Raw genomic sequence first — 55582 nt, forward strand, 5'->3', positions numbered from 1 at the left:
GCTTTGCGCTTTGTTGTGGTGGGCCAGCCTGCTGATCTGAAGTAATTCCGAATCTCTTTAGGCCCTTTCGGGGTTATGCTATCCCTAGTGGAATGAACGCAGAACCCCGCAAGATAGGCGCGAGCGAGCGCCCCGTGATCCGGCAGCTTGATGAAGCTGCCGCCAACCGTATTGCGGCGGGCGAGGTGGTAGAACGCCCCGCCTCTGCCGTGAAAGAACTTGTTGAAAACGCGCTTGATGCCGGGGCAAGCCGGATTGATGTCGCCTATGCCGATGGTGGCAAAACGCTCATCCGCATCACCGATGACGGCTGCGGGATGACGGCGGAGGATTTGCCGCTTGCGCTTTCGCGCCATGCGACCTCCAAGATTGACGGGACCGATCTGCTCAACATCCGCAGTTTTGGCTTTCGCGGCGAAGCTTTGCCCAGCCTTGGGGCGGTGGGGCGGCTCACCATAACCTCGCGCGTCGCGGGGGAAGAGGCGGTGCAAATCACCGTGTCAGGTGGCGCGATGGGCCCGGTGAAACCGGCGGCGTTGAGCAGCGGCACCGTGGTTGAACTGCGCGACTTGTTCTACGCCACCCCGGCGCGGCTCAAATTCCTGCGCACCGACCGCGCCGAGGCGCAGGCAATCTCGGACGTGATCAAGCGGCTTGCGATGGCGGAGCCTTACGTCAGCTTTACCCTGCGCGAAGTGAAGGGCGAGACGAGCCGCGAGATTTTCCGGGCCGATGCCGAACAGGGCGAATTGTTCGATGCGCTTTCGGGGCGGTTAGGCCGGGTTCTGGGCCGCGCCTTTGCCGAAAACGCCGTAGCGCTGGATGCGGAGCGCGAGGGGATCAGGCTCACCGGCTACGCGGCGTTGCCGACCTATTCGCGCGGCGCAGCGGTGGAGCAGTTTCTCTTCGTCAATGGCCGCCCGGTGCGGGACCGGATGCTTTTGGGCGCTTTGCGTGCCGCTTATATGGATTTTCTGTCGCGTGACCGGCATCCGGCGGCGGCGCTGTTTCTCACCTGCGATCCCGAGCGGGTCGATGTGAACGTGCACCCCGCAAAGGCCGAGGTGCGCTTTCGCGAGGCCGGCGTGCCGCGCGGGTTGATCGTGACGGGCATTCGCCACGCATTGGCGCAGGCGGGACATCGCGCGTCTTCGACCGTGGCCACGGCAACCCTTGGCGCGATGCAGCCCGAACCTACGGGCCCACCGCGCATCTATCAGATGGATCGGCCAAGCTATGGCGCGCGGCAAAACGCCTATGCCGCGCAGATGCCGCTTCATAGCTTTGACGAGGCGCCACAGCCTTTCACCGGGCCTACGCCAGACCCGTTCACCCCAAGCGCACGGGTGGAGCCAGTGCCAGAGGCGACGGCCGAACTCACCCGCCAGCCCTTGGGGGCCGCGCGCGCGCAGGTGCATGAAAACTACATTGTCGCGCAGACCGAGCGGGGCATGGTGATCGTGGATCAGCACGCCGCGCATGAACGGCTGGTCTATGAGCGGCTGAAAAAGCAAATGGCGCAAAATGGTGTGGCGGCGCAGGCGCTGCTCATTCCAGAAATCGTCGAATTTTCGCCCGCGGATGCGGCGCGCTTGCTGGAGGCGGCAGACGATCTGCAACGCCTTGGTCTGACGATTGAACCCTTTGGTGGTGGCGCGGTGGCTGTACGCGAAACCCCCGCGATCTTGGGCGAAATTGATGCAGGCGCGCTTTTGCGCGATGTGCTGGATGAACTCGCTGACCAAGGCGAAAGCTTGAAGCTGCAAGCCCGGATTGAAGCGGTTTTGTCCCGCATGGCCTGTCACGGCTCGATCCGCTCGGGGCGGCAAATGCGGGTTGAGGAAATGAACGCGCTTTTGCGAGAAATGGAAGCCACGCCGCATTCGGGCCAATGCAACCACGGGCGGCCCACCTATGTGGAACTGAAGCTTTCCGATATTGAGCGGCTCTTTGGGCGCACATGATCGAGCTTGGCACGCATCTGATTGACCTGCACGATCCGCTCGTGCAGGGGGCGCTTGGCGCGGCGGCTTTGGTGTTGTTGCTCCTTCTCCTTGTCTTGCGCGCGGCGGTGCGGGCGTCGCGCGCCGCTGAACCGCTGACCGGGAACCTGATGCAACTTGCGCAAAGGGTGCAGGCGCTTTCCGATGGCCAGCATCAATTGGCAGGGGGCTTGCATCATGTGTCTGAGGCGCAAGCAGCAAGCCAAGCGAAGATGCTGGCGCTGATGGAATCGCGGCTGGCCGAGGTGAACCGAGCGATGAGTGAAAGCCTTCATGGCTCCGCCACCCGCACTGCGCGGTCTCTGGGCGATTTGCAGCAACGGCTAAACGCGATCGACAAGGCACAAGCCAATATCGAGAAACTTTCGGGCAATGTGCTGGGGCTGCAAGATATTCTCTCAAACAAGCAAACCCGCGGCGCCTTTGGCGAAATTCAGCTGCATGACATCGTGAGAAAGGCGCTGCCCTCGGATGCGTTCACGATGCAGGCGACGCTCTCAAACGGGCGGCGGGCGGATTGTTTGATCCATCTGCCCAATCCGCCGGGGCCGATTGTGGTGGATAGCAAATTCCCGCTGGAGGCTTATGAGGCGTTGCGTCGGGCCGAGAACCAAAGCCAGATCATCGAAGCGCAGCGGATGATGCGTATTTCCGTGCGCAGCCATATCCGGGCAATTGCGGATCGCTACATCATTGAAGGCGAGACCGCCGATGGCGCGCTGATGTTTTTGCCCTCCGAAGCGGTCTATGCCGAGTTGCATGGCAATTTTCCCGAACTGGTGCGCGAAGGCTTTGCCGCGAAGGTCTGGATCGTTTCGCCCACCACCTGCATGGCGACGCTGCACACCATGCGCGCTGTGCTGAAAGACGCGCGGATGCGCGAGCAGGCGGGCGCGATCCGGCGCGAATTGGCGGCGCTTTACGGCGATGTCGAGCGGTTGGGCGGGCGTGTGTCCAACCTTGATCGGCATTTTGCGATGGCGGCCAAAGATATTGAGGAAATTCGTATCTCTGCGGAAAAGGCGGGAAAGCGCGCGCATCGGTTAGATAACTTCGATTTTGAAGACTTGGCGAAAGAGCCGGGATCGGCCCCTAAAGTGATCCCGATTGAGCGCTGAATAAGCTTGCACACGAACCCGTGAACGGCGAAACTGAGCGCAAGGAGAGCACCCATGTTGCCGATTAGCCCGTCAAAAATCGCCCATATCATCATCCGCGCGCGCAAGTTCGATTCGGACGTGCCTGGCGCGGGCCAAGCGCGCGAATTGCGCGCCTTCATCGAGAATCTGAACGATGATGAAAAGGCCGCGCTGACCGCCGTGGCGTGGATTGGGCGCGAGACCTTTGAGGCCGAAGAATTTGACGAGGCCTATGCCACTGCCCGGGCCGAAGCGACCGCGCCGACAGAAGATTATCTGCTCGGTATGCCGATGTTGGCCGATTATCTGGAAGATGGTCTCAACGCGATGGGTATCAGCCTTGAAGAGGCGGAAGAAGACATCAACCCCTCGGTATAAAACCGGGTTGGACCTGATGTGAAAAAGGGGGCCGACGCCCCCTTTTTGTGTTTTAGGCAACCAGACGATAGCCGCCCGATTCCGTGATCAGCAGCCGCGCGTTCGAGGGATCGGGCTCGATCTTCTGGCGCAGCCGGTAAATGTGGGTTTCCAGCGTGTGGGTGGTGACCCCGGCGTTATAGCCCCAAACCTCATGCAGCAGCACATCGCGCGCCACCACGCCATCTTGCGCGCGGTAGAGGAACTTGAGGATATTGGTCTCTTTCTCGGTCAGACGGATCTTGCGATCTTTCGTGTCGATCAGCATCTTCATCGCCGGTTTGAACGTATACGGCCCCAACTGGAACACGGCATCTTCGGATTGTTCATGCGTGCGCAGTTGCGCGCGGATGCGGGCGAGCAGCACAGGGAATTTGAACGGCTTGGTGATGTAATCATTCGCGCCGCTATCAAGGCCCAAGATCGTATCGGCATCGGTGTCGTGACCCGTCAGCATCATGATCGGGCATTTCACACCTTGCTTGCGCAGCTTTTTGCACAGCTCGCGCCCATCGGTATCGGGCAGGCCCACATCCAAGATCACCAGATCATAAAGCGCGGCCTTCGCCTGTTCGACGCCCGTGGCGCCAGAGCTTGCCTCAAACACCTCAAACTCTTCGGTCGCCACCAACTGCTCGGCCAGCGCTTCGCGCAGGTCGTCGTCATCATCCACCAGAAGGATTTTCTTCAAGCCTGCCATCGTTGTCTCCCGTCAGCTTTGCGGTTTCGGAACAACTGATCACAGATCACGGTTCCGACAAGGGTGCTGAAATCTTTCTCACGCAAGGGTGACGGAACGGCGCAGAGTGTTTCAATTTGTTACGGGCCTCGCTATCTGTGAGCGATGCAAACGCCCTTCGCCCTTGGCCCGAGCCTGCCCGAACGTATCAACCGCGCCCGCGCCGATTTGCGCATGGGGCTGCCGGTGATTTTGTCTGACACCGTGCTGGCGGTGGCGGTAGAGACGCTGTCGGTCGAACGGCTGGCGGCGCTGCGGGCCTTGGGGCCGCTCACCTTGGTGTTGACCTCTTGGCGGGCGGAAACGCTCAAAGCCCGCGTCTATGACGATGATCTGGCGCGGATTGCAGTGCCGGAGGACGCCGATCTGGCTTGGCTGCGCGCGCTTGCTGACCCAGCCGATGATCTGATGGTGCCAATGAAAGGGCCGCTTTCCAGCCTGCGTGATGGCGATGCCATCCCGGCACGCGCGGCGATTCAACTGGCGAAAACCGCGCAACTTTTGCCCGCGGCATTGCTTGCGCCCCTGCCGCGCCCGCGCCCAGAGGGGCTGACGGCTTTAGACGCGGCGCAAACGCTGCAAGTGATTTCCGATGAAACCACCTTCGCCCCGGTCTCTGCCGCGCGGGTGCCGATGCGGGCAGCGGAAAAAGGGCGGCTGCATATTTTCCGCCCCGATGATGGCAGCGAGGAACATTACGCGATTGAGATCGGCTCGCCCGACCGCGAAGCCCCGGTGCTTGCCCGGTTGCATTCGGCCTGTTTCACGGGTGATGTTCTGGGCAGCCTCAAATGCGATTGCGGCCCGCAATTGGATGCCGCGCTTCAGCAAATGGGGGCCGAGGGGGCAGGGGTGCTGCTTTACCTCAACCAAGAGGGGCGCGGCATTGGCTTGGCCAATAAGATGCGCGCCTATGCGTTGCAAGATCAGGGCTTTGACACGGTCGAGGCGAACCATCGCCTTGGCTTTGAAGATGATGAGCGTGATTTCCGGATTGGCGCGGCGATCCTGCGCAAGCTGGGCTTTTCCAAGGTCCGGCTGCTGACGAATAACCCCGCCAAAGTGAATATGCTGCAATCACATGGCATCGCGGTCACCGAACGGGTGCCGCTTAAGGTGGGCCTGAGCCAGCATAATGCGGCCTATCTGGCGACCAAGGCCGCGAAATCGGGGCATCTGCTGTGATCCGGCTGACGCCCGGCGGCCTTGTTGCCTTTGGGCGGCGGTATCCGGTGCAAATTGGGCGCGGTGGTTTAAGTCGCACGAAGCAAGAAGGCGATGGCGCGACCCCGGTGGGCAGGTTGCGGGTGGTAGAGATGCTTTATCGCGCCGGCCGTTTGCCACGCCCCACCGCTTGGGCGCGCCCCATTGGCCCGCAAGATCTGTGGTGCGACGCGCCCGATCATCCGGCCTATAACCAGCTTGTGCGCGCGCCCTTTGCGGCGAGCCATGAACGCATGGCGCGACCGGATCCGCTTTATGACATTGTTTTGGTGAGCGACTGGAATTACCCGCAGGCGGCGCCCGGCAAAGGCTCTGCCATCTTCCTGCATCAACGCCGAAGGCTTTGTTACCCCACTGCGGGCTGCATCGCGCTGCGCCGTGCGGATTTGATCGACTTCGCACAAAGGCTCACACCGGGCGCAGAGATCGAAATCCCGCCGCTTGCCTGTTTTCTTCTTGGCAGAAATACCTCGGGGTCCGGGGCAGCGCCCCGGCCGTTCGATAAGGCTTAGCCGCGCGTGGAATAATCGCGCGCGCCAAAAATGGCGGAGCCGACGCGCACATGGGTGGCCCCTGCGGTGATCGCCGCCTCGAAATCCGAACTCATTCCCATCGAAAGCCCGCTCAGCCCGTTGCGCGCGGCCATCTCGGCCAGCGTGGCAAAATGCGGGGCGGGGTCTTCGTCTTCGGGCGGAATGCACATCAGGCCTTGCACGGGCAGGTCCATCCCCCGCGCCTCGGCGACAAATGCATCCAAGGCGGCGGGTAGCACGCCTGCCTTCTGCGGCTCTTCCCCGGTGTTCACCTGCACAAAGAGATCGGGGCAGGCTCCCCGCGCTTGCGCGAGATTGGCGAGTTTGGTGGCAAGCGAAGGGCGGTCGAGCGTATGGATTGCTTCAAACAGTTCCACCGCTTGTTTGGCTTTGTTGGTTTGCAGCGGGCCGATCATATGCACCGCCACGCCCGCGAATTCTTCGCGCCAAGCGGGCCATTTGCTGGCGGCTTCTTGCACGTAATTCTCGCCAAAAAGCTTTTGCCCCTCGGCCAGCACAGCCTCCACCCGGTCAAGCGGTTGCACTTTGGAGACCGCAATCAACTGGACCGAACCGGGGGCACGGCCTGCGGCCTGTTCGGCTTTGGTAACGCGGCTCAGAATGTCTTGCAAACCCATGGCAGTCTCCGTTTTGGGCAAAAAATCATACGAGGGCACAAAAGAAAAGAGCGGGCGCAAGGCCCGCTCTTTCCGTAACTCTTGTTCTAAAGATTAGAACGAGAAGCGCACGCCGAAGTTGGCGGTCGGGTCCGAACCGGTGACGTCGTCGTCTTGGATCGCGCCCGAGAGGACAGCGCCGCCGCCCAGATCGTAGTCAACGCCGATCCCGTACCAAGTCACGTCGCCGCCGCCGATGGCGTCGATTTGTTGCACGTAGCCAGCAACGGTCGTCGCGCCGAAGGTGGTGGCAGCGCTGATGCCGAAGGCGGCGTCAATGATGCCGTCTTGTTGGTCAGCATAGTAGGCTTTGACGTCGGTGTTGCCGAAGGTGGCAACCGCAGCCAGCTCGAGCTGGGTGGTGTTATCCACGCCTGCGGCATCCCAGTCGATGACTTCGTAGCCGAGGCCAACGGTGTAGTTGCCGAAGGTGTAGGCACCAGCAACGGCGTAAACTTGGTCGTCGCCGCCCGAGCCGAGGTCTTCACCGATGCCGTCCGACATCGAGGCCGCAACCGAGAACGCACCGGCGCTGTAGGTGTACAGCAGAGCCGATTGGGTGCCGTCATCGAGGGTCAGGTACGGGATGTTGTTGGTGCCGCCGTTGGCAGTGCCTTGGCTGTCGCCCATGTAGCCGACCGAAGCGAGGTCGCCGAACAGAGCTTCCGGAGCCGAAGCAACGTCGCCCATGGCGATTTTGCCGAACGCGCCCGAGATGTACACGGAGCCAGCGTTACCGGTGTCAGCACCCCAATCGCCGGTGGCGCCGTCGCCAGCTTGGTCAGCGCGGAACGAACCGCCGAATTCGAGGCCACCGTCGGTGGTGCCCGAAAGGGTGAACACAACGCGAGCGCGGCTCGAGAATTCCCAGTCGGCGCCGTCATACACGACACCCATACGGCCGTTGCCCGAGAGCGAAACTTCAGCGGCAGCAACGCCAGCGGTCATGACGAGCGCGGTCGTCGCGATAAGAACCTTTTTCATCTTTTCCCTCATTTGCCAAGGTAGCCCCAACTCAGGGGAATCCGAGTTGGGTATGAGGCTTTTTCCCTCTGCTCCGCCTCTATTGCAATGAAAACGGGGAAGGTTTGGGCCATTGGGTGGGGCGTGGTGCAGGTTTGCCACAGTTGCTTGGGTCGCGATTGCCCGCAGGTGTATATTAAAGGAGTCAAAAACCTTGTCGCTTCTGGGGGCATCGGCTAGAGACAGGAAAAGGCAAAAGGTTCAGCCGCGGGGGCAGGTCATCCGATGAAGAAATCCAGCATTTTGCGTGGCGCGATTCTTGTGGGCGCAGCGGTTTCGCTTTCGGCCTGTGGCGGCATGTCGAGCGGCAAGCTGTTTTCTTGGGGCGGCAAGCGCGAAGCGACGCCGAAGCAAGAAACCGCTTTAGAGCGTATGAACCCCGAACCGAAGCAATCGACCTTGTGGGATCTGTTTTCCAACAACGATGATCCCAATGTGACGCTTGAGGTGAATAAATACCTCTGGAATGCCTCGCTTGAGGTGCTCGACTTCCTGCCGATTCAAACGGTTGATCCTTTCTCGGGCCTGATCGTGACGGGCTATGGCACCCCGCCGGGCGGTGGCCGCGCTTATAAGGCGACGATTCATATCTCTGACCCGGCGCTGGATGCGCGCTCGCTGAAAGTGTCGCTTGAAAGCCGTGGCGGAACCGTTTCGGCGGAAACCGTGCGCGCCGTGGAAGATGCGATCTTGACCCGTGCGCGGCAGTTGCGGATTCGCGACTCCGGGATGTGAGCGCAGCTCTTGTGCTATTCGGCCCCGCCAAGCGCTGCTTTGGCGGGGTTTTTTGTCGCCTGCGCGGCTGATCTCTGGACCTTTGGGGCGGCTGCGGTATAGCAGGGCGCAAGATTTCCGCACGATCCACCAGACGAGGGGCCGCAATGTCGCGCTACGAGCCGAGCCAAACCGAGACCAAATGGCAAGCCGCATGGGATGATGCGGGGGTGTTCACCGCGCGCCGCGACCCGGCCCGCCCGAAATATTACGTGCTTGAGATGTTCCCCTATCCGTCGGGGCGCATCCATATGGGCCATGTGCGCAACTACACGATGGGCGACGTGGTCGCGCGCTATAAGATGTCTTGCGGCTTTAGCGTGCTGCATCCGATGGGCTGGGATGCCTTTGGGATGCCCGCCGAAAACGCGGCGATGGAACGGGGCGGTCACCCGAAAGACTGGACCTATGGCAATATCGCCGACATGCGCGACCAGATGAAACCGCTTGGGTTGAGCATCGACTGGAGTCGCGAATTTGCCACCTGTGACCCGGAATATTACGGCCAGCAGCAGGCGATGTTCCTCGACATGCTTGATGCCGGGCTGGTGTATCGCAAAAACGCGGTGGTGAACTGGGACCCGGTCGATATGACCGTGCTCGCCAACGAGCAGGTGGAAAACGGGCGCGGCTGGCGTTCGGGCGCGCTCGTTGAGCGTAAAGAACTGACCCAATGGTTCTTCAAAATCTCGGATTTCGCGGGCGAGCTGCTTTCTGCGCTGGATGGGTTGAAAGACTGGCCCGAAAAAGTGCGCCTGATGCAGGCGAACTGGATCGGCCAATCGCGCGGGCTGCAGTTTCGCTTTGACACGGTCGATGCGCCCGAGGGCTTCGAGAAGATCGAGGTTTACACCACCCGCCCCGATACGCTGATGGGCGCAAGCTTCGTCGGTATTTCGCCCGACCATCCGTTGGCGAAGCTGCTGGAAGCGCAAAACCCGGAACTGGCGGAGTTCTTGGCCGAATGCCGTAAAGGCGGCACAACCGAAGAAGCGATTGAAACGGCGGAAAAGATTGGCCGTGATACCGGCTTGCGCGTGAAGCATCCGCTTGACCCGAATTGGGAACTTCCGGTTTGGATCGCCAACTTCATCTTGATGGATTACGGCACCGGCGCGATTTTCGGCTGCCCCGCGCATGACCAACGCGACTTTGAATTTGCGACGAAATACGCGCTGCCGATCAACCCTGTCTTTGTCGCCGAAGGGGCGGAAGAAGAGGCGCTGACCGAAGCCTTCGTGCCGATGAAATCTGAAAAGGTCCGCTATGTGCGCGGCTTTGCAGGGGCCGGGGTGCAAACCGGCGAAGAGGGCGTGGCGACCGCCATTGCCTATGCAGAAGACAAAGGCTTTGGTGAGGGCGTCACCAAATATCGCCTGCGCGATTGGGGGCTGAGCCGCCAGCGCTATTGGGGCTGCCCGATTCCGGTAGTGCATTGCCCCGCCTGCGGTGTGGTGCCCGAGAAGAAAGAAAACCTTCCGGTTCGCCTGCCCGATGATGTGACCTTCGATAAGCCCGGCAACCCGCTCGACCGTCACCCGACGTGGCGCGATTGCAGCTGCCCGAAATGTGGCGCGGCGGCGAAGCGTGAAACCGATACGATGGACACGTTTGTTGATTCGTCTTGGTATTACGCCCGCTTCACCGCGCCGCGTGCGACCACGCCCACTGTGGCGGAAGATGCCGATTACTGGATGAACGTCGATCAATATATCGGCGGCATTGAGCACGCGATTTTGCACCTGCTCTATTCGCGGTTCTTTGCGCGGGCGATGCACAAGACCGGGCATTTGCCCGCCAAAGCGGTGGAGCCGTTTGACGCGCTTTTCACCCAAGGCATGGTCACGCATGAGATCTACAAAACCACCGATGAAAAGGGCCGTCCGGTCTATCACCTGCCCGAAGATGTGGATCGCGAAGCGGGCACGGTGAAAGCCACCGGTGAAACGCTTGAGATCATTCCTTCGGCGAAAATGTCGAAGTCAAAGAAGAACGTCGTCGATCCGATGAACATCATCGCCGCCTTTGGGGCGGATACGGCGCGGTTCTTTGTGATGTCGGACAGCCCGCCCGAACGCGATGTGGAATGGACGGCTTCGGGCGCGGAAGCGACCTCCAAATTCCTTGGCCGCGTCTGGCGGATTGCGCATGAGATCGCCGAAGGTGCTGGTGGCGAAGGCGGGACCGAAGATGCGGCGCTGATGAAAGCCACCCATAAAGCGATTGATGAAGTCACCCGCTCGATCGACGGCTTTGCCTTCAACAAAGCGGTTGCGGCGCTTTATACGCTGACCAACACGATGCAAAAATCGGGCGCGTCGAACGCGGTGAAGCGCGAAGCGATGAAGCTGATGGCGCAATTGATGGGGCCGATGGTGCCGCATTTGGCGGAAGACATCTGGGCCGCTTTGGGGGGCGAGGGTTTTGTGGTGCAAGCGCCGTGGCCCAAAGCCGACCCGGCAATGCTGGTCGAAGATTCGGTGACCTTGCCGATTCAGATCAACGGCAAACGGCGTGGCGAGATCACCGTGCCCAAAGACATGCCCGCATCCGAGGTTGAAAAGATCGTTCTGGCGGATGATGCTGTGGTCAAGGCGTTGGCTGGTGGCCAACCGAAAAAGCTGATCGTGGTGCCGGGGCGGATCGTCAATGTGGTCATCTGATCGTCGTAACTTCTTGATGCTGGCAGGGGCCACGGCCCTTGCCGGTTGCGGTTTCACCCCGGCCTATGGGCCTGCGGGTGGGGGCGCGAAGCTATTGGGGGCCGTCGCCCCCGATACGCCGCAAAGCCGCGATGATTTCGCTTTGGTGCGCCGAATCGCTGAGCGGCTGAACCCGGCAGAAGTGCCGCGGTATCGGCTCGCCTACAAGGTTTCGACCGATGTTCTGGGGCAGGCGATCACGCCCGATGGGTCGACCACGCGCTATTCGCTGGCCGGGCAGGTCGATTACACATTGCATGATGCGGGCACCGATGCGGTGTTGCTGACGGGGCGGGTGAGCAGCTTCACCTCTTGGTCGGCCTCGGGCACGGTGGTGGCCACATCTGCCGCCGAAGAGGATGCGCATCGCCGCCTGATGCGAATGCTGGCAGATCAAATCGTGACCCGGCTCTTGGCGCAGGCCGGAACCCTGCCGCAATGAAGCTGACCGGCGCAGCTGCCGTGCGCTATTTCGGCAAGCCGGATGCGTCGCGTTTGGGCTTGTTGATCTTTGGGGCCGATGCGATGCGCGTGGCCCTGCGCCGCCAAGAGGTGATCGCCGCATTGATTAGCCCGGAGGGTGAGGCCGAAATGCGGCTGACCCGGCTTTCGGGTGGGGATTTGCGCCGTAGCCCCGGCCTTGTGCTTGATGCGATCAAAGAGATTGGCTTCTTTCCCGGCCCGCGTGTTGTCTTTGTGGAAGAGGCAACCGACGGCACCGCCCCCGCTTTTGCCGAGGCGGTGAAGGCTTGGACCGCAGGCGATGCGCAGATCATTGTCACCGCTGGGAGTCTGACGGCCAAATCGGCCCTGCGAAAAGTGTTTGAGAATCACCCCAACGCCTACGCGATTGGCATCTATGATGACCCGCCAAGCCGCGAAGAGATTGAAGATATTTTGAAAAAGGCCGGTCTCTCGCATGTGCCGAATGAGACTATGACCGATATCTTGGCTTTGTCGCGCGCGCTGGACCCCGGTGATTTCCGCCAAACCATCGAGAAGATCGCGCTTTACAAACACGGCGATAGCACACCGCTCACCCCGCATGAGGTCACGCTTTGCGCCCCTTCGACGGTGGAGGCTGAGGTGGATGAGGTGCTTGACCTTGTTGCCAATGGCAGGGTGGTCGATCTCGCGCAGATGATGCGGCGGATCGAGGGGCAGGGGGTGCAGCCCGTCACGCTCGCGATTATGGCGCTTCGGCATTTTCGTACGCTGCATATGGCGGCTTCGGACCCTGGCGGGCCCGGATCGGGCCTACAACGGATGCGCCCGCCGGTTTTTGGCCCGCGCCGCGATCGGCTTCAGGGGCAGGCACAGAAATGGGGCATGTATCGGCTGGAAGAGGCGCTGAAAGTGCTGATTGAGGCCGATTTGACGCTGCGTTCCTCGTCCAAAGCGCCGCAAATGGCGGTGATGGAGCGCGCTTTGATGCGGCTCGCCTCCATTTCGGCGAAGCTCTGATGGCGCAGGCGCTTGTCATTGGCGCAGGCCCCGCGGGCTTGATGGCGGCAGAGGTGCTGGCGCGCGCCGGGGCAAAGGTGACGCTGGCCGAGGCCAAGCCCACCGCCGCGCGCAAATTCCTGATGGCGGGAAAATCTGGGCTGAACATCACCAAAGATGAACCGCTTGAGCTTTTCCTAAACGCCTACGCGCCCGAGTGGGTTCGGCCTTATGTGGCCGATTTCGGCCCCGATGCGGTCAGCGATTTTGCCCGTGGGCTGGGGGTGGATTTGTTCACGGGCTCTACCGGGCGGGTGTTTCCGGTGGAAATGAAAGCCTCCCCTATGCTGCGGGCATGGCTCGCGCGGCTTGCGGGGCTGGGGGTTGTGTTGCAAACGCGCTGGCGTTGGGTGGGGCTGGAGGCCGATGGGGTTCGTTTTGAGACCCCCGATGGCCCGCAAACCGTGCGCCCCGATGCCACCGTTCTGGCCTTGGGTGGGGCAAGTTGGCCGCGGCTTGGCTCGGATGCCGCTTGGGTCGAGATGTTGGCCGCGAAAGGGGTGGAAATTGCGCCTTTCCGCCCCGCGAATATGGGCTTTGTGGTCGATTGGTCCAAACACATGACCCCGCATCTGGGCCAACCCATCAAAGGCGCGGCGCTTTTCGTGCCGGGTCAAGTGAGCCGTGGGGAGTTTGTGATTTCCGCGAAGGGCATCGAAGGCGGCGGGGTCTATGCGCTCTCTGCCCCGGTGCGCGATGGCGCGGCGCTGATGCTGGACCTCGCCCCCGATCTGGATGTGGAAGCGGTGGCGCATCGGCTGGGCCGCACCTCCAATAAAGACAGTTTGCAAAACCGGCTGCGTAAAGCGCTGCGGTTGGATGCGGTGAAACTCGCGCTTGCAAATGAATGGGGCCGCCCCCTGCCGAATGACCCGCTCGCCTTGGCGCGTAAACTCAAAGCGCTGCCCGTGCGCCATGCTGGCCCCCGGCCCTTGGCAGAGGCGATTTCGTCGGCGGGCGGGATCACCGCCGCCGCTCTGACCGATGGGTTGGAGTTAAAGGCCCTCCCCGGTGTGTTCGCTGCGGGTGAGATGCTCGATTGGGAGGCGCCGACGGGCGGCTATCTGCTGACCGGTTGCTTGGCGACGGGGCGCGCAGCAGGCCGCGCTGTCGCTGCGCGATTGTTCCCAGAACAAATGACAGATTGACGCAGGGGGCGACGCATGTCGAACTGGCGCCCTTGCGCTAGGGAGACGTGCATGAGCGACAGCCGCCTTATCTCCCCCGTCCTGATTGGCGGGGCCATCATTTTGATGCTCGGGTTTGCGATCCGCGCCTCGTTTGGGGTGTTTCAGATCCCGATTGCGGCGGAGTTTGGCTGGCCGCGGGCCGAGTTCAGCCTTGCCATCGCGATCCAAAACCTCGCTTGGGGGATTGGCCAGCCGATCTTTGGCGCGCTGGCGGAGCGGTTTGGCGACCGCCGCGCGATCACCTTGGGCGCGCTTATGTATGCGGCGGGGCTGGTGATGTCGGCCTTTGCGACGGCCCCTTGGCAGCATGATCTGCTGGAAATTCTGGTGGGCTTTGGCATTGCAGGCACCGGCTTTGGGGTGATTCTGGCGGTCGTCGGGCGTGCGGCTTCGGCCGAAAATCGCTCGCTCGCGCTTGGCATTGCCACAGCGGCGGGGTCCGCAGGCCAAGTCTTTGGCGCGCCCTTGGCCGAGGCGCTTTTGGCCTACTTCCCGTGGCAGACGGTCTTTGTGATGTTTGCAGGTGTGATCTTGCTGGCCCTTTTCGCTCTGCCAATGCTGCGCGGCCCGGCGCGCGCAGCCCCCGCCGCAAATGAAGAGAGCATGGGAGACGTTGTTTCGCGCGCTTTGCGCGACCCGTCTTTCATCCTCATCTTTCTGGGCTTCTTTTCTTGCGGCTATCAGCTTGCCTTTATCACCGCACACTTCCCGGCAATGATCACCGAGATGTGCGGGGCGGTGCCGCCCGGCTCTATGCTCGCGGCGCTTGGGATCGAAACGCAATCGGCGCTGGGGGCCTTTGCCATCGCGGTGATCGGGCTCGCCAATATCGTGGGCACGATCTTTGCCGGTTGGGCGGGCAAGAGGTGGAGCAAGAAATACCTGCTCGCGCTCATTTACCTGCTGCGCACCATCGCAGCGGCCAGTTTCATTTTGTTGCCGATCACCCCCGGTTCGGTGCTGATCTTCTCGCTCGTTATGGGGGCGTTGTGGCTTGCCACTGTGCCGCTGACCTCTGGCCTCGTCGCAGACCTTTACGGGCTGCGCTACATGGGCACGCTTTATGGCGTCGTGTTCTTTTCGCACCAACTGGGCGCGTTTCTGGGCGTTTGGCTGGGCGGGCGGCTTTACGACATCGCGGGCGATTACACGCTGGTGTGGTGGGTCGGCGTGGGCGTTGGCGCCTTTTCTGCCCTCGTCCACTTGCCAGTGCGGGACCGCCCCGCAGCGCTGCAACCGGCCTAGGCTTCGCTGCGCAGCATTGTCTCTAGACCGCTGCGGTAATCGGGGTAGCGCAACTGCACGCCAAGCTCGTCTTTGATGCGGTCATTTCGCACCCGTTTGTTCTCGGCATAAAAGCTCGCGGCCATCGGCGTCATGGTGGCGGGGTCAAATGGCTCTTCGGGGGGGCGCGGCAGGCCAAGCAGTTCGGCTGCATAGGCCAGCACATCTTCGGGCGGGGAGGCGGCATCATCGCAAAGGTTATAGATCCGCCCCGGATTGGGCTGCGCGATCGAGGCCGCGAGCACCTGCGCAATGTCGTCCACATGGATGCGCGAAAACACCTGACCGGGCTTGATAATTAGCCGCGCAGTGCCGTTGCGGACCTTGGCAAAGGGGCCGCGGCCGGGGCCGTAAATGCCCGCGAGCCGGAAGATATGCAGCGGCAAGCCAAGCTCTTGCCACGCCGCCTCTGCTGCGACGCGCGCTTTGCCGCGCGCGGTGCCGGGGGTGAGCGGCGTTTCCTCATCAACCCAGTCGCCATCATGGTCGCCATAAACGCCAACGGTCGAAAGATAGCCGACCCACTCCAAATGCTGCGCTGCAGCAATGGCTTTTTTCTGCGCAGAAAGAACCGGGTCGCCGCTGCTATCTGGCGCGACGGAGGTCAGCAAATGCGTGGCCTCAGACAGCGGTAATTCTCCGCCCGTCCAGACCAGTGCTTCCAGCCCTTCGCTGCGCAGCATTTCCGCTTTTTCTGCGCTGCGCGTGGTCGCAATAATGCGCCAGCCTTGCGGCAACAAAAGCCGCCCCAAAGCCCGCGCCGAATAGCCATGTCCGATGGAAAGCAGCGTTTTCATCATCCCTCCTATACTCAAGTGCAACCTAGTCATCACCTCGTCACTTGCGAAGGGCAAAAAGCGGTGGCACCCTGTGGCATGGAACAGATGAAACAACTGAAATCATGGCCTGAAGCCGCGCCGCGCCTTGTTGCCGTGGCCGCCGGGCGCGCGCCGGCCGATATGGTGATCCGGCAAGGGAAATGGGTCAATGTCCACAGCCGCGAGGTGTTGGAGGGCTATGACATTGCCATCGCCGAGGGACGCTTTGCCGCAATCGCGCCGGATTTAAGCGCCGCGATTGGCCCCGAAACCGAAGTCATTGAGGCCAACGGTCGCTACATGCTGCCCGGCCTGTGCGATGCGCATATGCATATTGAAAGCGGCATGCTGACGCCTGCCGAATTTGCCGCTGCCGTTATCCCGCATGGCACCACCACTATGTTCACCGACCCGCATGAAGTTGCCAATGTGCTGGGGCTTGAAGGGGTGCGGATGATGCATGACGAGGCGGCCCTTCAGCCCGTCAATATCTTCACGCAAATGCCCTCTTGTGCGCCCTCGGCACCGGGGCTGGAAACGACCGGATTTGAGATCACTCCCGAAGATGTGGCCGAGGCGATGACATGGCCGGGTATCATCGGGCTTGGGGAGATGATGAATTTCCCCGGTGTCGTGAATGCCGACCCAAAGATGCTGGCCGAGATTGCCGCAACCCAAAACGCGCAGAAAACCGTGGGCGGGCATTATGCAAGCCCCGATCTCGGCGCGCCGTTCCGCGCCTATGCGGCAGGCGGCCCGGCGGATGATCACGAAGGCACTTGTGAGGCCGATGCGATTGCCCGCGTGCGCCAAGGGATGCGTTCCATGATGCGGCTGGGCTCTGCTTGGTATGACGTGGAAAGCCAAATCACGGCGGTCACCCAAAAGGGCCTTGATCCGCGCAATTTCATTTTGTGCACCGATGATTGCCATTCCGGCACGCTGGTGAATGATGGCCATATGAACCGCGTCTACCGCCATGCGGTGGCTTGCGGTTGTGAGCCGCTGATCGCGCTACAAATGTGCACGCTCAACACGGCGAGCCATTTTGGGCTGGAGCGGGAATTGGGCTCCATCACACCCGGGCGGCGGGCCGATGTCATCTTGTCTTCGGATCTTGCCTCCCTTCCGGTGGAAGTGGTGATCGCGCGCGGCCAAGTTGTGGCGGAGGCGGGCGTGCTCAAAGTGTCTTGCCCGCATTACGACTGGCCCGAAAGCGCGCGCAACACGGTGCATTTGGGCAAACCACTGACGGCACAAGACTTTGCCATTGCCGCGCCGGAAGGCGCGAATAGCGTCACCGCCAAGGTGATTGGCGTCGTTGAAAACCAAGCCCCGACCAAAGCGCTTACCGCCACCTTGCAGGTGGTTGAGGGGCTGGCCCAGCCTGATGAAGCCAAAGACGTGGCGCAGATCGCCTTGGTGGAACGCCACCGGGGCACTGGCCACGTGGTCAGTGGTTTCGTGTCTGGCTTTGGGTACAAAGGCAAAATGGCGATGGGCTCCACCGTCGCGCATGACAGCCATCATATGATCGTCGTCGGCACCGACCGCGACAGCATGGCCGCCTGCGCGAACCGCTTGGGCGAGATGGGTGGCGGCATCTCGGTTTGGAAAGACGGGGTCGAGCTTGCCGCCGTGCCTTTGCCGATTGCGGGGCTGATGTCCGATGATCCGGCGGCAGAGGTCGCCGCGCGCGCGGCCAAAATGGTGGACGCGATGGCGCAATGTGGATGCTCGCTCAACAACGCCTATATGCAACATTCATTGCTGGCGCTTGTCGTGATCCCGGAAATCCGCATTTCTGATCTGGGGCTCGTCGACGTCACGAAGTTTGAGCTGACAGAGTTGTTTGAATGACAGACCCGCTGACGATCCAAATATCACCCCACGCCGACCCTGAAACCTTCACCGATCCCGCCGCCGCCGTTGCCCGGCTTGAGGCGCTTTATACCGAGGCGACGGGGTTCTTGCTGACCAAGTTCAACGAGGTGTTGGAAACTGGCGCCTCGCCCTCGCGCTATCGGGCCTTTTATCCCGAGGTGCGGCTGACGGTGAATTCGCATGTCAAAGGCGATAGCCGGCTGAGCTTTGGTCATGTGTCCGAACCCGGCACCTATTCCGCCACGATCACGCGGCCCGATCTTTTTCGCAATTACCTCACGCAGCAGATCGGCCTTTTGATGCGCAACCACAATGCCACGGTGCAGGTGGGGCCCTCGACCACGCCGATCCCGGTGCATTTCGCCGTTGCGGGCCAGCCGGAGGTGACCGTGCCGCAAGAGGGCGCGCTCGGCATCAGCCTGCGCGATGTGTTTGACGTGCCCTCGCTGGCCTCGATGAACGATGACATCGTCAATGGCACGGCAGGGCTGCACCCGGATGGCTCGGGCCACTTGGCACCGTTTACGGCGCAACGGGTGGATTACTCGCTCGCGCGGCTGGCGCATTACACGGCCACCTTGCCCGAGCATTTCCAAAACCACGTGCTCTTCACGAACTACCAGTTCTATGTGGATGAGTTTGAGGCGGTGGCGCGGCGGATGCTCGCCGACCCGTCGCAGGGCTACACAAGCTTTGTGGCGCCGGGGAATGTGGAGATCACCACCCCCGATGGGGCGATTGCGCCGCTCTCCAAGCTGCCGCAAATGCCGACCTATCACCTCAAACGGCCCGACGGGAATGGGATCACCTTGGTCAACATTGGCGTGGGGCCGTCCAACGCGAAAACGGCAACCGATCATATTGCCGTGCTGCGCCCCCATGCGTGGCTGATGGTTGGCCACTGCGCGGGGCTGCGCAATTCGCAAAGCTTGGGGGATTTTGTGCTCGCCCACGCCTATTTGCGCGAAGACCATGTGCTGGATGACGATCTGCCGATCTGGGTGCCGATCCCAGCCCTGGCTGAGGTGCAGGTGGCGCTGCAAGAAGCGGTGGCCGAGATCACTCAGTTGGAAGGTTATGAGCTGAAGCGGATCATGCGCACCGGCACTGTGGCGACGATTGATAACCGCAACTGGGAATTGCGTGACCAATCCGGCCCGGTGCAGCGGCTTTCGCAAAGCCGCGCCATCGCGCTTGATATGGAAAGCGCGACCATCGCGGCCAATGGGTTCCGGTTCCGCGTGCCCTATGGAACGCTGCTGTGCGTTTCAGACAAACCGCTGCATGGGGAGCTAAAACTGCCCGGTATGGCGACCGAATTTTACCGCACACAAGTGGCGAACCATCTGCTGATTGGGGTGCGCGCAATGGAGAAATTGCGCGACATGCCGCTGGAGCGGATTCATAGCCGGAAGCTGCGTTCTTTTGACGAGACCGCCTTCTTGTGATGGGCTGCACATTGTGCTGTGGAAATTCACCGAAAACGCCCGAAAAGGCTTGCCTTGTTGAAAAAAACCGTGTGTTAGGGGGCGCATGAAACCGTAAAGACGGGCAGATCGACCCCACCACGAGGGGTGTATGAGAGGAAATCCCATGTCGAAACCGATGACCAAGACCCAGCTGGTGGCCGCCCTCGCCGAAGCCATGGGCTCGGACAAGAAAACCGCCACGGCTGCGCTCGACGCCATCGCCGAAGTCGTGACCAAAGAAGTGGCTGAAGGTGGCGCTGTGACGCTGCCGGGCATCGGCAAAGTGTCGTGCAAAGCCCGCCCCGAGCGCATGGTGCGCAACCCGGCCACTGGCGACACGATGATGAAACCGGCCGACAAACAAGTCAAAGTGACGATCGCCAAAGCGCTCAAAGACAGTGTCAACGGCTGATCCATCCGCCTTCGGGCAGATGTGAAGAATTTGGGTCGTCCTGCATCGGCAGGGCGGCCTTTTTTCTTGGGCGCCGCGGGAAATGAACCTGTATTGCATACAGGTTTTTTCTTGTCGGAGCGGAGCAAATTTGGCTTCCCTGCTCGGACGTTCTTCCAGCGATGAGGAAAATATGGATATCCGCGCCATTTTGATGGGCTTGGCCTTTGCGCTTATGTGGTCTTCGGCCTTCACCTCGGCGCGGATGATCGTGGCCGAAGCGCCGCCTTTGCTCGCGCTGTCTGGGCGGTTTCTGATCTCTGGGCTGATCGGGGTCGGGATCGCGCTGGCCATGGGGCAAAGCTGGCGGCTGAGCCGCGCGCAATGGCGAGCCACGTTGATTTTCGGTCTCTGCCAGAACGCGCTCTATCTGGGGCTCAACTTCGTGGCGATGCAATGGGTACAGGCGTCGGTTGCTTCGATCATCGCTTCGACCATGCCGCTGATGGTGGCGCTCATGGGCCGTGTCGTGTTTGGCGATAAGGTGCGCCCGCTCGGTCTTGCAGGGCTCTTTGCTGGTGTTGTGGGCGTCTCCATCATCATGGGCGCGCGGCTTTCGGGCGGGGTGGACCCGGTTGGGCTCGCGCTTTGCTTCATTGCGGCTTTTGCGCTTTCGGTCGCCACGCTTTCGGTGCGCGGGGCGACCTCTAGCGGCAATGTGCTGATGATCGTAGGCTTGCAGATGTTTGTCGGTGCGATCTCTCTCGCCACCGTCTCGGCTTTCACTGAAAGCTGGCATGTCGTGCCCACCACGCGGCTGACGCTCGCCTTCCTTTACACCACGCTGATCCCTGGGCTTTTGGCGACTTGGGTCTGGTTTCGGCTGGTCGCACGGATTGGGGCGGTGAAGGCGGCGACCTTCCACTTCCTCAACCCGTTCTTTGGCGTGGCGATTGCCGCCGCCGTGTTGGGCGAGCGGTTGGGTTGGCTCGATCTTCTTGGCGTGGCGGTGATCGCGGCTGGGATTTTGGCGGTGCAGCTTTCCAAACAAAGCCCCGTCGCGCGGCCTTAACCGCCGCGGCGGAGCGCCTCGAGCAGCTTCAGCGTCACCCAACCATCGGCCTTCACGCCATTGGCGCGTTGCCATGCGGCCACCGCAGAAATCGTATTCGGGCCAATCAACCCGTCATGGCCCTGCGTGTCATAACCCGCTGCGGTGAGCCGTTCCTGCACTTCAATCTTCTCGGCCTCGGTGAGCGCGCGGCCCTCGCGCGGCCATGGGGTTTTGAACGGTCCCTCTCCCTTGATCCGATCAGACAAATGCCCCACGCCGATCACATAAGAGTCGGCGTTGTTGTAGCGCGATATCGCGCGGAAATTGTCAAAGATCATCAGCGCGGGCCCCTCGGCCCCGGCGGGCAGCAAGATCGAAGCTGCGCCGTAGTTTGCCACCTTACCGCCCGCTGCGGCGCGCACGCCAAGCTCGGCCCAGTCGGACGGAGATTTTTTCACCCCCTTCCCGGTCAGGCCAAGGTTGAAGTCTTTTGGCAAGATGACTTCAACCCCCCAAGGCTGGCCTTTTGACCAGCCCGAGCGTGCCAAATAAGCGGCGGTGGAGGCCAGCGCATCGGCGGGATTGTCTGACCAGATATCGCGTTTGCCATCGCCGGTAAAATCGACCGCAAACGACAAATAAGAGGTGGGGATGAATTGCGTATGCCCCATCGCGCCTGCCCACGACCCGGTCATGTGCGCGGGGTCGATGTCGCCCGATTGGATGATTTTCAACGCGCCAATGAGTTGGCTTTCAAAGAATGCGCCGCGCCGCCCGTCATGCGCCAAGGTGGCGAGCGCGGGAATGATCAAAGTGTCGCCTCGGCGGCTGCCATAGCGCGATTCCATCCCCCAGATCGCGACGACAACCTCTTTTTCAACGCCGTAGCGCGCCTCGATCTCGCGCAAAAGCCGGTCATGCTGCGCAAGCATTTTGCGCCCCTCTGCCACCCGGTCGGGCGAAGCGGCACTGTCCAGATAATCCCAGATCGGCTTAGAGAATTCGGCTTGGAAACGGTCGCGCTCGATCACCTTTGGGTTGTAGGGCACGTTGCGCATGGCGCGGTTCCACGTGGCCTCAGAAATCCCCGCCGCCATGGCACGAGGTTTGAAGTTCATCACCCACTCATCCAAGCCCTGTTGCGTGGCCGCATCTACACGCGGAATAGCGGCAATGCTGCTGCCGCCCGATCCGCCACCCTCCAGTGGGCCACTACAGGCCGCCATGCCAGAAAGGGCAAATAGGGTGATTGCAAGGGGTTTTAATGCGTGTTTCATGACCTGCCCGACTGTTCGCTGTTTCGAAACAGTGTAGCAGGTCAAAGCGGTCTGGCAACAATCGCGCCAAGCGCCGGGCGGGGAAATGCCTAGCCCTTTTCCCCCATGAACGGGGTCATTTGCGCCACGATCACAGAGTTTTCTTCCAAGGCGCGGGCCATCAAGGCTTTTTCTTCCTCGGGGATTTCGTCGCCCGCCTTTTCGCGCTCCGCGAGTGTGCCGTAGCCGGTTACATCGAGCGGCGCGAGATCGGCTTGCTTCAAAATCGCCACCGTTTCGCGCACGGCTTCTGCCTCATCCACACCGCTGGCGTAGCACAAAAGCCCGGCCCCGGTGGCGCCTTTGGGCAGGCCATCATTTTCACAACGGCCCACCTCCACCAGCAGGGTGTAGACCTGCTGGGGGCGTTTTTTCTTTTCGGGCTTTTCCGGAGTTTCGGACATCTTAGACCTTTGCCGGGCGCTTGGTGGATTTAAGCGCGGTCAGCAGCAGCCAGACAAAAACCACGGCATAGGCCACAAGCGCCGCGCCCGGGATCCATTCCCCGGGTTCAGCACCTTCGACCATCGCCGTCATCTTTTCGAGGCCCCAAATCTGAAACAGCGCGATCGAGACGACATCAATCATCATCAACCCACCGCGAATGTGGTGCGGGATTTCCGTCCCATTCACCGCATCGCGGATTTTCCCTGCCAGCGAAAGGATCATGGTTTAGTCCCGCAAAAGCTCGTTGATACCGGTTTTCGAGCGGGTCTGCGCATCGACCCGTTTCACGATCACGGCGCAGTAAAGGTTGATCCCGCCTTTGGAGGGCATCGACCCGGCCACCACGACCGAATAGGGCGGCACTTCGCCATACATCACTTCGCCGGTTTCACGGTCGACGATCTTGGTCGATTTGCCGATGAAGACGCCCATGCCAAGCACCGAGCCTTCGCGCACGATGCAGCCCTCGACCACTTCCGAACGCGCGCCGATGAAGCAGTTGTCTTCAATGATCGTCGGGCCGGCTTGCATCGGCTCGAGCACGCCGCCAATGCCAACACCGCCCGACAGGTGAACGTTTTTGCCGATTTGCGCGCAGGAACCGACGGTGGCCCAAGTGTCGACCATCGTGCCTTCATCGACATAGGCGCCAAGGTTGACGAAGCTCGGCATTAGCACCGCGCCTTTGGCGATATAGGCCGAGCGGCGCACGATGCAGTGCGGCACCGCACGGAAGCCCGCAGCTTGCCATTCTTGCTCGCCCCAGCCTTTGAATTTGCTATCGACCTTGTCCCACCAATGGCCGCCTTGCGGGCCGCCGTCATGCTGTTCCATGTCTTTCAGACGGAAGCCTAGCAGCACCGCCTTTTTGGCCCATTGGTTCACATGCCAATTGCCGTCGTCTTGCTTTTCGGCCACCCGCAAAACGCCTTTGTCGAGCGCTTCAAGCGTGGCTTCAATCGCTTCGCGCGTTTCTCCGCCGGTCGAGGGGGTGATCGTGTCGCGCACCTCCCATGCAGCTTCAATCGCGGCTTCAAGCATGGCATTCGACATGGGAGAGGCTCCTCTTTCAGGTGGCATTCAGGTTTTTCCCCCTATAGTTGGGGAAATCCCTTCGTGCAATGAGCCCAATCATGAAAGACGACAGTCGGTCCCACCCGTTTCGCGACAGCATGATGGATGCGCGCGCGGCGAAAGACACCCCCGATACCCCACAAACCCGTGCGCCCGCCTACAAGCTCGCCTTCGCAGATGATGGCTTCATGATGCGCGAAGAGTTGCGGCCGGTGCGGTTGCAACTGGAACTTCTCAAGCCCGAACTCATCATGGATGAGCGCGGGGTGGAAAGCACGGTCGTGATGTTTGGCGGGGCGCGCATCCCGGACCCCGCGCAGAAAGACAGTGCCAAAACGCCCGCCTTGGCGGAACTGAGCCGTTATTACGACGAGGCGCTGAAATTCGCTCGCCGGATGACCGAGATTTCGATGGCACAATATGGCCGAGAATATGTCATTTGCACCGGCGGTGGACCGGGCGTGATGGAGGCGGGCAACCGTGGGGCGCATGAAGCGGGCGGGCAGTCCATTGGGCTCAACATCGTGCTGCCGCACGAACAGGCACCGAACCCCTATGTCACGCCGGATTTGTGCTTCAACTTCCACTATTTCGCCATTCGCAAGATGCATTTCCTGATGCGGGCCAAGGCGGTTTGCGTCTTTCCGGGCGGCTTTGGCACGCTCGATGAAATGTTTGAGACGCTGACGCTGATCCAGACCCATCGGATGAAGCGCATCCCGCTCATTCTGTTTGGCGTCGATTTTTGGAAGAATGTCGTCAACTGGGATATGCTGGCCGAGGCTGGCACCATTGCGCGCGAGGATCTTGAGTTGATGAGCTTTGTCGAAACCGCCGAGGAAGCGGTGCAAATCATCGAAAGCTGGCAAAATGGCGCTGCCTGAGGGGCGCGCCCGCAGCGGCTTTGCTGTTGCGATGATTTTGGCCTTTGCGGTGGTTGCGGTGATTGGTGTTGCCCTACGCCCGCTCCTGCCGATTGATGAAACCCGCTACATCGACGTTGCCCGCGAGATGCGGCTGGAGGGAAGCTGGTTTCTGCCGCTCAAGAACTTCGAGCTTTATACCGACAAGCCGCCGCTTCTCTTTTGGCTGATCAACCTTGTCTGGACGCTTGTGGGCGAGGTGAGCGGCTTTGCGGGCCGCTTGGTGGGGCCGTTCTTTGCCGTAGTGACGCTTGTGGGTACATGGGCGCTCGGGCGGCGGCTTTGGGATAATGCTACCGGGGCTTTGGCGGCCATTGTTCTTTCCGGGCTCAGCGTCTTTGCCGCTTATGGCGGCGCGACGATGTTTGACACGCTTTTGTCCACCGCGACTTTCGCGGGGCTTTGGGCGCTGATTTCCGCTTTGCGCGCGCCGGGGGTAAATCGCCTCGCTTGGGGCGGCTTTGGCCTCGCGCTGGCCTTTGGGGTTTTGGCGAAAGGGCCGGTGATTTTGTTCCACCTTGCGCCGGCGCTTTTGGCGGTTCCGCTTTGGGCGGACCCCAGCACACGACCTTCCGGCCGTGAGATCGCAAAAGGCGCGGGGCTCGCGCTGGCTGTGGCGCTTGCGGTGGTGGCGCTTTGGGTTTTGCCCGCCGCGATCACTGGCGGGGCCGAATACCGCCGGATGATTTTGTGGGAGCAAACGGCAGGCCGCACGGTGCAAAGCTTCGCCCATGCGCGGCCGATGTGGTGGTTGCTCGCTACGCTTCCGCTTGCGCTTTTCCCGTGGATTTGGTCGCCAAGCTTCTGGCGCGGGGCGGCGAAATTGCGCCTCTCGGATCGTGCGCTGCGGTTGATGGTTGTGCAGGCCGGGGCGGGGCTATTTTTATTCTCGCTCATTTCCGGCAAGCAGGTGCATTACCTTGTGCCGGAACTGCCCGCATTCGCGCTGATTGTCGCGCGCGCTTTTCTGGCCTCGGGCAGCGCCGAGGCGCGGGGGCGTTGGTCCCACCTACCAGTCAGCGCTTTGCTGGTTTTGGCCGGGATCGCGCCGCTCGCCTTGGCCTTGGGGGCGGGCGATGTGCAGACAGTGGCTTTGATGCAGCCGCTTTGGGGGCCGATCGCTTTCGCGCTGTTTTGCAGTCTGCTCGCCGCCTTGGTCTGGCTGTTGCCGCGGGTGATCGGGCTCAGCCTCGCAGGTCTTGGGCTGGTCTTGGGCTTCGTGGGGCTGATTGCCAGCACCGGCCTTGGCCCCGCCTATGACAGCACGCCAATTGCTCAGAGAATGGCCGCGCATCAGGCGCAGGGGCTCGCCACCGTTGCAGGGCGCTACAATTCTGAATTCGGTTTTGAAGGGCGCCTGACCGAAAAGGTCGATATTCTTACCGCAGAGGATGCGCCCGCGTGGCTGACCGCGCATCCGGGCGGGTTACTGGTTGCCGAATGCCGCGATGTGCCCACGCTTGAAAAAGAGGCCGCCGAGGTGCGCTTTTTCTACGGGCATGATTGGTGCCTGTGGCAAGGCGAATAAGGCGCGGAGCCCGGGCGAGAAAACGGCGTTTATTGGCCCGCTTCCGCGGCGATTTCTGCCTTAGATTTCCGTGCCCGTTCGGTGGCAGATTTCAATTGCCCGCAAGCAGCCATGATATCTTCGCCGCGCGGGGTGCGAATGGGCGCGGCATAGCCCGCCTTGTAAACGATATCGGCAAAAGCCTCGATCCGCTCCCAATCGCTGCGCTGATAGGGCGAGCCGGGCCATTCGTTGAACGGGATCAAGTTGATCTTCGCGGGAATGCCCCGGATCAGCTTGATCAGCCGCCGCGCATCGTCGTCGCTATCGTTCACGCCCTTGAGCATCACATACTCAAAGGTGATCCGCTCAGAATTGGACAGGCGCGGGTAATCGCGCAGCGTGTCCAACAGCGTGGCGATGTTCCATTTCTTGTTCACCGGCACCAGCTTGTCGCGCACGTCATCGGTGGTGGCATGGAAGGAAATCGCCAGAAGGCAGCCAATTTCCTCGGCGGTGCGGGCAATCTCGGGGACGATGCCAGAGGTTGAGAGCGTGATCCGGCGGCGGCTAAGCGTCAGCCCCTCGCCATCCATCACCACTTTCATCGCGTTGCGCACGTTTTCAAAGTTGTAAAGCGGCTCGCCCATGCCCATCAGCACGACGTTGGAAATGAGCCGCGTCTCATCCTTCGGTGCGCCCGGTTTCGGCCATTCGCCCAAATCGTCACGCGCCACCATCACTTGGCCGACAATCTCGCCCGCGGTCAGGTTGCGCACCAGTTTTTGCGTGCCCGTATGGCAGAAAGAACAGGTCAGCGTGCAGCCCACTTGGGAAGAAATGCACAAAGTGCCCCGGTTTTCTTCGGGGATGTAAACCGCCTCAACCTCATGCCCGCCCGCGATGCGCAAAAGGTATTTGCGCGTGCCATCCATCGAGACTTGGCAAGTCACGACCTCGGGCAGGGCAATTTCAAAATTGGCGTCCAGAAGCGCGCGATAGTCTTTGGCGAGGTTGGTCATTGCCGCGAAATCACGCACGCCCCAATGGTAGATCCATTGCCAAACTTGGCCGACGCGCATTTTCGCCTGCTTCTCGGGCGTGCCTGCCGCGATCAACTCCGCGCGCAATTCCTCACGCGTGAGCCCGACAAGGTTCAGCTTGCCGCCCTCGGGCAGCTTGCGCGGCACGGTCAACACGTCTTGCGTGATGGGGGAAGTGGGCTCGGTCATGGCGCGTCCTGCGTTAAAGAAGCCGTGCATATAGGGGATTCGCGCCCCGATAGGTAGCAAAAATAGATCACCAAGATGTGCAAAAACCCCGGTCTGGCCGGGGCTGCTGCCTCAAGGGGGCGCTTGCGCTTATTTGCAGCGTTTGGCGGCTTCGTCCATCGCGGCGGTGAAGCCCATCAGCGAGAAGGTGTCTTCCGTCTGAGTGCCGCGGCTCGACCGGCCCGTCAGCGTCACATCGGCGCCCGCTTTCATCGCGGCGATGATCTTGGCATCATCTTCGGGGCTGCCCGCCCACGCACCTTCGCCATTGGTGAAAAGGTTGAACGCTTGGCCTGTGCTCACCTTCAACTCGACCGTGGAGCCGGGCGCAAAGGGATAGCCGCCCATAAACATCACCTCGGGCGCTTTGCTCGGCCGGTGAGTTACAAACAGCAAAATTTCAGACCGGCGCACTTGCACGGGCTTGCCGCCCTTGGTGTTGACCGTCTTTTTCGGCGGCACCACGCCCCAGCACTCTTTCGGGCTGTCTTCAACGAAAACGCTCCAGTCGGTTTCCGCCGCTACCCGGTTCGAGCTTTCTTGCGCGCTTGCCATCGGGGAAAATGCCAGCGACGCGGCAAGAACTGCTGCGACGCTCGAAATGATCGTCTTCATGGAACAGCCTCCAGCTGTCTGATGCCTCTGTCCGCCCTCGGGCTTTAGCCCTTGTTCACTCTGGCGGTTGCTATTTCAACTCGATAGTCGAGAGATAACGCAAAAGTGCCGGTTGGGGAAAGCCCCCCCGGCGGGATTTCGCGCATCGGAGGGCGAAATGGCACCACAATCCTTGATCGAGCTCTGGCGGGGCGGCCTGTGTGAAAGCATCCACGCCGGGCATGCAGTGGTTTATGGCCCGCAAGGGGCGGAAATGGTCTGGGGGCAAGCCGATGCGGTGATCTTTCCGCGCTCGTCGTGCAAAATGATTCAAGCGCTGCCTTTGGTGGAAAGCGGTGCCGCCGATGCGGCGGGGTTGGCGGAGCGGCATTTAGCGCTTGCCTGTGCCAGTCATTCGGGTGCGGCGCTGCACACCAAGGCGGTGGCGGCGTGGCTCTCCGATTTAGGCTTGGCAGATGAGGATTTGCGCTGCGGCGCACATGTGCCGCGCGACCCAGAGGCCCGGCGCCATTTCACCTGCACAGACGATAAGCCTTGTCAAATTCACAACAATTGCTCGGGTAAGCATAGCGGATTTCTGACGCTTAACCGCCATTTGAAAGGCGGTTCAGAATATGTGGAGATTGATCATCCCGTGCAAAGCGCCGTCCGTGCCGCCTTTGAAGAGGTGACGGGGGAGACGGTCGCGGGTTGGGGCATTGATGGCTGCTCGGCCCCGAACTTTGCCTGCACAGTCGAGGCATTGGCCCGTGCGATGCAATTCTTTGCCGCCGCCAAGCCAGAGGGCAGCTTGCGTGAAAACGCAGCGGTGCGGTTGCGCCGCGCGATGGTCGCTTTTCCCGAACTGGTTGCCGGGGAAGAACGCGCTTGCACCAAGCTGATGCGGGCAATGGGCGGCAAGGTGGCGGTGAAAGTGGGGGCGGAGGGCGTCTTCGTGGCGATTTTGCCCGAGCAAAAGCGTGGCGTGGCGCTGAAAATTGCCGATGGCACCACCCGCGCGTCTGAAGCGGCAATTACCGCGATTTTGGTCTATCTCGGGGCGCTCGACCCGGCGCATCCGGTGGTGGAAGAGCTTTTGCCCACAGTGCAGCGCAATTGGCGTGGTCTTGAAACGGGTGGGATGCGCCGCGCGGAGGGCTTTTGCTGATCACCAGATCAGCTTGAGCGCCAGCACGGTCGAGGTGACAACCAATAGCGGTTTGATCAGTTTCGCGCCCTTGCGCATGGCAAGGCGCGCCCCAAGGCTTGCGCCTGCAATTTGCGCTACGCCCATTGCGAGCCCCATCACCCACCAAGGCGCGCCTGTGGCGGCAAAGGCCACCAGCCCGCCAAGGTTGGAGGCGAAATTGAGCAGTTTGGTATGCGCGGTGGCTTTGAGCACGCCGTAGCCCGCCAGCATCACAAAACCGATCATGTAAAACGCGCCCGCGCCGGGGCCGATCAACCCGTCATAAAACCCAACAAAAGGCACAACAAAGGCCACGAAGGCGGCGGGGGTGATGCGCTGGGCGCGGTCTGTGTCGTCTAGCCCTTTGCGCAAGGCGAAAAAGGCGGCAATCGCGATCAAAATGAAGGGCAAAATGGCGCGCACGGCCTCGGTCGGCAGGGCCGAGACCATGAAAGCCCCGCCAAGCCCCGCCAAAAAGGCGAGCGAGGCGGCACCGATTTGTTTGCGCAGGTTTACCTGCCCCTTGGCCGCATAGGTCAGCGCGGCGGTGGCGGCACCAAAAGCCCCTTGCACCTTGTTGGTGGACAGCGCCTGCAAAGGCGTGGCCCCCGCCAAAAGCAAGATCGGCAGGGTGATCAAGCCCCCCCCGCCGGCGATCGAATCCACGAAGCCCGCGGCAAAAGCGGCAGCGATCAGCATCGCGGCAAGATCAAGCGAGACTTCGAACATGCGCCCTCCGGCAGAAAGCGCTTACATCCGCCGCAGCCAAGACAAAGTAAAGCGGCTTGTGAGGGGCAGGGGGCGCGGCTAGGGTCACGCCAAGGAGCCGCCATGACTTACCCGCTTTTGGATCGCTATGTTGCCTCGGCCAAACCCTCCGCTGAGGCTTGGCGCGTTCTGGTTGGCCTTGGGCTGATTGGCGGGTTTTACTTTGGCGCGCTTTTGGGGGGCATGAGCGCCGTCGGCGCGCTTTTCGGCCCGCAAACCATGTCTTGGGTGATCCGCAACATGAATGCGGCCAACACGCCCGTTGGGCTGGTGATGTTATTGTTCAGCTTCGCCCCCTTATTGCTTGGGACGATGCTGATCACCCGGCTCTTGCACAATCGCCCCGTCTTGAGCCTGTTTGGCGTGGGCGCGGGGCGCGATTTTGTCTTGGTCTTTCCCGCGCTGGTGCTGGCAGCGCTCTTGATCGCGCCGCTCTCCGGGCTTGATCCGCATTTGGCGAAATCCACCTCCTTGAGCGTTATGCTGGCTTGGTTGCCACTATCCTTGCCGCTTCTATTCGTTCAGATCGCTTCGGAAGAGCTGCTTTTTAGAGGCTATGTGCTGCAACAGATCGCCGCACGCACCCGCTGGCGCGTGCTGTGGATGGGCATTCCTGCGGCGCTCTTTGGCGCGCTCCATTACGCGCCCGACATGAATGGGCCCGTCGCGATTTACGTCGCCCTTTGGGCGACAGCCTTTGGCGTATTGGCGGCGGATCTGACCGCAAGGGCCGGAAACCTAGGCCCTGCGCTGGCCTTTCACCTTGCAAATAACATCTCTGCAGTGCTGCTGGTGGGGATTTACGGGCAGCTTGATGGGCTTTCGCTTTACACGCTGGTGATCAACACCCGCGACCCGGCGGCGATGGCGCCCTATCTGGCGATGGACAGCCTGTCGATGCTGGTGTTCTGGCTTCTGGCGCGGCTGATGCTGCGCCGCTGATTGCATTTGCGCGCGCGCGGGCTTATCTGGGCGGGAACTAAGCTGAGCGCTGGCGCAGCAACCAAGGGGCATGCCGATGAACTGGATCTCGAACTACGTCCGACCGAAGATCAACTCGCTGTTTACGCGGCGCGACATGCCAGAGAACCTTTGGACGAAATGCCCCGAATGCGGCACGATGCTGTTCCACCGGGAAGTGGCTGACAATCTCAATGTCTGCACCAACTGCGATCACCACATGGCGATCACCCCGCGCGAGCGGTTTGAGGCGCTGTTTGACCTTGGAATTTTTACCGAAGTGAAAGTGCCCGAGCCGATCGCCGATCCGCTCAGCTTCAAAGACCAAAAGAAATACCCCGATCGGATGAAGTCGGCGCAAAAAACCACCGGCGAGAAAGACGCGATGCTGGTGGTTGAGGGCGAGATTGGCCGCACGCCGATTGTGGCCGTGGGGCAAGACTTCTCCTTCATGGGCGGCTCCATGGGGATGTATGTCGGCAATGCGATCTTGGCCGCGGCGCTGCGCGCGGTGGAACGCAAATGCCCGATGGTGCTGTTCTCGGCGGCTGGCGGCGCGCGGATGCAAGAGGGTATTTTGAGCCTGATGCAGATGCCACGTTCGACCGTTGCGGTGCAAATGCTCAAAGATGCGGGGCTGCCCTACATCGTTGTGCTGACCCATCCCACCACGGGCGGCGTGACGGCCTCTTACGCGATGCTGGGCGATGTGCAAATTGCCGAACCGAATGCGCTCATTTGCTTTGCCGGGCCGCGCGTGATCGAGCAAACGATCCGTGAAAAACTGCCCGAAGGGTTCCAGCGAGCTGAATATCTGCTCGACCACGGAATGCTGGACCGGGTGACGCATCGCAAGAAGATGCGCGAAGAGCTGATTGTGCTGCTGCGCTTGATGATGAGCCAGCCGCCGGCCATTTGGGGCGAACTGCCGCCGCCGGGCCAAATCTCTGTTCCGGAAACCCCGCATGACGAGGTGGCGGAGCCCGCGCCGGAAACCGCGCCTGAGGCGCCGCAAAAGACCGAGTAGGTCTTTCTTGCGATCCCTAAATATCATCAAATCCGGGGCCAAGGGCTCCGGATTTTGCACAACAGGGGGCCTTCATGCCGCAACCGTCCGATGAAATCCTTGCGCGGCTGATGGGGCTGCATCCGAAGATCATTGATCTGACGCTGGACCGGGTGCATCGGCTCTTAGCGGCGCTGGGCAACCCGGAGCGCGATCTGCCCCCCGTTATTCATTTGGCGGGCACCAATGGCAAAGGCTCGACCCAAGCGATGATCCGCGCGGGTCTGGAGGCTTCGGGCAAGCGCGTCCATGCCTATACCTCGCCGCATCTGGCGCGGTTTCACGAGCGTATTCGGCTCGCCGGGGACCTGATCGCCGAGCCCGATCTGGCCGCGCTTTTGGATGAATGCGAAGCGGCCAATGGCGGCGCGCCGATCACGTTTTTTGAAATCACCACCGTTGCGGCCATTCTGGCTTTTGCCCGCACGCCTGCCGATTACACGCTCTTGGAAGTGGGTCTTGGCGGGCGGCTCGACGCGACGAATGTGATTGATCAGCCCGCGCTGACGGTGCTGACGCCGATTTCCATCGACCATCAGCAATATCTGGGTGAGACACTGCCCGAAATTGCGGGCGAAAAGGCGGGCATCTTGAAGCGCGGTGTGCCCTGCGCGGTTGGCCCGCAACAGCCGGACGGCATGGATGTGATCGAGGCGCGCGCCGCGCGTCTGGGCGTGAGCCTTTTCGCGCATGGCCAGCACTGGCACGCGTTCGAGGAACGCGATCGGCTGATCTATCAAGATGAAAACGGGCTTTTGGATTTGCCTTTGCCGAACCTGCCCGGCCCGCACCAAATTGAAAACGCAGGCGCGGCCATCGCGGCTTTGCGCTGCCTTGGCTATGGCGAAGCGGCCTGTGAGGCGGCGGTGCGCCAAGCGCAATGGCCCGCGCGGATGCAACGGCTGCGCCAAGGCCCGCTTGTCGAAGCCGCACCGGGGGTGGAGCTTTGGCTTGATGGCGGGCACAACCCGGCAGGGGGGCAGGCGGTGGCCAGCACGCTGGCGCGCATGGCCAAGCGTCCAACGCATTTGATCTGTGGGATGCTCAATACCAAAGATATTGGCGGCTATCTGCGCCCACTGGCGGGCGCGGCGCAAAGTCTGAGCGCCGTGTCTATCCCCGGTGAACCGAACACGCTGCCCGCCGCAGAAACGGCTGAGGCCGCGCGCAAAGCAGGCTTTGTGCAGGTGGATGAAGCGGAAAGTGTGGCGGCGGCTTTGGCGGCAATCACCGCGCAAGACCCGCAGGCGCGCGTGCTCATTTGCGGCTCGCTTTACCTTGCGGGCCAAGTTTTGCGCGACAACGGCTGAGCATTCACGCACCAATCCTGTGCGATGATCTGCCTAGGCGCACAGCCGGGGCGCGTCTATCTTTTCCCGAAAGGAAAGGAGCCCGCCATGACGCTTGAATTCGGCCTTGATACTTTTGGCGACATCACCGCCACCCAATCCGGCCCGCAAAGCGCGGCGCAGGTGATCCGCGATACGTTGGCGGAGGCCGTCTTGGCCGATGAGGTCGGGCTGAATTACTTTGGCCTTGGCGAACATCACCGCCCCGATTACGCGATTTCCTCAATGGAGCCGCTGATCGCAACGATCTTGGCGAAAACGAAAACGATCCACGCCGGCACCTCGGTCACGGTGCTGTCCTCGGATGACCCGATCCGGCTTTACCAGCGCTTTGCCACATTGGATGCGCTTGCGCCGGGGCGCGCCGAAATCACCATCGGGCGCGGCTCGTTCACCGAAAGCTTCCCGCTTTTTGGCTATGAGCTGCAAGATTACGAGACGCTGTTTTCGGAAAAAGCGCAGTTGTTGCATGAGCTTTTGAGCCGCGAAAAGATCAGCTTCCGGGGGCACCACCGTACATCTTTGCAAAATGTCACCGTCTATCCGCGCCCTGAACGCCCGCTGTCGGTCTGGCGCGGGGTGGGGGGCAGCCCCGATTCCGTGCTTGAGGCGGCGGCGATGAATATGCCCTTGGTGATGGCGATCATTGGCGGCAACCCGGCGCGCTTTGCCTCGTTGGCCGATCTTTACCGCAAGGCCCGCGCGCAAATGGGCGGGTCGGAACTGCCGCTGTCTGTGCATTCGCCGGGCCATATCGCCAAAACGGATGAAGAGGCGAAAGAGCGGTTCTTCCCGGCTTACGCGAAGATGCACGACCTTATCGGGCGTTCGCGCGGCTGGCCGCAATTCACTCGCGCCGCCTTTGAACATGAGATCGCCAATGGCTCGCTTTATGTGGGCAGCCCCGAAACCGTGGCGCAAAAGATCGCGCGGACGATGGGGGTCTTGGGGCTGCAACGCTTCACGTTGAAATATTCGGCCGGGCCGCAAGACCCCGCGCATCTGCGTGAAACGGTCGAGCTTTACGGCACCAAGGTCGCGCCGCGTGTGCGCGAACTGCTCGCCGCCGCTCCGGCGAATGCCTGAAACATCTGCGCCAACGGGGCCTTAGGCCCGGTTGGCGCCCCAATCTGCCGATTGCATTTCCCGCAGCCGCGAGGCGGTGCGCTCAAACTCAAAGCTGCCCGTGCCTTCGTTATAAAGCCGCTCGGGCACCTCTGCGGCGGAACAGATCAGCCGCACCTTGGCTTCATAAAGCGTGTCGATCAGCGTCACGAAGCGCTTCGCCTCGTTGAAGTTGGAGGCCGAAAGCTGCGGAATGTCGTCGATCATCAAGACCTTTACCGCAGCGGCAATGGCCAGATAATCGCCGGGGCCAAGCATTGCGCCGCACAACTCCCAAAAGCTCGCGCGGCCCACCCCATTATGGAAATGCGGCACCACGACCTTGCGGCCCTTTACCTCCAGTTCCAGCTTGGTGGCGGCGTCATGGCCGGTCAGCTCATCCCAAAGCGCATCCATTGCCGCATGGGCGGATTTCGAGGCGGGCGAGAAATAGACTTGCGCGCCGGTCAACCGATGCTGGCGGTAGTCGGTTTCAGACGCAATCTCGACCACATCCAATTGCGCGCGCAAAATCGCGATGAACGGCACAAACAGCTGCCGATTGAGCCCGTTCTTATACAGGTCTTCGGGCGGGCGGTTTGAGGTGGTGACGATCGTAACACCACGCTTGAACAGCTCTTCAAAAAGCCGCCCCACGATCATTGCATCGGCAATGTCGGTGATTTGCATCTCGTCAAAGCACAAAAGCCGGACCGAGGCGGCAATTTCCTTGGCCGCAGGCAGAAGCGCATCTTCTTCTTTGGCGCGTCGTGCGGCCTCAATCTTGGCCTGCACCTCTTGCATGAACGCATGGAAATGGACGCGCCGCTTGGGCACGGACACCGCCTCATGGAAAAGGTCCATCAGCATCGACTTGCCGCGCCCAACGCCGCCCCAAAGGTAGAGCCCGCGCACCGCCTCTGGCGGCTTGGCAAACAGGCCAAACAGGCCCGGTTTCTTCACCGGTGTTTCAAGCGCTTCAATGATGTCATCAAAGCGGGGCAGCAGCGCGCGCTGGGCGGCATCTGCTTTCAGCAGACCGGTGGCGACGCGGGCATCGTAAATCTGAAGAAGGCTCTTACGCATGGCGGTTCCTTAGACCGTGGCGTGCAAATTGAAAAGCGGCTCCGCCATTTGCGGTAAAGCTGGCACGCGCTCTGCATCGGCACAGGATGACGCATCCAAGCTTGAGCGCGGGTGGCGCATCGCATAGTCTCGCGACACCCAATTTCACAGGAAAGCCCATGAGCAAGACCAATCCCCAACGCCTGCATCTTGTTTTCGGCGGTGAGCTTGTCTCGCCCGAGCGCACCGAATTTAAGGATGTCTCGAAAATTCACATTGTCGGCATCTACCCCAATTACGCGACCGCCTATGCGGCTTGGAAGGGCGAGGCGCAGCGCACCGTGGATGATGCGCATGCGCGCTATTTCATCGCCCACTTGCATCGCCTGCGCGATGAAGAAACCCCCGCCTCGCTGACCGAAGAGCTGGGGAGCTAAGCGCCCAAAGGCCCGCGATGCTGCAATCGGCTTCCAAATGGTTTCGCCGGGCCTCGGCGCCTGAGGCGGGGGAGGAACACCCTCCCACGCCCAAAGCGCCGCTGATTTGTTTGCGCATCGGGGGCGAAGACGCCGCTGCGCTGGCGCCCGGTGCGGCGCTGGTCATTGCACGGCTGGCGCGGCAACGGCCCGATTTACGGCTCCTCGTCGCGCTTCCTGAAGAGGTCGAGATTGCGCTGCCCGAAACGGTCGAGCGGCGTAACCTCCAAGACGAAGGGTCGCCCAAAGCGCTTTTGCGCCAAGTCTCGCCCGATTTGGTGGTACTTTTCGGAAATGACTTGCCCGGCGCGCTGATCAAAGCGGCAGACCGGGCCGATGTGCCAGTGATGATGGTGGATGTGCAAGCCGCCACCAATGCGGCGCGCAAACAGCCGTTTTCGGGCTTTGGCAAGCCGCCGCTTTTGCGGCGCATGGCGCGGGTAATGGTGCGCGATCAAGCCTCCGTCACGCCGCTTTTGCAGTTGGGTGTCGAGCCTTGCCGCTTGGAAGTGGGGGGCGTGCTAGGCCAGCCCGCCGAGCCGCTGCGCTGTTCTGAGGCCGAGCGGGTATCGATGGCCGCGCTGACGCGGACCCGCCCCGTTTGGCTTGCCGCCGAGGTGCCGGCAGAGGAAATGGCGTCGATTTTGGCTGCACAGGAACGTGCGCAACACCATGCGCATCGGATGCTGCTCATTTTGGCGCCTGAAGATCCAGAATCTGCCTGTGCCTTGGTGGAAGACCTCACCGCGCGCGGGCTGGCTGTGGCCAGCCGCTCGGTTGAGGGGGAGCCCGAAGATGAGACAGAGGTGTTCTTGGCCGATGATCCGGGCGAATACGGGCTTTGGTATCGTATCGCGCCGGTGACCTATATGGGCGGCACACTTACCGGGGGCACGGCGCAGCCGCGTTCCCCCTTCGAGCCCGCGGCTTTGGGCTCTGCCGTGCTGCATGGGCCGAAAACTGGCGCCTATACCGCAGAATATGCCCGCTTGGGCGAGGCGCGCGCGGCCCGCGCGATCCATGATGCGATCTCGCTTGGCGAGGCGGTGGCGGATTTGATGTCGCCTGACCGCGCTGCCGTTTTGGCACATAACGCTTGGGCGGTCACATCCGGCGGCGCTGCGGCGGCAGAGGCGGTGGTGCGGGCGATCTTGGGGGAGTATGAGGGCGCAAAGCCGCGAAAGGAAACCTGATGCAGCCCCCCGCCCATTGGTTCACCGACCCTGCGCAGCCCGCGCCTCTGGCCCGGCTGCTGGCGCCCTTGGGCCGCGTTTACGGTGCGGCGACCGCGCGGCGGGTAGCAAAGCCGGGGTTAAAACTTCCGGTCCCGGTGATCTCGGTGGGAAATATCAACGCGGGTGGCACAGGCAAAACCCCCACCGTCATCGCGCTCGCGCAGCTTTTGATGGGGCGCGATATCACCGCCCATGTGGTGAGCCGGGGCCACGGCGGCAGCTTAGAGGGCCCTGTGCGGGTCGATGAAATGAACCACAGCGCCGATCAGGTGGGCGATGAGCCGCTTTTGCTGGCGGCCTTCACCCCAACTTGGGTCGCCAAAGATCGTGCGGCGGGTGCGAAAGCCGCTGTGGCGGCGGGCGCACAGGTTATTTTGCTTGATGACGGGCATCAAAACCCGGCGCTACAAAAGGATCTGTCGATTGTGGTGGTCGACGCGGTGAAGGGCTTTGGCAATGGGCTGTGCTTGCCCGCTGGCCCCTTGCGCGAACCCGTCGCGGCGGGGCTGGCGCGGGCGGATTTGCTGCTTTCCATCGGGCCTGAGGCGGCGCAGGCAGAATTTGCCGCGCTTTGGGGCGACCAAATCACTGTGCCACACCTGACAGGCGCACTGGAACCGCTGCAAACGGGGATGGATTGGGAGGGGCTGCGGGTCTTGGCCTTTGCAGGCATTGGCCACCCAGAGAAGTTCTTTGCGACCCTGCGCGGGCTCGGGGCAGATCTGGTCCGGGCAGAGGCGCTTGACGATCACCAACCCTTCAATGCCCGTCTTTTGACCCGGCTGGAGACCGAGGCGCGGATGACGGGCGCGCAACTGGTGACGACCGAAAAAGATGCCGCGCGCCTGCCAATGGCCTTTCGGCCCAATGTGCTCGCTTTGCCGGTGCGGCTGATGCTCAGCACCGCCGCACCGCTTGAAAGCGCGCTGGAAAAGATCGGCCTTTAAGCCTTAGCCCGCCAGTTCCGCATCGAGGATTTTTTTCAACGCGTCATAGCCCATATTGTTGTGCTTCTTGCCGTTGATCATCAGCGTCGGCGTGCCTTCGATGCCATCAGCGGTGAAATGCGTCTGGTAGGTCATCACCATGCGCTGCGCCATATCGTTGTCGTTCAGGCAGGTGTCGATCTGTTCTGCCGTCAGTCCGGCGCGCAGCCCGATTTTGCGCAGGTTCGCGCCCATCGTTTGCGGCGTGCCATCGCCGATCCAGTCATGCTGCTCGGCAAACAGAATGCTGGAAATGCCATAATATTTCAGATCGCCGCCGCAGCGCGCGACCTGCGCCGCCCAAAGGCCTGCCCCATCGAAATAGGCTTCGCGCAGGATGAAGCGCACCTTGCCGGTGTCGATGTAATCTTTCTTGAGCGGCTTGAAGACGGTCTCATGGAAATGCGCGCAATGCCCGCAGGTGTAGGAAGCATATTCGATCAGCGTGATCGGCGCATCGGGCGACCCCATCGCGATATCGGGCAATAGCTCGGGGGCGGCGCCATCCGCCGGGGCTTCATCGGCCAACGCTGGGCTGGCCCAGATCCCATCTTGGGCGCCCGGGCGCAGCAGGGTCAGGCCAGCGGTGGCCAGAAGCGCGGTGCCGGAGAGGCCCAGAAGAAGAGAGCGACGGTTCATAGATCAGCCTTTCTTAACGTGTCCCGCCATCGGGTTTGGCCGGGGCGGGTTTCATGTAGATATTGCGCCCCAATTGTTCGAGCGCATCGCGCAAGCCGGTGTCTTGCAGCCCTTCGGTTGCGTCATGCGCACGGGCTTTGACCTCGGGCGAGGGTTGGGGGCGGGGTGTCTTCGGGGCGGGGGCAAAGGCCACCTGTCCCTCGGCAAAGCCGGTGGCGGCGGTTTGCGTGATATGGATGCGCGAAATCGCGTTATAGCCGTAGCAGGCATTGACCTTCGCGCGGATTTGTTCGCGCTGCATGTCGATCATCGGCGCCATCGGCCCTTCGACCAAAAGCGTCAGCGTGGCGCCAAAGCCTTCACGCCCGTAACCGATTTTTACAGGCCGTGCTGTGGCGGCAATTTCGGGTCCGACCACTTCGGTCCAATGGGTGATCAATCGTGCCACGGCAAAGCCGCGCGATTCGCCTGCCGCGCGAATGCGTTCTTTGACCAAGCCCGCAGCCGCCTCAAACCCACGCAGGCGGCGGCCTTTGCGGGGCGCTTCGGGGCGCTCGTTCGGGGGGGCGGTGGTCATCGTTCGCTTGCTCTCGCCTTCGCGGGGTCTGGTGCTATTTTAGGCGGCTTGTGGGGGTTTGCCATAACAACTCTGGTCGGGGGAGCATAAAGATTGCGTGACGGGGATGAAACATCGGCGGGGGCTGCGCTTTTGGCTTGGTATGACCGATCCGCGCGGGTGATGCCGTGGCGGGTGGGGCCTGAGGCGCGCGCGACCGAGCGGCCTGACCCGTATCACGTTTGGCTCTCGGAAGTGATGTTGCAGCAAACCACCGTGGCTGCGGTGCGTGATTATTTCCGCCGCTTCACCGAGCGCTGGCCCAAGGTGACAGATTTGGCCGCCGCAGAAGATGCGGATGTGATGGCCGAATGGGCAGGGCTTGGCTATTACGCCCGTGCGCGGAACCTCCTGAAATGCGCCCGCGTTGTGGCGGGCGCGCGCGGCGGGAAGTTCCCTGAGACCGCGGCGGAATTGCAAAAGCTTCCCGGCATTGGCCCTTATACGGCGGCAGCGGTGGCGGCGATTGCCTTTGATGAGCCTGCGGTGGTGGTCGATGGCAATGTGGAGCGGGTGGTGGCGCGGCTTTGGGCGGTGCAAACCCCCATGCCTCTTGCCAAACCAGAGTTGGTGGAGAAGGCGGGAAGGATCACCCCGCAAGTCCGGCCCGGCGATCATGCGCAGGCGATGATGGATTTGGGGGCGACGATCTGCACCCCGCGCAACCCCGTTTGTGCGCTTTGTCCGGTAAACGCGTTTTGCGCCGCCAAAGCGCAGGGCATCGCGGCAGAACTGCCCCGCAAAGCGCCCAAGGCAGAGAAGCCGACCCGCTTTGGGCTGGTCTATGTGGCGGTCAATGCGGCGGGGGGCGTGCTGTTGGAACGCCGCCCGGAAAAAGGGCTTTTGGGCGGGATGCTTGGTTTTCCGGGCACGGATTGGGCGACAGACACTCCCGCGCCGCGCCCGCCCCTTGTCGCCGATTGGGTGGAACTGCCGCATGAGGTGCGCCACACCTTCACGCATTTTCATTTGCGGCTGAAGGTGATGCTGGCGCGCGCCGAGGGGGAGGGCTTTACCCCGCGCGAGGCGTTTGCGCCCGCCGATCTGCCGACGGTGATGCGCAAAGTCTGGGATACTGCGCAAGCGGGGCTTTAGGCGGGGGCGCTGCCCCCGCGCCCCCGGGATATTTCGGGCAAGATGAAAAGAGGCGCGGTTTCAGGTCACCACCCGAAGTGTCAAATTGATCCGCCCGCCTTGCGGCAACAGCGGCGAGGTGCCGGGCGCGATCCGGTCAATGCCGTGATAGAGAAGCCGTGCTGTCCCGCCCATCACCATCACATCGCCCGAACGCAGCCAGAGGCTTTGCGTTTTGCCGCCGCGAGTTTCATTGCCAATACGGAAAAGCCCGTCATCACCGAGTGAGATTGACACCACGGGCTCGGCAAAGTCCGCCTCGTCGCGGTCTTGGTGCAGGCCCATCTTTGCGTTTTCGCCGTAAAAATTGATCAAGCAGCATTCGGGCGCGCGGGCAGAACCCGCCACCGCTTGCCAAATATCGAGCACGCTTTGTGGGATCGCCGGCCATGCCATGCCTTCAGGATGCGTTTCGCTATAGCGATAGCCGCGCCGGTCGGAGACCCAGCCAAACCGCCCGGCGGAGGTCATACGCACCGACATTGGCCGCCCATAGGGCGTCATTGGTGAAAAAAGCGGGGCTTGTGCCACCACTGCGCGCAGATCTGCGACCAGCGCAGCCTGTTCCGGGGCGGTCAGCCAGCCCGGATAATGCACAAAACCGCGCAGATCTTGCCCCTCGGGGCGGGGCGCTGGGCCGCTGATTTGCGTCATTTGTCGCAAACTCCCTTAGCGAGGGTTCTTGCAGGGCAAATTTCCCCTCCTTATATACCCCCAGAAGCCGGAACGGACCACCCGGGCCGGGCCAAACTGAAACCTTGGGATTGGGGCCGGGGGCCTGATGGGACCCGTCCTCACCTGTCGCCGAAAGAAGAGGTATTGAAATGGCCAAAGTCATCGGGATCGACCTCGGGACCACGAACTCCTGCGTTGCCATCATGGATGGTTCGCAGCCCCGCGTGATCGAAAACGCCGAAGGGGCGCGCACGACGCCCTCGATCGTTGCCTATACGGATAGCGAGCGCCTTGTGGGGCAACCCGCGAAACGCCAAGCTGTCACCAACCCGACCAACACGGTCTTCGCCGTGAAACGCCTGATCGGGCGCCGCACCACCGATGCGGAAGTCGAAAAAGACAAGAAACTGGTGCCCTATTCCATCGTTGATGGTGGCAACGGGGATGCTTGGGTCGAAGTGCAAGGTGAGAAATTCTCGCCCTCGCAAGTCTCGGCCGTGATCTTGCAAAAAATGAAAGAAACCGCCGAGAGCTATCTGGGCGAAGAAGTGACGCAAGCCGTCATCACCGTGCCAGCCTACTTCAACGACGCGCAACGCCAAGCGACGAAAGACGCGGGCAAGATTGCGGGCCTTGAAGTGCTGCGCATCATCAACGAGCCGACGGCCGCTGCGCTGGCCTACGGCCTTGATAAAAAAGACACCAAAACCATCGCCGTTTATGACCTTGGCGGCGGGACTTTCGATATCACCATCCTCGAAATCGACGATGGTCTGTTTGAAGTGAAATCCACCAACGGGGACACGTTCCTTGGTGGTGAAGACTTCGACATGCGGATCGTGAACTACCTTGCCGACGAGTTCAAAAAAGAACACGGCGTCGATCTGACCAAAGACAAAATGGCGCTTCAGCGTCTGAAAGAAGCTGCGGAAAAAGCGAAAATCGAGCTTTCCTCAGCCAGCCAAACCGAGATCAACCAGCCGTTCATCTCGATGGATGCGAAAACCGGCACGCCGCTGCACATGGTGATGAAACTCACCCGTGCGAAGCTTGAAAGCCTGGTGGATGACCTGATCAAAGCCTCGCTCAAACCCTGCGCGGCTGCGTTGAAAGACGCGGGCGTCAGCAAGGACGAGATCGACGAAGTGGTTCTGGTCGGTGGTATGACCCGGATGCCGAAAGTGGTCGCGGAAGTGACCAAATTCTTCGGTAAAGAGCCGCATAAAGGCGTGAACCCGGATGAGGTTGTGGCGCTGGGCGCGGCGATCCAAGCGGGCGTTCTGCAAGGCGACGTGAAAGACGTGGTTCTGCTTGACGTGACGCCGCTGTCGCTCGGTATCGAAACGCTGGGTGGCGTGTTCACCCGTCTGATCGACCGCAACACCACGATCCCGACCAAGAAAAGCCAAGTCTTCTCGACCGCCGAAGACAACCAGAACGCTGTGACGATCCGGGTGTTCCAAGGCGAGCGCGAAATGGCCGCCGACAACAAGATGCTGGGCATGTTCAACCTTGAGAACATTCCGCCCGCGCCGCGCGGCGTGCCGCAAATCGAAGTGACCTTCGATATCGACGCGAACGGCATCGTGAGCGTGTCGGCCAAAGACAAAGGCACCGGCAAATCGCAACAGATCACCATCCAAGCTTCGGGCGGTCTGTCGGATGATGACATCGAGAAGATGATCAAAGACGCCGAAGCCAATGCCGAGGCTGACAAAAACCGCAAAGAGCTGGTGGAGACCCGCAACCAAGGCGAAAGCCTGCTGCACTCGACCCGCAAATCGCTCGAAGAGCATGGCGATAAGGTCGACGGCTCGACGGTTGAAGTGATCGAACTGGCCTGCAACGCGCTGGAAGAAGCGCTCAAGACCGACGAACCCGGCAAGATCAAAGGCGCGGTGCAAAACCTCACCGATGCCGCGATGAAACTGGGCGAAGCGATCTACAAAGCGCAAGCCGAAGCCGAGGGTGGCAATGCCTCCGAGGCCGAGGAAGAAGACGGCCCGCGTTCGGTGGATGACGACATCGTCGACGCCGATTTCGAGGACATGGGTGAAGACAAGCGCAAATAAGCGCCGGAACCTGAGGAGCGGGCCCCCTAGGGGGCTCGCTTTCATGTTCTCATAGCGGGGTTCTGCAATGGCAAAACGTGATTTCTACGAGGTTCTGGGGGTGTCTAAGGGCGCCTCGGCCGAGGAGATCAAGAAGGCCTATCGCACCAAGGCGAAGGAACTCCACCCCGACCGCAACAAGGACAATCCCAACGCCGAGGCGCAGTTCAAAGAAGCGAACGAAGCCTATGACGTGCTGAAGGATGCCGACAAGAAAGCGGCCTATGACCGCTTTGGCCATGCGGCCTTTGAGGGTGGCATGGGCGGCGGCGGTCCGCGTGGGCCTTATGGCGCGGGCGGTCAGGGCGACTTTGCCTCGGCCTTCTCGGATGTGTTCGAGGATCTGTTCGGCGATTTCATGGGTGGGCGTGGTGGCCCAGGCGGCGGGCGCTCTCGCGCCACGCGTGGCTCGGATCTGCGCTACAATATGCGCGTGACGCTGGAAGAGGCGTTCAAAGGCGCGCAGAAAACCATCACCGTGCCCGGATCGGCGCCCTGTACCTCGTGTAATGGCACCGGGGCTGAAGGCGGGGCCGAGCCGCAAACCTGCCCGACCTGTTCGGGTCTGGGTAAGGTGCGCGCGCAAAACGGCTTCTTCACGGTGGAGCGCACCTGCCCGACTTGTGGCGGGCAAGGTCAGGTGGTGAAGAACCCCTGCCGCGTCTGTCATGGCGCGGGCCGGGTGGAGAAAGAGCGCACGCTTTCGGTCAACATCCCGGCAGGGGTGGAAACCGGCACGCGGATCCGCTTGGCTGGGGAAGGCGAGGCGGGGCTGCGCGGTGGTCCGGCTGGCGATCTTTACATCTTCATCGAGGTGCGGGAGCACGCGATCTTCCAGCGCGAGGGCGTCAACCTGTTCTGCCGTGTGCCGGTGAGCATGGTCTCTGCGGCCTTGGGCGGTGAGGTTGAAGTGCCCACCATCGACGGTGGCCGCTCCAAAGTGAAGATCCCTGTGGGCAGCCAATCCGGTCGTCAAATGCGCCTGCGCGGCAAAGGTATGCCGGCGCTGCGCGGTGGTACTTTGGGCGATATGGTGATTGAGCTTGCGGTAGAAACGCCGGTCAATCTGACGGCTCGGCAAAAGGAACTGCTTGAGGAATTTGAGCGCATCCAAGCCGAGAATAATCCCGAAGGGGCGTCCTTCTTCAAGAAGGTCAAAAGCTTCTGGGATACGATGAAAGGATGAACGGGCGCCTTCGGGCGCCCTTTCGTTTTCTGTTGTGGCGGGCGGCATTAACCTTTCATTTACCCTGCGGGCGCAAGCTTCGCCCATGACAAGCCCCGACCCCAACCTTGCAGAGCGGCCCTTACCGCTGTTTGGCGACCTTGATGAGGCGCAGCCGCTGGCGCTTTCCTCTGAGCGGTTGCCGTCTTACATCATGGATCATCGTAAGCGGTTGCGCGCGCGGTTCATGGAAGGCGGCGCGGCGGCGATGCCCGATTATGAACTTTTGGAACTGATCTTGTTTCGCGCGCTGCCACGGCAAGATGTCAAACCGCTGGCGCGCCAATTGCTCAATACCTTCGGGGGCTTTGGACAGGTGCTTTCTGCCCCGGTCGCGCGGCTGAGCGAGGTGCAGGGCGTGGGCCCCGCCGTGGTGCAAGAACTCAAGATCGTTGAAGCCGCTGCGCAGCGGCTCGCGCAATCGCGGGTGTTGCAGCGCCCGGTGCTCTCGTCATGGCAGGCATTGGTGGACTATTGCCACGCGGCCATGGCGCATCGCACCACTGAGCAGTTCCGGGTGCTGTATCTGGACCGGAAAAATGTGCTGATCGCGGATGAGGAACAGGCGCGCGGCACGGTTGACCATGTGCCGGTTTACCCACGCGAGGTGGTGAAGCGCGCGCTGGAGCTGGATGCCTCTGCGCTCATTCTGGTGCACAACCACCCCTCGGGCGATCCAACGCCTTCACAGGCCGATATCATGATGACAGATCAAATCAACTTGGCCGCGCAGGCGCTGGGATTGACGCTGCACGATCATCTGGTGATCGGCAAGGGGCGCGAACTCAGTTTCCGCGCCCAAGGCCTGCTTTAACGCGCCGAGGCGAGCGAGAGCGGGAAATCGGGCAGCGGCATCACCACCGCACCGAAGGCATCATCACAACCGGGCATGGCCACGGTGATGGGCGCTGGGGCTTCCGCGACGCCGCGCAGCAGCCGAATGGCTTGGGCATGCACATCTTGCCCGCAGGTTTCCGGCACCGCTTCGGCCAGCATTTCGAGCCGGATATCGCTCATATTCGCGGGGGCAGAGTAAATCTGCACCGTGGTCTCCGCATCGCCAAAGACCGCCATCCAGCCCCCAAGCGGCGTATCTGCAGTGCGTGGCGCAAGCGCTGAAACATCGCCCGCCCCGTCATAGCCTGCACCATATTCGAGCCCATGCAGAGAGACACCTGCCTGCGCAGGGGCGCTGAGCGCGATCCGGTTGACGTTTTCGAGGCCAGAGATTTCGGCCACAAGGCTGGTGATCTCACCTCCGCCAAAATCGAAGCTGAATTGCGGCTTGGTCGACATGGCCGGAAGGATGCCTGTCCACTCCCCCTCAGGCGAAAGGAAGATCGGGAATGTGAGCCCTGCATGGGTGATTTTCGCTTCCTGACCGGCAAGGCAAGGTGCCGTAACCGTCATTTGCACAGAGGCTAAGGGGGCCGGGGCAAGCGCGATTTGCGGTGCCGCACAGGCGGGCTTTGCAAAGCCCCCGATGTCGAGCGCATCGGTCGGCAGAGCCGCTGCCAGATCGGTCTCAAACAGCGGCGTGCGCATCATCGGTGGCACGGCAAGGTCCGGTGCCGTGGTGGCTTGGGCGGGGGCCTCACTATGCAGCGCGTCCAGCGCCGGGCTGGAGTGTTCGCGGGTGACTTGAGGTGCCTGCGCCTCTTGCAGCCCGGAATTGGCCGAGTTCTGCATCACATGGCCGGTTGCCGCTGCCAGAACAAAGGTCGTGCCGACCATGAGAACTTTGTGAAGCGGTTTCATGACATGCCCCTCTAAACGAATGATTTCATCCTAGAGGGGGATCGGGGCAAGGTTTGGGCCGAACCGGGGCATTGTTTACAGGCCCCTGCCTCGCGATTGCCCGAGATTTGGTGAATCCGTTAACGATATTGTCAAAATAAGCAAAAGGCGGCGCAGGGTTTGCCCGCACCGCCCTTTTCATGCCGTATTTGAAGAACCGGGAAAAGTTTATCCCGGTGAGCCCGTTTCACTCAGATTCTTGCGAGGTGAAGATCGTCCCAAAACGGTGGGACGTTTGCCCCAATGCGAGCCCACTTGATGGATTTGTGGATTGGGGGCGAACTTAAGCGGCACAGATTGCGCGCAGTTCCTGCCCGCAGCTCTGCCGAGCACTCGCCCAGCCGTTGGCAAGGCCGCGCAATCGCCTTACCCTCTCCCCATGCTGCGTGATCTTGCTCTTCCCTTCCCCCTTCGTCCGGCGCGCGTTTATGAGGTTTGTGGCCCTGTCGCGCCTAGCTTCGCGGCGTGCCTTGCTGCCTCCGTGCCGGGGGCGGTGCTTTGGCTGTGCGAAAGCTGGCACAGTGACACGCTCAACCCTTTGGGGTTCTTGCCTGTGCTGGATCCGACGCGCGTGCTGTTGGCGCGCCCGGCCAACCAAACCGATGCGCTCGCCGTTGCGGAAGAGGCGCTGAAGGATGGGGCTGTGGCTTTGGTGGTGCTCGAAATCACCCGCCCGCTGGACCTGCGCGAGGGGCGGCGGCTGCAATTGGCGGCAGGCACCGGGGGCAGCATCGGGCTGTGTCTGATCCCCGAGGGGATGGGCTCAAACGCTGCTGAAACCCGCTGGCGCGCCACGCCTGTGTTCGATCCAAAGCGCGAAGACTCGACTCTGATGCGCTGGGAAATTATCAAGAACAAAATGGGAACATTGGGCGCGTGGAATGTTTGCTGGAACGCACAGGCGCATCGTCTCGATCTGGTTTCCCCGGCTGGCGAGTGACCGGGTTTTACGCGCGCGCCCGGTCGAAGGCCCCTTTGCTCTGTTCCAACGAATCGGCTCCAGCGAAACGATTTATTGCCTCAATGGGGCCGCCGAACGCGCCGGGCTGCACCGCGGCATGCGCATGGCCGATGCGCGCAGCTTTTGCCCAAGCCTGATCAGCCAGCCCGCAAGGCCCGACCAAGATGCCCGTTTCCTGCGGCTGTTGCGCCGTTGGGCGGAGCGATATTGCCCTTGGGTTGGCCTTGAGGGCGCGGATGGGCTGGTGCTCGACATCACCGGGTCTGTGCATCTGTTTGGGGGCGAGGCGGCGATGCTGGCCGATATGCAAGCCCGGCTTGCCCGCGCGGGGGTGACAGCGCAGCTTGGCCTTGCGGCGTCACGCGGGGCGGCTTGGGCGGTGGCGCATTTTGGCGGCAGTGAAGAAACGCTGCTCTCTTTGCCCGTTGCGGCGCTGCGTCTGCCTGCCGATACGGTGGTCGCGTTGCAGCGGTTGGGGCTGCGCAAAATCGGTGATTTGGCTGCCAACCCGCGCGCGCCGCTTGCGCGGCGGTTCGGGCAAGACCTGCTGACCCGGCTGGATCAATGCCTTGGCCATGCGCCCGAACCCGTGACGCCCGAGGCCGAGCCGCCGCAATTTGCCACCCGGATGACCTTGCCCGAGCCGATCGGCTTGCAGGCGGATGTGCAAGCGGCGCTGGAACGCTTGCTTGCCCCGCTGTGCCAAAAGCTCGCCACGCAGGAAATGGGCGCGCGGCGGCTGTGCCTGACCCTGCGCCAGGTCGATCAGGCGAGCCAGCAGGTGGAATTGCGCTTGGCCGCCCCGATGCGGGAGCCTGCGCGCATCTTGCCGCTTTTTGCCCGTGGGCTGGAAGATGTGGATGCTGGCTTTGGCATTGATCAGATGCGGCTGGAGGCGGTGCAGGTGGAAAAGCTAGCCCCGCCGCAAAGCAATGCTTTACAATGCGCTGCGCCCGGCCATGCGCCGCCAGAACAACTGGCCGATCTGATCACCCGGATCGGCACGTGGATCGGGCTGGAAAATGTGCTGCGGTTTTTGCCCGCAGAAAGTCACATCCCCGAGCGCGCCTTTTTGCTGGCGCCTGCGGCCTTCAGCGCCCCGCAGGGCGGCTTTACCACGCCGCGCCCACGCCCGCTGCGTTTGTTCCCGCCAGAACCTATTGCCGCACAGGGCACCGAGCCGCCGCGCAGTTTCCGCTGGCGGGGGATGCGGCTCAACTTGGGGCGCGCCACCGGGCCCGAACGCATCGCCCCGGAATGGTGGATCGAGGATGAGAATTGGCGCCGGGGCCTGCGCGATTACTGGCGGGTGGAAACGCGCGAGGGGCGGCGGTTGTGGATGTTTTACACCCCGCAAGATCCGGGCTGGTTTGTGCAGGGAGAATTTGCATGAGCTATGCAGAGCTTTGCGTGACCTCCAATTTCACCTTCCTCACCGGGGCCTCGCACCCCGAGGAATTGGTGGCCCGCGCGGCGGAATTGGGGCTAGGGGCGCTTGCGATCACCGACCGTAACAGTTTGGCGGGTGTGGTGCGGGCCTTCTCAGCACTCAAAACCCTGCGCGAAGAGGCGGCGGGGCTGCGCATTCGTTCCAGCGCGCAGGTGGACCCGTCCTCGCGCCAAGCGGTGGGCAGGCCGCAAGATTTAGCCCGGCCCGACACGCCAGCCTTGCCTCGGTTGATTGTGGGGGCGCGGCTGGTGCTGCGTGATTGCCCGCTCGATTTGCTTGCTTTGCCCACGGACCGCGCTGCCTATGAGCGACTCTCGCGGCTCCTGACCTTGGGCAAGCGCCGTGCCGCCAAGGGCGAGTGCCATCTTGATCTGAGCGATCTGGTGGCGGGCTGTGCGGGCATGATCTTGATCGCTTTGCCGCCCCCAAGCGCGCCTGAAACGCTACAGACTGGGGCGATCCGCGCGCCCCTTCAAACACTCCAACGCGCCTTTCCCAGCCATGTCTTTCTGGGGGCCGCCCCGCGTTATGACGGCTCCGATCAGGCGTGGTTTCGCGCCTGTGCCGATCTCGCTTTGCGCGCCAATACACCGATGGTTGCGTTGGGCGATGTGCTGATGCATCGAGCGCATCGCCGCCCGCTCGCCGATGTGCTGACCTGCCTGCGCGAGGGGCTGACGATTGATACCATTGGCACCCGCGCGCTGCCCAATGGGGAGCGGCGGTTGAAAAGCGCGGGGGAGATGGCGCGGCTTTTCCGCCACCACCCCGCCGCGATCCGGCGCACGTTGGAAATCGCCGCGCGGTGCAGCTTTGATCTGTCGGAACTCAGCTATGAATACCCCGATGAGGCCAGCGATGGCGAACCCGCCCAAATCCGGCTGGACCGGCTTGCGCGTGAGGGGCTTGCGCGGCGCTACCCCGAGGGGGCCTCGGAACGCGTTTATAAGCTGATGGCCAAGGAATTGGGGCTGGTCGCGGAACTGGGCTATGCGCCCTATTTCCTCACCGTGCATGACATCGTAGCCGAGGCGCGACGACGCGGAATTTTGTGCCAAGGGCGCGGCTCGGCGGCCAATTCGATCCTGTGCTACCTGCTCGGCATCACCGATGTCGCGCCCGAGATGATCGGCATGGTGTTTGAGCGTTTCATCTCGCGCCATCGCGGCGAGCCGCCCGATATTGATGTGGATTTTGAGCATGAGCGGCGCGAGGAAATCATCCAATGGATTTACGACCGCTATGGCCGCGATCGCGCCGGGCTGTGTGCCACGGTGATCCATTTCCGCTCCCGTGCCGCAATCCGCGAGGTGGGCAAGGTGATGGGACTCTCTGCCGATGTCACGGCAGCCCTTGCGGGCCAGATCTGGGGCATGTCGAACCAAGGGGCAGACCCCGCGCGGCTGCGCGAGGTGGGGCTGAACCCCGAAGACCGGCGCTTGGCGCTCACCATCCGGCTCATTGGCGAGATTATCGGCTTTCCGCGCCATCTGAGCCAACATGTCGGCGGTTTTATCATCACCCGCGGGCGGCTGGATGATCTTTGCCCAATTGAAAACGCCGCAATGGCGGGGCGGAGCTGTATCGAATGGGACAAAGACGATATCGACGCGCTTGGTATCCTCAAGGTCGATATCCTCAGCCTTGGGATGCTGACCTGCCTGCGCAAAAGTTTCGATCTGCTGGAGGCCCACAAGGGCGAGCGGCTCAGCCTTGCCACCGTGCCACAAGAAGACCGCGCCACCTATGAAATGCTCACCCGTGCCGATGCGGTGGGGGTGTTTCAGGTCGAAAGCCGCGCGCAGATGAACTTTTTGCCCCGGATGAAGCCTGAAACCTTCTATGACCTCGTGATCGAGGTGGCGATTGTCCGCCCCGGCCCGATCCAAGGCGGCATGGTCAAACCCTATATCCGCCGCCGTCAGGGGCTGGAGGCGCCCGAGCCTTTCGGCCCTGCGCTCGCTGCCGTCACCGCCAAAACGCTCGGCGTGCCGCTCTTTCAAGAACAAGCGATGCAAATCGCCGTGGTCGGCGCGGGCTATTCGGCGGAAGAGGCGGATCAGTTGCGCCGCTCGCTCGCCTCCTTCCGGCGCATGGGCACGATTGAACAACACCGCGAACGCTTTATTGGCGGGATGCGCGCCAATGGCTATGCGCAAGAGATTGCCGAGGCCTGTTTCGCCCAGATCGAAGGCTTTGCCGATTACGGCTTTCCCGAAAGCCATGCGGCGGCCTTTGCGATGCTGACTTATGTCTCCTCTTGGCTGAAATGCCACCACCCCGAGATATTTGCCTGCGCGCTGCTCAATGCCCAGCCGATGGGCTTTTACGCGCCTGCGCAAATCGTGCGCGATGTCCGCGAACATGGGGTAGAGGTGCGCCCGGTTTGCGTAAACCATTCGACATGGGACAACAGCCTTGAACGCCGCGCTGATGGGCGGCTCGCCTTGCGGCTTGGCTTTCGGCAGATCAAGGGCTTGCGGGTCGAGGATGCAGGCTGGCTCGTGGCCGCGCGGGGCAATGGCTACCCCGATATTGAAAGCCTCTGGCTGCGCGCCGGGCTTGCGCCCGCCACGCTCGAACGCTTGGCCGAGGCCGATGCTTTTGCCGGTATGGGGCTCACCCGGCGCGATGCGCTGTGGGCGGTACGCGCGATCCGCGCTCCGAAACCCTTGCCGCTTTTTGCCAATCCGCTGGATGGCGAGGGGCTGGCAGAACCTGCGCTCACCTTGCCGCCGATGCATTTGGGCGAAGAGGTGGTGGAGGATTATATTGCGCTGCGCCTGACTTTGCGCGCCCACCCGATGGAGCTTTTGCGCCCCGGCCTGCCCGGCCTGACCTGTCATGACCAATTGCCCAAAGCGCCGCTTGGGCGCACCAGTGTGTGCGGGCTGGTGATCACCCGCCAGCGCCCCGGCACCGCTTCGGGGGTGATTTTCCTCACGCTGGAAGATGAAACCGGGTTCGCCAATGTCGTGGTCTGGCCCAAGCTTTACGAACGCGACCGCCGCGCGGTGATGGGCGGGCGACTTTTGCACGTGAGCGGGCGATTGGAGCGCGAGGGGATCGTGGTGCATTTGATTGCAGAGCAGATCGAAGACCTCTCGCACAGGCTCTCAGAGCTTGGCCACCCGATGCCCGAACGGATCGGCGGCACGCTGCCCCAAGCCGACGACGCCCCGCGCCCCCCACGCCCCGCCCCGCGCGCGCGCCACCCGCGCGAACAGGCCAAGCGGCTATTTCCGAGCCGGGACTTTCATTGAGCGATGGCGGGGAGTGGCCGCTAGGCTGTTCCCGCGAAAGGCGCACGTCCACCCCTTCGTTGAACATGTCGACGGCGAAAACAATGTCGAGCTTGCCGTCTGCCACCGCGTCGGGCCAGTTGGTCGAGTGCGTTTTCGGCCCGGGCGCGGGTGGCGAGCGCCTCGGTGAGCGCCGCCTCGTCGAAGCTGCCGCGTCGCCAGGGGATTTGCGCATATTCGACTGGATCTGGCACCCCGAAATAGTGAAACGGCGCCAGCAGTTTGCGGTCGATACCGGACCAGAGATCGCATTCATAAACGAGGTTTTCCTCGCACAGTCCCAAGAGATCGCCGCCGTCACTGCGGTCTGGCGTGGCGGTCAGGCCGAGCAGGAAGCGCGGGGTGAAATGCGCCAGCAAACGGCGATAGGTGACGGCGTGGTGAAATTCATCGATGACGAGGTCGTCAAAAGCCTGGGGATCAAACCGCGACAGATGCGCGCTGCGGGCAAGCGTCTGCACCGAGGCGAACAGGATCTCGGCCTCGGGCTCGCGGTCGTCGCCGATGTAGCGCCCCATTCGCGCCCGTGGCCGCACGGCCCGAAACGCTGCCATCGCCTGCGTCAGGATTTCTTCGCGATGGGCCACAAACAGCACCCGTCGGGCGTCAAGGCTGTCGAAGGCGGCAAGGTAGGTTTTGCCAAGTCCGGTGGCCAGAACCACCAGCCCGGCACCGTAGCCCTTGTCCCGCGTGGCCCGCAGCGCGGCGAGGGCTTCGCGTTAAACCTCGTGCGGCTCGGGCGGCGGCTCAGTCGGTTCCTCTGGCGCGCCGCTTTTGTCTGGCCGGGGGACGATCCGGCGCGCCTCGTAGGCGTCGATCCAATCGGGCGTGAGATCCGTCACTTCGGGGCGGGCCAGAAGCGCCTCGAAACCGGCGCGGGCGGCGGCGAGGGGCGCTGTGTCGTGGCGATCGAACTGGCGCAGGTTCCACTCGACCCCGTCGGTCAGGGCGGATTTCGACAGGTTCGACGAGCCCACGATCAGCGCGCCGGATCCGTCTTTGAAGGTGAAAAGCCAGGCTTTCGGGTGAAATGGCACCCGCGAGGCCCGAAACACGAACAGATGCCGCGCGCCGGTGAGATCGGTCATCAGCCGCAGCGCCGCGGGTTCGGTCACATCGAGATAATCCCCGGTCAGAACACGCAACCGTCCGCCGCGGGAAAGCAGGTCTTGCAGATGCGGCAACACCAGACGCACCCCGGAGGTCATCAGGAAGGAGACCGACAGGTCCACCGCCGTCGATTGATCGATCAGCGGCCGAAGGTGGGCATGCAGGGCGTCTTCGCCGCCCGAAATCAGGGCACGATCGTGCGGAAGACCGGGCAAAGGGTCCCGCCGCGCGCGGGCCGGCGGATCGAGACGAAAATGCACATGCGTTTCCCCTTCGATCAGCGTCACCGGGACGATGGCGTCGCCGGATGCCAGCAGGTCTTGCGTGGCACCGATCCGCGCGGCAAGTACGGCTTGATCACCGGGCGAGAGATCGCGCCAGCGCGCGACATGCCCGCGCGGTGCGAGCAGAAGCCCGGCACCATTCTGGATGACCATGCTTTGTGCATCGCAGGCGACGACGCGACGCATCGGGGCGTCGCAAATCGGGCACCCTTCGGCACCCGGGTCGTTCTTCTCCTTGGGGTGGCCATCGCTCATCGGCGTTTCACCAAGGCATTCACCCAAATCTCTGCCCCCCTGTCCGGGCGGCAATCGCGCGTTTCCCAGATATCGGGCGGCCCAAGATCGCCGCAGTCGTTCAGCACCTGCGCAAGATCGTCGCTCGTGATGTCGGTGAAGCGCCGCCCGTCCTTGATCCGCGTTTGCGTGCCGCTCTTGAACGAGAGATAGAGCACGCCCCCGGGCACGAGGTGCCGAGCCAAACGGGCGATTGCCGGCAGGAGGTCTTGCCGCGCCACATGCAGAAGCGATGCGCAGGCCCAGATGCCCTCGAAACGATGCTCCCAGTCGAAATCCTCGAACCGCATCCGCCGGGTCGGCACCCCCGCATATGCCCGCGTCGCGGTGACCATCGCGGCAGAGGCATCAAAGGCCGAGACGGCAAAACCGGCTTCGCGGAAGGCGCGGGCATCGCGCCCGGAGCCTGACCCAGCGTCGAGAATGCGGACAGAGCCGGTTTGGGAAGGCGGAAGGGCCGAAAGGAAGCGGTGGCGCAGTGCCGACATGTCCGCCGCCACCGTCGCCGCGACAAATTCCGCCGCATGGGTTTCATAATAATCGGCTTTGGACATCCGAAACTCCGCAAGACCTGCGCCCAAGCTGTTCCCGAGCCACCCGCCAAGGACGGGGGCGTCGGGCCGCGCGGGTGATGAATTCCCTCAAGTTGTTCCAGGTTTGGCACCATCCGTCGAGACCCAAGCTTCGCCCTGCGGCACCGGGCAGCGGCAAAACCCTGTCGGCGCGTATTGCGGGGACAGTTTCGGCGCTTTAGTCTCGCGCAACACTTTTCTGCTGCACGGGCTTGATGGCATTACTGAATTTTATACGGCGGCGGGGGGAGGACAAGACACCTCTTCTGGAGCGGTGTCTTTCGGTGGATCTCGAGGTCGATCCGAAAACGGCCCGGATTTTCGACATGGCGGCGGTGCGGTTTGGCGACGGGCCTGCCGTCGTTGCGCCGAAAGGAGAGATCGGCTACGGACTTGATGCGCTGGAAAAGGCGCTCGGGAATACGCAGCACATCCTCGGCCACAATATCCTGCGCCACGATATCGAGCATCTTCTGGCGGCGCGGCCCCGGTTGATCGAAAAGATGGCCGCGCCGATCGACACGCTTTGGCTCAACCCTTTGGCCTTTCCGCGCAACCCCTATCATCATCTGGTGAAGCACTATCACGACGGGCGCTTGCAGGCGGGGCATGTGAACGACCCGGAACGCGACGCGCGGCTGGTGTTCGAGGTGCTGGCAAACCAAGTCACTGCGCTGAAAGACCTCTATGCAGCCGCGCCCGAAACCCTGATCGCCTATCACTATCTGACTACGCGGACCGATCGCTCCGAAGGGTTCGACGCTGTTTTTACCGAGGTTCGCAAGGCCCCCATCCCCGATCGGGCCACGGCGCTGGCGGCGATCCGGTCGCTGCTTGAGGCCAAGGCTTGCGGCGCGCGGATCGGGCCGCTGCTAGACACGCTTTCGGACCCGCAAACGGGCTGGCCGATGGCCTATGCGCTGGCGTGGATTTCCGTTGCTGGCGGAGATTCCGTCATGCCGCCCTGGGTGCGTGCCGCCTTTCCGCAAGCGGCGCTGATCGTGCGCGAGTTGCGCGACACGGCCTGCGGCGATCCCACTTGCCTCTGGTGCGCCGAGCGCAACAACCCGGTGGGAGCGCTGAAGAAATGGTTCGGCTTTCCGGGCTTTCGCCCCGAGCCCGCCGACAGCGCGGGGCGGCCCCTACAAGAGGCCATCGTGGCCGAAACCATGGGCCACGCGCATGTGCTGGGCATCCTGCCCACCGGCACCGGCAAATCGGTCTGCTATCAGGTGCCCGCGCTAAGCCTTTACGACAA

Annotated in this window: 53 protein-coding genes (2 of these 53 cut by a window edge); 34 read left to right on the top strand and 19 right to left on the bottom strand. The window is 62.1% G+C overall.

What is annotated here, in order from left to right:
- The 4 genes in view from CRO18_RS16610 to CRO18_RS16625 are tightly spaced (at most 54 nt apart) and all read left to right on the top strand, a layout consistent with a single transcriptional unit that may run on beyond the window.
- A protein-coding gene (locus CRO18_RS16610; RefSeq protein WP_097082945.1) for a pitrilysin family protein crosses the window boundary here: on the top strand, nucleotides 1–45 show its 3' portion. It extends 1272 nt beyond the left edge of the window; only the last 45 of its 1317 coding nucleotides appear in the window; the start codon falls outside the window, past its left edge; its stop codon occupies nucleotides 43–45.
- Between the two features lie 47 nt (nucleotides 46–92).
- The gene (gene mutL / locus CRO18_RS16615) at nucleotides 93–1964 is read left to right on the top strand and encodes a DNA mismatch repair endonuclease MutL (protein WP_097082946.1); all 1872 of its coding nucleotides are present in this window, start codon (nucleotides 93–95) and stop codon (nucleotides 1962–1964) included.
- Entirely contained in the window at nucleotides 1961–3121 is a 1161-nt protein-coding gene (locus tag CRO18_RS16620; protein WP_097082947.1) for a DNA recombination protein RmuC, read from the top strand. Before mutL ends, CRO18_RS16620 begins: the two co-directional genes overlap by 4 nt.
- Nucleotides 3122–3175: 54 nt before the next feature.
- Entirely contained in the window at nucleotides 3176–3520 is a 345-nt protein-coding gene (locus CRO18_RS16625) for a DUF3775 domain-containing protein (protein ID WP_076485962.1), read from the top strand.
- Nucleotides 3521–3572: 52 nt separating this feature from the next.
- Here CRO18_RS16625 and CRO18_RS16630 read toward each other — a convergent pair whose 3' ends face one another.
- Entirely contained in the window at nucleotides 3573–4259 is a 687-nt protein-coding gene (locus CRO18_RS16630; protein ID WP_076485961.1) for a response regulator transcription factor, read from the bottom strand.
- Between the two features lie 144 nt (nucleotides 4260–4403).
- Between CRO18_RS16630 and ribA the strand changes: the two genes are divergently transcribed.
- Complete coding sequence (ribA, locus tag CRO18_RS16635) at nucleotides 4404–5483, top strand: GTP cyclohydrolase II (RefSeq protein WP_097082948.1); 1080 nt, start codon at nucleotides 4404–4406, stop codon at nucleotides 5481–5483.
- On the top strand, nucleotides 5480–6034 hold the full coding sequence (locus tag CRO18_RS16640) for a L,D-transpeptidase (protein WP_097082949.1): 555 nt from the start codon (nucleotides 5480–5482) through the stop codon (nucleotides 6032–6034). The genes ribA and CRO18_RS16640 overlap by 4 nt, the downstream gene beginning before the upstream one ends.
- On the opposite strand, the gene CRO18_RS16645 is transcribed toward CRO18_RS16640, so the two are convergent.
- Nucleotides 6031–6693 carry a YggS family pyridoxal phosphate-dependent enzyme gene (locus CRO18_RS16645; protein ID WP_097083003.1) on the bottom strand — a complete coding sequence of 221 codons (663 nt, stop codon included), beginning with the start codon at nucleotides 6691–6693 and terminating at the stop codon, nucleotides 6031–6033. The genes CRO18_RS16640 and CRO18_RS16645 overlap by 4 nt on opposite strands.
- 93 nt (nucleotides 6694–6786) lie before the next feature.
- On the bottom strand, nucleotides 6787–7716 hold the full coding sequence (locus tag CRO18_RS16650; protein ID WP_170952713.1) for a porin: 930 nt from the start codon (nucleotides 7714–7716) through the stop codon (nucleotides 6787–6789).
- A 264-nt stretch (nucleotides 7717–7980) separates the two neighbouring features.
- Between CRO18_RS16650 and CRO18_RS16655 the strand changes: the two genes are divergently transcribed.
- The 6 genes from CRO18_RS16655 (at nucleotide 7981) to CRO18_RS16680 (ending at nucleotide 15169) form a co-directional block, all read left to right on the top strand.
- Nucleotides 7981–8490, top strand: coding sequence for a DUF3576 domain-containing protein (locus CRO18_RS16655; protein ID WP_076485957.1), 510 nt, complete (start codon nucleotides 7981–7983; stop codon nucleotides 8488–8490).
- Between the two features lie 146 nt (nucleotides 8491–8636).
- On the top strand, nucleotides 8637–11192 hold the full coding sequence (gene leuS, locus CRO18_RS16660) for a leucine--tRNA ligase (protein WP_097082951.1): 2556 nt from the start codon (nucleotides 8637–8639) through the stop codon (nucleotides 11190–11192).
- On the top strand, nucleotides 11179–11673 hold the full coding sequence (gene lptE / locus CRO18_RS16665; RefSeq protein ID WP_076485955.1) for an LPS assembly lipoprotein LptE: 495 nt from the start codon (nucleotides 11179–11181) through the stop codon (nucleotides 11671–11673). The genes leuS and lptE overlap by 14 nt, the downstream gene beginning before the upstream one ends.
- Nucleotides 11670–12695, top strand: coding sequence for a DNA polymerase III subunit delta (gene holA, locus CRO18_RS16670; protein WP_097082952.1), 1026 nt, complete (start codon nucleotides 11670–11672; stop codon nucleotides 12693–12695). The genes lptE and holA overlap by 4 nt, the downstream gene beginning before the upstream one ends.
- Nucleotides 12695–13882 (top strand): TIGR03862 family flavoprotein, encoded by a 1188-nt coding sequence (locus CRO18_RS16675; RefSeq protein ID WP_097082953.1) that lies wholly within the window; start codon nucleotides 12695–12697, stop codon nucleotides 13880–13882. The genes holA and CRO18_RS16675 overlap by 1 nt, the downstream gene beginning before the upstream one ends.
- Before the next feature lie 51 nt (nucleotides 13883–13933).
- A complete protein-coding gene (locus CRO18_RS16680; protein WP_097082954.1) occupies nucleotides 13934–15169 on the top strand; it encodes an MFS transporter in 1236 nt (411 codons plus the stop codon).
- On the opposite strand, the gene CRO18_RS16685 is transcribed toward CRO18_RS16680, so the two are convergent.
- Nucleotides 15166–16008 (bottom strand): SDR family oxidoreductase, encoded by an 843-nt coding sequence (locus CRO18_RS16685; RefSeq protein WP_097082955.1) that lies wholly within the window; start codon nucleotides 16006–16008, stop codon nucleotides 15166–15168. The genes CRO18_RS16680 and CRO18_RS16685 overlap by 4 nt on opposite strands.
- Before the next feature lie 75 nt (nucleotides 16009–16083).
- Between CRO18_RS16685 and ade the strand changes: the two genes are divergently transcribed.
- The 4 genes from ade to CRO18_RS16705 all read left to right on the top strand — a co-directional run bounded on the left by ade (nucleotide 16084) and on the right by CRO18_RS16705 (nucleotide 20842).
- The gene (gene ade, locus CRO18_RS16690) at nucleotides 16084–17886 is read left to right on the top strand and encodes an adenine deaminase (protein WP_170952714.1); all 1803 of its coding nucleotides are present in this window, start codon (nucleotides 16084–16086) and stop codon (nucleotides 17884–17886) included.
- The gene (locus tag CRO18_RS16695) at nucleotides 17883–19358 is read left to right on the top strand and encodes an AMP nucleosidase (protein ID WP_097082956.1); all 1476 of its coding nucleotides are present in this window, start codon (nucleotides 17883–17885) and stop codon (nucleotides 19356–19358) included. Before ade ends, CRO18_RS16695 begins: the two co-directional genes overlap by 4 nt.
- Before the next feature lie 145 nt (nucleotides 19359–19503).
- On the top strand, nucleotides 19504–19791 hold the full coding sequence (locus CRO18_RS16700) for an HU family DNA-binding protein (protein WP_076485949.1): 288 nt from the start codon (nucleotides 19504–19506) through the stop codon (nucleotides 19789–19791).
- Nucleotides 19792–19963: 172 nt separating this feature from the next.
- Entirely contained in the window at nucleotides 19964–20842 is an 879-nt protein-coding gene (locus CRO18_RS16705; protein WP_076485948.1) for a DMT family transporter, read from the top strand.
- Here the strand turns inward: CRO18_RS16705 and CRO18_RS16710 are convergent.
- The 4 genes from CRO18_RS16710 to dapD form a co-directional block, all read right to left on the bottom strand.
- Nucleotides 20839–22101 carry a lytic murein transglycosylase gene (locus tag CRO18_RS16710; RefSeq protein WP_097082957.1) on the bottom strand — a complete coding sequence of 421 codons (1263 nt, stop codon included), beginning with the start codon at nucleotides 22099–22101 and terminating at the stop codon, nucleotides 20839–20841. The genes CRO18_RS16705 and CRO18_RS16710 overlap by 4 nt on opposite strands.
- A gap of 89 nt (nucleotides 22102–22190) precedes the next feature.
- The gene (locus CRO18_RS16715; protein ID WP_076485946.1) at nucleotides 22191–22544 is read right to left on the bottom strand and encodes a hypothetical protein; all 354 of its coding nucleotides are present in this window, start codon (nucleotides 22542–22544) and stop codon (nucleotides 22191–22193) included.
- A 1-nt stretch (nucleotide 22545) separates the two neighbouring features.
- The gene (locus CRO18_RS16720; RefSeq protein ID WP_097082958.1) at nucleotides 22546–22809 is read right to left on the bottom strand and encodes a hypothetical protein; all 264 of its coding nucleotides are present in this window, start codon (nucleotides 22807–22809) and stop codon (nucleotides 22546–22548) included.
- Nucleotides 22810–22812: 3 nt separating this feature from the next.
- A complete protein-coding gene (gene dapD / locus CRO18_RS16725; protein ID WP_097082959.1) occupies nucleotides 22813–23640 on the bottom strand; it encodes a 2,3,4,5-tetrahydropyridine-2,6-dicarboxylate N-succinyltransferase in 828 nt (275 codons plus the stop codon).
- Between the two features lie 80 nt (nucleotides 23641–23720).
- Here dapD and CRO18_RS16730 point away from each other — a divergent pair, with 80 nt between their 5' ends.
- Nucleotides 23721–24545 carry an LOG family protein gene (locus tag CRO18_RS16730; protein ID WP_097082960.1) on the top strand — a complete coding sequence of 275 codons (825 nt, stop codon included), beginning with the start codon at nucleotides 23721–23723 and terminating at the stop codon, nucleotides 24543–24545.
- Nucleotides 24532–26112, top strand: a complete 1581-nt coding sequence (locus CRO18_RS16735; protein ID WP_097082961.1) for a glycosyltransferase family 39 protein — start codon at nucleotides 24532–24534, stop codon at nucleotides 26110–26112. The genes CRO18_RS16730 and CRO18_RS16735 overlap by 14 nt, the downstream gene beginning before the upstream one ends.
- Nucleotides 26113–26141: 29 nt before the next feature.
- Here CRO18_RS16735 and rlmN read toward each other — a convergent pair whose 3' ends face one another.
- Both rlmN and CRO18_RS16745 read right to left on the bottom strand, forming a co-directional pair.
- Nucleotides 26142–27323: a 23S rRNA (adenine(2503)-C(2))-methyltransferase RlmN gene (gene rlmN / locus CRO18_RS16740; protein ID WP_097082962.1), complete on the bottom strand. Its 1182-nt coding sequence runs from the start codon at nucleotides 27321–27323 to the stop codon at nucleotides 26142–26144.
- Nucleotides 27324–27452: 129 nt separating this feature from the next.
- A complete protein-coding gene (locus tag CRO18_RS16745) occupies nucleotides 27453–27977 on the bottom strand; it encodes an invasion associated locus B family protein (protein WP_076485941.1) in 525 nt (174 codons plus the stop codon).
- Between the two features lie 157 nt (nucleotides 27978–28134).
- Between CRO18_RS16745 and CRO18_RS16750 the strand changes: the two genes are divergently transcribed.
- Nucleotides 28135–29124 (top strand): asparaginase, encoded by a 990-nt coding sequence (locus CRO18_RS16750; protein WP_097082963.1) that lies wholly within the window; start codon nucleotides 28135–28137, stop codon nucleotides 29122–29124.
- On the opposite strand, the gene CRO18_RS16755 is transcribed toward CRO18_RS16750, so the two are convergent.
- A complete protein-coding gene (locus tag CRO18_RS16755; RefSeq protein ID WP_097082964.1) occupies nucleotides 29125–29874 on the bottom strand; it encodes a TSUP family transporter in 750 nt (249 codons plus the stop codon).
- 102 nt (nucleotides 29875–29976) lie between these two features.
- Here CRO18_RS16755 and CRO18_RS16760 point away from each other — a divergent pair, with 102 nt between their 5' ends.
- The 4 genes from CRO18_RS16760 (at nucleotide 29977) to CRO18_RS16775 (ending at nucleotide 34374) form a co-directional block, all read left to right on the top strand.
- Entirely contained in the window at nucleotides 29977–30855 is an 879-nt protein-coding gene (locus CRO18_RS16760) for a CPBP family intramembrane glutamic endopeptidase (RefSeq protein WP_097082965.1), read from the top strand.
- Nucleotides 30856–30931: 76 nt separating this feature from the next.
- Nucleotides 30932–31900: an acetyl-CoA carboxylase, carboxyltransferase subunit beta gene (gene accD / locus CRO18_RS16765; RefSeq protein WP_097082966.1), complete on the top strand. Its 969-nt coding sequence runs from the start codon at nucleotides 30932–30934 to the stop codon at nucleotides 31898–31900.
- Between the two features lie 74 nt (nucleotides 31901–31974).
- Nucleotides 31975–33249: a folylpolyglutamate synthase/dihydrofolate synthase family protein gene (locus CRO18_RS16770; protein WP_097082967.1), complete on the top strand. Its 1275-nt coding sequence runs from the start codon at nucleotides 31975–31977 to the stop codon at nucleotides 33247–33249.
- Between the two features lie 87 nt (nucleotides 33250–33336).
- Nucleotides 33337–34374: an LLM class flavin-dependent oxidoreductase gene (locus CRO18_RS16775; RefSeq protein WP_097082968.1), complete on the top strand. Its 1038-nt coding sequence runs from the start codon at nucleotides 33337–33339 to the stop codon at nucleotides 34372–34374.
- A gap of 21 nt (nucleotides 34375–34395) precedes the next feature.
- Here CRO18_RS16775 and zapE read toward each other — a convergent pair whose 3' ends face one another.
- Complete coding sequence (gene zapE, locus CRO18_RS16780) at nucleotides 34396–35478, bottom strand: cell division protein ZapE (RefSeq protein WP_076485935.1); 1083 nt, start codon at nucleotides 35476–35478, stop codon at nucleotides 34396–34398.
- 158 nt (nucleotides 35479–35636) lie between these two features.
- On the opposite strand from zapE, the gene CRO18_RS16785 reads away from it, so the two are divergent.
- The 3 genes from CRO18_RS16785 to lpxK are packed head-to-tail and all read left to right on the top strand — an operon-like array spanning nucleotide 35637 to nucleotide 38115.
- On the top strand, nucleotides 35637–35894 hold the full coding sequence (locus tag CRO18_RS16785) for a DUF4170 domain-containing protein (RefSeq protein WP_076485934.1): 258 nt from the start codon (nucleotides 35637–35639) through the stop codon (nucleotides 35892–35894).
- Between the two features lie 17 nt (nucleotides 35895–35911).
- Nucleotides 35912–37126 carry a 3-deoxy-D-manno-octulosonic acid transferase gene (locus tag CRO18_RS16790; protein ID WP_097082969.1) on the top strand — a complete coding sequence of 405 codons (1215 nt, stop codon included), beginning with the start codon at nucleotides 35912–35914 and terminating at the stop codon, nucleotides 37124–37126.
- Nucleotides 37126–38115 (top strand): tetraacyldisaccharide 4'-kinase, encoded by a 990-nt coding sequence (gene lpxK / locus CRO18_RS16795; protein WP_097082970.1) that lies wholly within the window; start codon nucleotides 37126–37128, stop codon nucleotides 38113–38115. Before CRO18_RS16790 ends, lpxK begins: the two co-directional genes overlap by 1 nt.
- Before the next feature lie 3 nt (nucleotides 38116–38118).
- Here the strand turns inward: lpxK and CRO18_RS16800 are convergent, their stop codons facing one another.
- Nucleotides 38119–38793 carry a DsbA family protein gene (locus CRO18_RS16800; protein WP_097082971.1) on the bottom strand — a complete coding sequence of 225 codons (675 nt, stop codon included), beginning with the start codon at nucleotides 38791–38793 and terminating at the stop codon, nucleotides 38119–38121.
- Between the two features lie 13 nt (nucleotides 38794–38806).
- The gene (locus tag CRO18_RS16805) at nucleotides 38807–39370 is read right to left on the bottom strand and encodes a DUF721 domain-containing protein (RefSeq protein WP_076485930.1); all 564 of its coding nucleotides are present in this window, start codon (nucleotides 39368–39370) and stop codon (nucleotides 38807–38809) included.
- A gap of 93 nt (nucleotides 39371–39463) precedes the next feature.
- Between CRO18_RS16805 and mutY the strand changes: the two genes are divergently transcribed.
- Complete coding sequence (gene mutY, locus CRO18_RS16810) at nucleotides 39464–40504, top strand: A/G-specific adenine glycosylase (RefSeq protein ID WP_097082972.1); 1041 nt, start codon at nucleotides 39464–39466, stop codon at nucleotides 40502–40504.
- 60 nt (nucleotides 40505–40564) lie between these two features.
- Here the strand turns inward: mutY and CRO18_RS16815 are convergent, their stop codons facing one another.
- On the bottom strand, nucleotides 40565–41197 hold the full coding sequence (locus tag CRO18_RS16815) for an alpha-ketoglutarate-dependent dioxygenase AlkB (protein ID WP_097082973.1): 633 nt from the start codon (nucleotides 41195–41197) through the stop codon (nucleotides 40565–40567).
- A 170-nt stretch (nucleotides 41198–41367) separates the two neighbouring features.
- Between CRO18_RS16815 and dnaK the strand changes: the two genes are divergently transcribed.
- The 3 genes from dnaK (at nucleotide 41368) to radC (ending at nucleotide 45368) form a co-directional block, all read left to right on the top strand.
- Nucleotides 41368–43290 (top strand): molecular chaperone DnaK, encoded by a 1923-nt coding sequence (gene dnaK, locus CRO18_RS16820; protein ID WP_076485927.1) that lies wholly within the window; start codon nucleotides 41368–41370, stop codon nucleotides 43288–43290.
- Nucleotides 43291–43357: 67 nt separating this feature from the next.
- Nucleotides 43358–44515: a molecular chaperone DnaJ gene (gene dnaJ, locus CRO18_RS16825; RefSeq protein WP_076485926.1), complete on the top strand. Its 1158-nt coding sequence runs from the start codon at nucleotides 43358–43360 to the stop codon at nucleotides 44513–44515.
- 85 nt (nucleotides 44516–44600) lie between these two features.
- A complete protein-coding gene (radC, locus tag CRO18_RS16830; protein ID WP_097082974.1) occupies nucleotides 44601–45368 on the top strand; it encodes a DNA repair protein RadC in 768 nt (255 codons plus the stop codon).
- On the opposite strand, the gene CRO18_RS16835 is transcribed toward radC, so the two are convergent.
- The gene (locus CRO18_RS16835; RefSeq protein WP_097082975.1) at nucleotides 45365–46312 is read right to left on the bottom strand and encodes a hypothetical protein; all 948 of its coding nucleotides are present in this window, start codon (nucleotides 46310–46312) and stop codon (nucleotides 45365–45367) included. The genes radC and CRO18_RS16835 overlap by 4 nt on opposite strands.
- A gap of 418 nt (nucleotides 46313–46730) precedes the next feature.
- Between CRO18_RS16835 and CRO18_RS16840 the strand changes: the two genes are divergently transcribed.
- Genes CRO18_RS16840 through CRO18_RS16850 form a run of 3 tightly spaced genes read left to right on the top strand, consistent with a single transcriptional unit; the run spans nucleotide 46731 to nucleotide 52025 of the window.
- Nucleotides 46731–47291 carry an ImuA family protein gene (locus CRO18_RS16840; protein WP_097082976.1) on the top strand — a complete coding sequence of 187 codons (561 nt, stop codon included), beginning with the start codon at nucleotides 46731–46733 and terminating at the stop codon, nucleotides 47289–47291.
- The gene (locus CRO18_RS16845) at nucleotides 47233–48705 is read left to right on the top strand and encodes a DNA polymerase Y family protein (protein ID WP_097082977.1); all 1473 of its coding nucleotides are present in this window, start codon (nucleotides 47233–47235) and stop codon (nucleotides 48703–48705) included. Before CRO18_RS16840 ends, CRO18_RS16845 begins: the two co-directional genes overlap by 59 nt.
- Nucleotides 48702–52025, top strand: a complete 3324-nt coding sequence (locus CRO18_RS16850) for an error-prone DNA polymerase (protein WP_097082978.1) — start codon at nucleotides 48702–48704, stop codon at nucleotides 52023–52025. Before CRO18_RS16845 ends, CRO18_RS16850 begins: the two co-directional genes overlap by 4 nt.
- Before the next feature lie 20 nt (nucleotides 52026–52045).
- Here the strand turns inward: CRO18_RS16850 and CRO18_RS16855 are convergent, their stop codons facing one another.
- The 3 genes from CRO18_RS16855 to CRO18_RS16865 are packed head-to-tail and all read right to left on the bottom strand — an operon-like array spanning nucleotide 52046 to nucleotide 54306.
- Nucleotides 52046–52726 carry a DEAD/DEAH box helicase family protein gene (locus CRO18_RS16855; RefSeq protein ID WP_249276092.1) on the bottom strand — a complete coding sequence of 227 codons (681 nt, stop codon included), beginning with the start codon at nucleotides 52724–52726 and terminating at the stop codon, nucleotides 52046–52048.
- A gap of 57 nt (nucleotides 52727–52783) precedes the next feature.
- Nucleotides 52784–53713 (bottom strand): phospholipase D-like domain-containing protein, encoded by a 930-nt coding sequence (locus tag CRO18_RS16860; protein WP_097082980.1) that lies wholly within the window; start codon nucleotides 53711–53713, stop codon nucleotides 52784–52786.
- On the bottom strand, nucleotides 53710–54306 hold the full coding sequence (locus CRO18_RS16865) for a bifunctional 2-polyprenyl-6-hydroxyphenol methylase/3-demethylubiquinol 3-O-methyltransferase UbiG (RefSeq protein WP_097082981.1): 597 nt from the start codon (nucleotides 54304–54306) through the stop codon (nucleotides 53710–53712). The genes CRO18_RS16860 and CRO18_RS16865 overlap by 4 nt, the downstream gene beginning before the upstream one ends.
- Before the next feature lie 344 nt (nucleotides 54307–54650).
- On the opposite strand from CRO18_RS16865, the gene CRO18_RS16870 reads away from it, so the two are divergent.
- Nucleotides 54651–55582, top strand: partial view of a RecQ family ATP-dependent DNA helicase gene (locus tag CRO18_RS16870; protein ID WP_170952717.1) — the start only. 4108 nt of this gene lie beyond the right edge of the window; 932 of the gene's 5040 nt are visible here — the first part of the coding sequence; the start codon lies at nucleotides 54651–54653; its stop codon lies beyond the right edge, outside the window.

The sequence above is a fragment of the Rhodobacter sp. JA431 genome, from assembly GCF_900217725.1.
Taxonomy (GTDB): domain Bacteria; phylum Pseudomonadota; class Alphaproteobacteria; order Rhodobacterales; family Rhodobacteraceae; genus Rhodobacter; species Rhodobacter aestuarii.

Excerpts from the sequence above, each read along its gene's own strand:
- CRO18_RS16760 (WP_097082965.1), top strand. The coding sequence starts at position 29,977 with ATGACTTACCCGCTTTTGGATCGCTATGTTGCCTCGGCCAAACCCTCC.
- CRO18_RS16700 (WP_076485949.1), top strand. The coding sequence starts at position 19,504 with ATGTCGAAACCGATGACCAAGACCCAGCTGGTGGCCGCCCTCGCCGAA.
- lptE (WP_076485955.1), top strand. The coding sequence starts at position 11,179 with ATGTGGTCATCTGATCGTCGTAACTTCTTGATGCTGGCAGGGGCCACG.
- zapE (WP_076485935.1), bottom strand. The coding sequence starts at position 35,478 with ATGCGTAAGAGCCTTCTTCAGATTTACGATGCCCGCGTCGCCACCGGT.
- CRO18_RS16775 (WP_097082968.1), top strand. The coding sequence starts at position 33,337 with ATGACGCTTGAATTCGGCCTTGATACTTTTGGCGACATCACCGCCACC.
- CRO18_RS16730 (WP_097082960.1), top strand. The coding sequence starts at position 23,721 with ATGAAAGACGACAGTCGGTCCCACCCGTTTCGCGACAGCATGATGGAT.
- CRO18_RS16675 (WP_097082953.1), top strand. The coding sequence starts at position 12,695 with ATGGCGCAGGCGCTTGTCATTGGCGCAGGCCCCGCGGGCTTGATGGCG.
- CRO18_RS16735 (WP_097082961.1), top strand. The coding sequence starts at position 24,532 with ATGGCGCTGCCTGAGGGGCGCGCCCGCAGCGGCTTTGCTGTTGCGATG.
- CRO18_RS16680 (WP_097082954.1), top strand. The coding sequence starts at position 13,934 with ATGAGCGACAGCCGCCTTATCTCCCCCGTCCTGATTGGCGGGGCCATC.
- lpxK (WP_097082970.1), top strand. The coding sequence starts at position 37,126 with ATGCAGCCCCCCGCCCATTGGTTCACCGACCCTGCGCAGCCCGCGCCT.
- rlmN (WP_097082962.1), bottom strand. The coding sequence starts at position 27,323 with ATGACCGAGCCCACTTCCCCCATCACGCAAGACGTGTTGACCGTGCCG.
- CRO18_RS16620 (WP_097082947.1), top strand. The coding sequence starts at position 1,961 with ATGATCGAGCTTGGCACGCATCTGATTGACCTGCACGATCCGCTCGTG.
- leuS (WP_097082951.1), top strand. The coding sequence starts at position 8,637 with ATGTCGCGCTACGAGCCGAGCCAAACCGAGACCAAATGGCAAGCCGCA.
- dnaK (WP_076485927.1), top strand. The coding sequence starts at position 41,368 with ATGGCCAAAGTCATCGGGATCGACCTCGGGACCACGAACTCCTGCGTT.
- CRO18_RS16790 (WP_097082969.1), top strand. The coding sequence starts at position 35,912 with ATGCTGCAATCGGCTTCCAAATGGTTTCGCCGGGCCTCGGCGCCTGAG.
- ribA (WP_097082948.1), top strand. The coding sequence starts at position 4,404 with ATGCAAACGCCCTTCGCCCTTGGCCCGAGCCTGCCCGAACGTATCAAC.
- CRO18_RS16710 (WP_097082957.1), bottom strand. The coding sequence starts at position 22,101 with ATGAAACACGCATTAAAACCCCTTGCAATCACCCTATTTGCCCTTTCT.
- dnaJ (WP_076485926.1), top strand. The coding sequence starts at position 43,358 with ATGGCAAAACGTGATTTCTACGAGGTTCTGGGGGTGTCTAAGGGCGCC.
- CRO18_RS16630 (WP_076485961.1), bottom strand. The coding sequence starts at position 4,259 with ATGGCAGGCTTGAAGAAAATCCTTCTGGTGGATGATGACGACGACCTG.
- CRO18_RS16850 (WP_097082978.1), top strand. The coding sequence starts at position 48,702 with ATGAGCTATGCAGAGCTTTGCGTGACCTCCAATTTCACCTTCCTCACC.
- CRO18_RS16860 (WP_097082980.1), bottom strand. The coding sequence starts at position 53,713 with ATGAGCGATGGCCACCCCAAGGAGAAGAACGACCCGGGTGCCGAAGGG.
- CRO18_RS16750 (WP_097082963.1), top strand. The coding sequence starts at position 28,135 with ATGGCACCACAATCCTTGATCGAGCTCTGGCGGGGCGGCCTGTGTGAA.
- dapD (WP_097082959.1), bottom strand. The coding sequence starts at position 23,640 with ATGTCGAATGCCATGCTTGAAGCCGCGATTGAAGCTGCATGGGAGGTG.
- CRO18_RS16745 (WP_076485941.1), bottom strand. The coding sequence starts at position 27,977 with ATGAAGACGATCATTTCGAGCGTCGCAGCAGTTCTTGCCGCGTCGCTG.
- CRO18_RS16695 (WP_097082956.1), top strand. The coding sequence starts at position 17,883 with ATGACAGACCCGCTGACGATCCAAATATCACCCCACGCCGACCCTGAA.
- CRO18_RS16785 (WP_076485934.1), top strand. The coding sequence starts at position 35,637 with ATGAGCAAGACCAATCCCCAACGCCTGCATCTTGTTTTCGGCGGTGAG.
- CRO18_RS16840 (WP_097082976.1), top strand. The coding sequence starts at position 46,731 with ATGCTGCGTGATCTTGCTCTTCCCTTCCCCCTTCGTCCGGCGCGCGTT.
- CRO18_RS16770 (WP_097082967.1), top strand. The coding sequence starts at position 31,975 with ATGCCGCAACCGTCCGATGAAATCCTTGCGCGGCTGATGGGGCTGCAT.
- mutL (WP_097082946.1), top strand. The coding sequence starts at position 93 with ATGAACGCAGAACCCCGCAAGATAGGCGCGAGCGAGCGCCCCGTGATC.
- CRO18_RS16625 (WP_076485962.1), top strand. The coding sequence starts at position 3,176 with ATGTTGCCGATTAGCCCGTCAAAAATCGCCCATATCATCATCCGCGCG.
- CRO18_RS16805 (WP_076485930.1), bottom strand. The coding sequence starts at position 39,370 with ATGACCACCGCCCCCCCGAACGAGCGCCCCGAAGCGCCCCGCAAAGGC.
- CRO18_RS16800 (WP_097082971.1), bottom strand. The coding sequence starts at position 38,793 with ATGAACCGTCGCTCTCTTCTTCTGGGCCTCTCCGGCACCGCGCTTCTG.
- CRO18_RS16845 (WP_097082977.1), top strand. The coding sequence starts at position 47,233 with ATGTTTGCTGGAACGCACAGGCGCATCGTCTCGATCTGGTTTCCCCGG.
- CRO18_RS16865 (WP_097082981.1), bottom strand. The coding sequence starts at position 54,306 with ATGTCCAAAGCCGATTATTATGAAACCCATGCGGCGGAATTTGTCGCG.
- CRO18_RS16755 (WP_097082964.1), bottom strand. The coding sequence starts at position 29,874 with ATGTTCGAAGTCTCGCTTGATCTTGCCGCGATGCTGATCGCTGCCGCT.
- CRO18_RS16715 (WP_076485946.1), bottom strand. The coding sequence starts at position 22,544 with ATGTCCGAAACTCCGGAAAAGCCCGAAAAGAAAAAACGCCCCCAGCAG.
- accD (WP_097082966.1), top strand. The coding sequence starts at position 30,932 with ATGAACTGGATCTCGAACTACGTCCGACCGAAGATCAACTCGCTGTTT.
- radC (WP_097082974.1), top strand. The coding sequence starts at position 44,601 with ATGACAAGCCCCGACCCCAACCTTGCAGAGCGGCCCTTACCGCTGTTT.
- CRO18_RS16650 (WP_170952713.1), bottom strand. The coding sequence starts at position 7,716 with ATGAAAAAGGTTCTTATCGCGACGACCGCGCTCGTCATGACCGCTGGC.
- CRO18_RS16720 (WP_097082958.1), bottom strand. The coding sequence starts at position 22,809 with ATGATCCTTTCGCTGGCAGGGAAAATCCGCGATGCGGTGAATGGGACG.
- CRO18_RS16705 (WP_076485948.1), top strand. The coding sequence starts at position 19,964 with ATGGATATCCGCGCCATTTTGATGGGCTTGGCCTTTGCGCTTATGTGG.
- CRO18_RS16685 (WP_097082955.1), bottom strand. The coding sequence starts at position 16,008 with ATGATGAAAACGCTGCTTTCCATCGGACATGGCTATTCGGCGCGGGCT.
- CRO18_RS16645 (WP_097083003.1), bottom strand. The coding sequence starts at position 6,693 with ATGGGTTTGCAAGACATTCTGAGCCGCGTTACCAAAGCCGAACAGGCC.
- ade (WP_170952714.1), top strand. The coding sequence starts at position 16,084 with ATGGAACAGATGAAACAACTGAAATCATGGCCTGAAGCCGCGCCGCGC.
- CRO18_RS16835 (WP_097082975.1), bottom strand. The coding sequence starts at position 46,312 with ATGAAACCGCTTCACAAAGTTCTCATGGTCGGCACGACCTTTGTTCTG.
- holA (WP_097082952.1), top strand. The coding sequence starts at position 11,670 with ATGAAGCTGACCGGCGCAGCTGCCGTGCGCTATTTCGGCAAGCCGGAT.
- CRO18_RS16815 (WP_097082973.1), bottom strand. The coding sequence starts at position 41,197 with ATGACGCAAATCAGCGGCCCAGCGCCCCGCCCCGAGGGGCAAGATCTG.
- CRO18_RS16655 (WP_076485957.1), top strand. The coding sequence starts at position 7,981 with ATGAAGAAATCCAGCATTTTGCGTGGCGCGATTCTTGTGGGCGCAGCG.